General features: G+C 64.5%; 58 protein-coding genes (1 of these 58 running past the window's edge). 45 read left to right on the forward strand and 13 right to left on the reverse strand.

Annotated elements, in window-relative coordinates; all coding sequences use genetic code 11:
• The 9 genes from A4C63_RS02965 to A4C63_RS03005 all read left to right on the forward strand — a co-directional run.
• Nucleotides 1-963, forward strand: partial view of a GspE/PulE family protein gene (locus A4C63_RS02965; protein ID WP_063911440.1) — the 3' portion only. The gene continues 486 nt to the left of window position 1, outside the view; the window shows 963 of its 1,449 coding nt (coding positions 487-1,449); the start codon falls outside the window, past its left edge; its stop codon occupies nucleotides 961-963.
• A 3-nt stretch (nucleotides 964-966) separates the two neighbouring features.
• Nucleotides 967-2,169 (forward strand): type II secretion system inner membrane protein GspF, encoded by a 1,203-nt coding sequence (gspF, locus tag A4C63_RS02970; protein WP_063911441.1) that lies wholly within the window; start codon nucleotides 967-969, stop codon nucleotides 2,167-2,169.
• Between the two features lie 17 nt (nucleotides 2,170-2,186).
• On the forward strand, nucleotides 2,187-2,621 hold the full coding sequence (gene gspG / locus A4C63_RS02975) for a type II secretion system major pseudopilin GspG (protein WP_063911442.1): 435 nt from the start codon (nucleotides 2,187-2,189) through the stop codon (nucleotides 2,619-2,621).
• Between the two features lie 3 nt (nucleotides 2,622-2,624).
• Nucleotides 2,625-3,062 (forward strand): type II secretion system minor pseudopilin GspH, encoded by a 438-nt coding sequence (gene gspH, locus A4C63_RS02980; protein WP_063911443.1) that lies wholly within the window; start codon nucleotides 2,625-2,627, stop codon nucleotides 3,060-3,062.
• Entirely contained in the window at nucleotides 3,059-3,427 is a 369-nt protein-coding gene (locus tag A4C63_RS02985) for a type II secretion system protein GspI (RefSeq protein ID WP_025337901.1), read from the forward strand. Before gspH ends, A4C63_RS02985 begins: the two co-directional genes overlap by 4 nt.
• 146 nt (nucleotides 3,428-3,573) lie before the next feature.
• A complete protein-coding gene (locus A4C63_RS02990; RefSeq protein WP_256202896.1) occupies nucleotides 3,574-4,170 on the forward strand; it encodes a type II secretion system protein J in 597 nt (198 codons plus the stop codon).
• Nucleotides 4,167-5,243 (forward strand): type II secretion system protein GspL, encoded by a 1,077-nt coding sequence (gspL, locus tag A4C63_RS02995; RefSeq protein WP_063911444.1) that lies wholly within the window; start codon nucleotides 4,167-4,169, stop codon nucleotides 5,241-5,243. Before A4C63_RS02990 ends, gspL begins: the two co-directional genes overlap by 4 nt.
• Nucleotides 5,240-5,626, forward strand: a complete 387-nt coding sequence (gene gspM, locus A4C63_RS03000) for a type II secretion system protein GspM (RefSeq protein ID WP_063911445.1) — start codon at nucleotides 5,240-5,242, stop codon at nucleotides 5,624-5,626. Before gspL ends, gspM begins: the two co-directional genes overlap by 4 nt.
• Nucleotides 5,623-6,282, forward strand: a complete 660-nt coding sequence (locus A4C63_RS03005) for a hypothetical protein (protein WP_063911446.1) — start codon at nucleotides 5,623-5,625, stop codon at nucleotides 6,280-6,282. The genes gspM and A4C63_RS03005 overlap by 4 nt, the downstream gene beginning before the upstream one ends.
• A 126-nt stretch (nucleotides 6,283-6,408) precedes the next feature.
• Here the strand turns inward: A4C63_RS03005 and A4C63_RS03010 are convergent, their stop codons facing one another.
• Together A4C63_RS03010 and A4C63_RS03015 are read right to left on the reverse strand one after the other, a co-directional pair.
• Nucleotides 6,409-6,963 (reverse strand): murein L,D-transpeptidase family protein, encoded by a 555-nt coding sequence (locus A4C63_RS03010; RefSeq protein ID WP_063911447.1) that lies wholly within the window; start codon nucleotides 6,961-6,963, stop codon nucleotides 6,409-6,411.
• A 22-nt stretch (nucleotides 6,964-6,985) separates the two neighbouring features.
• Nucleotides 6,986-7,537, reverse strand: coding sequence for an NUDIX hydrolase (locus A4C63_RS03015; protein WP_063911448.1), 552 nt, complete (start codon nucleotides 7,535-7,537; stop codon nucleotides 6,986-6,988).
• 124 nt (nucleotides 7,538-7,661) lie between these two features.
• Between A4C63_RS03015 and A4C63_RS03020 the strand changes: the two genes are divergently transcribed.
• From A4C63_RS03020 to purT, 5 genes are all read left to right on the forward strand, one after another.
• A complete protein-coding gene (locus tag A4C63_RS03020) occupies nucleotides 7,662-8,261 on the forward strand; it encodes a CoA pyrophosphatase (protein ID WP_020191180.1) in 600 nt (199 codons plus the stop codon).
• A gap of 44 nt (nucleotides 8,262-8,305) precedes the next feature.
• A complete protein-coding gene (locus A4C63_RS03025; protein WP_051096688.1) occupies nucleotides 8,306-8,830 on the forward strand; it encodes a gamma carbonic anhydrase family protein in 525 nt (174 codons plus the stop codon).
• Nucleotides 8,823-9,017: a DUF1289 domain-containing protein gene (locus A4C63_RS03030; RefSeq protein ID WP_063911449.1), complete on the forward strand. Its 195-nt coding sequence runs from the start codon at nucleotides 8,823-8,825 to the stop codon at nucleotides 9,015-9,017. Before A4C63_RS03025 ends, A4C63_RS03030 begins: the two co-directional genes overlap by 8 nt.
• A gap of 146 nt (nucleotides 9,018-9,163) precedes the next feature.
• Nucleotides 9,164-9,631 (forward strand): VUT family protein, encoded by a 468-nt coding sequence (locus A4C63_RS03035; protein WP_010952556.1) that lies wholly within the window; start codon nucleotides 9,164-9,166, stop codon nucleotides 9,629-9,631.
• A gap of 76 nt (nucleotides 9,632-9,707) precedes the next feature.
• Nucleotides 9,708-10,889 (forward strand): formate-dependent phosphoribosylglycinamide formyltransferase, encoded by a 1,182-nt coding sequence (gene purT, locus A4C63_RS03040; protein WP_063911450.1) that lies wholly within the window; start codon nucleotides 9,708-9,710, stop codon nucleotides 10,887-10,889.
• A 118-nt stretch (nucleotides 10,890-11,007) separates the two neighbouring features.
• Here purT and A4C63_RS03045 read toward each other — a convergent pair whose 3' ends face one another.
• From A4C63_RS03045 to A4C63_RS03055, 3 genes are all read right to left on the reverse strand, one after another.
• Nucleotides 11,008-12,309: an MFS transporter gene (locus A4C63_RS03045; RefSeq protein ID WP_063911451.1), complete on the reverse strand. Its 1,302-nt coding sequence runs from the start codon at nucleotides 12,307-12,309 to the stop codon at nucleotides 11,008-11,010.
• Between the two features lie 274 nt (nucleotides 12,310-12,583).
• On the reverse strand, nucleotides 12,584-13,789 hold the full coding sequence (locus A4C63_RS03050) for a transporter associated domain-containing protein (RefSeq protein WP_063911452.1): 1,206 nt from the start codon (nucleotides 13,787-13,789) through the stop codon (nucleotides 12,584-12,586).
• 9 nt (nucleotides 13,790-13,798) lie between these two features.
• Nucleotides 13,799-14,608 carry an inner membrane protein YpjD gene (locus tag A4C63_RS03055; RefSeq protein WP_063911453.1) on the reverse strand — a complete coding sequence of 270 codons (810 nt, stop codon included), beginning with the start codon at nucleotides 14,606-14,608 and terminating at the stop codon, nucleotides 13,799-13,801.
• A 322-nt stretch (nucleotides 14,609-14,930) separates the two neighbouring features.
• On the opposite strand from A4C63_RS03055, the gene ffh reads away from it, so the two are divergent.
• The 13 genes from ffh (at nucleotide 14,931) to A4C63_RS03120 (ending at nucleotide 25,426) form a co-directional block, all read left to right on the forward strand.
• Nucleotides 14,931-16,307, forward strand: coding sequence for a signal recognition particle protein (gene ffh, locus A4C63_RS03060; protein ID WP_013971189.1), 1,377 nt, complete (start codon nucleotides 14,931-14,933; stop codon nucleotides 16,305-16,307).
• 259 nt (nucleotides 16,308-16,566) lie between these two features.
• Nucleotides 16,567-16,818, forward strand: a complete 252-nt coding sequence (rpsP, locus tag A4C63_RS03065; RefSeq protein ID WP_003259424.1) for a 30S ribosomal protein S16 — start codon at nucleotides 16,567-16,569, stop codon at nucleotides 16,816-16,818.
• 5 nt (nucleotides 16,819-16,823) lie between these two features.
• Entirely contained in the window at nucleotides 16,824-17,360 is a 537-nt protein-coding gene (gene rimM / locus A4C63_RS03070) for a ribosome maturation factor RimM (RefSeq protein WP_025337913.1), read from the forward strand.
• Between the two features lie 3 nt (nucleotides 17,361-17,363).
• Nucleotides 17,364-18,116 (forward strand): tRNA (guanosine(37)-N1)-methyltransferase TrmD, encoded by a 753-nt coding sequence (gene trmD / locus A4C63_RS03075; protein WP_003252146.1) that lies wholly within the window; start codon nucleotides 17,364-17,366, stop codon nucleotides 18,114-18,116.
• Nucleotides 18,117-18,158: 42 nt separating this feature from the next.
• A complete protein-coding gene (gene rplS, locus A4C63_RS03080; protein ID WP_003252148.1) occupies nucleotides 18,159-18,509 on the forward strand; it encodes a 50S ribosomal protein L19 in 351 nt (116 codons plus the stop codon).
• Between the two features lie 94 nt (nucleotides 18,510-18,603).
• The gene (locus A4C63_RS03085) at nucleotides 18,604-19,011 is read left to right on the forward strand and encodes an acyl-CoA thioesterase (protein ID WP_025337914.1); all 408 of its coding nucleotides are present in this window, start codon (nucleotides 18,604-18,606) and stop codon (nucleotides 19,009-19,011) included.
• A gap of 170 nt (nucleotides 19,012-19,181) precedes the next feature.
• Nucleotides 19,182-20,078: a site-specific tyrosine recombinase XerD gene (xerD, locus tag A4C63_RS03090; protein WP_063911454.1), complete on the forward strand. Its 897-nt coding sequence runs from the start codon at nucleotides 19,182-19,184 to the stop codon at nucleotides 20,076-20,078.
• 153 nt (nucleotides 20,079-20,231) lie between these two features.
• Complete coding sequence (locus tag A4C63_RS03095; RefSeq protein ID WP_063911455.1) at nucleotides 20,232-20,975, forward strand: thioredoxin fold domain-containing protein; 744 nt, start codon at nucleotides 20,232-20,234, stop codon at nucleotides 20,973-20,975.
• Nucleotides 20,976-21,058: 83 nt separating this feature from the next.
• Nucleotides 21,059-22,363: a homoserine dehydrogenase gene (locus A4C63_RS03100; RefSeq protein ID WP_063911456.1), complete on the forward strand. Its 1,305-nt coding sequence runs from the start codon at nucleotides 21,059-21,061 to the stop codon at nucleotides 22,361-22,363.
• 58 nt (nucleotides 22,364-22,421) lie between these two features.
• The gene (gene thrC, locus A4C63_RS03105; RefSeq protein ID WP_063911457.1) at nucleotides 22,422-23,831 is read left to right on the forward strand and encodes a threonine synthase; all 1,410 of its coding nucleotides are present in this window, start codon (nucleotides 22,422-22,424) and stop codon (nucleotides 23,829-23,831) included.
• A gap of 106 nt (nucleotides 23,832-23,937) precedes the next feature.
• A complete protein-coding gene (locus tag A4C63_RS03110; protein ID WP_256202884.1) occupies nucleotides 23,938-24,348 on the forward strand; it encodes a transposase in 411 nt (136 codons plus the stop codon).
• A gap of 298 nt (nucleotides 24,349-24,646) precedes the next feature.
• Entirely contained in the window at nucleotides 24,647-25,066 is a 420-nt protein-coding gene (locus A4C63_RS03115; RefSeq protein ID WP_063911458.1) for a response regulator, read from the forward strand.
• A gap of 78 nt (nucleotides 25,067-25,144) precedes the next feature.
• Nucleotides 25,145-25,426: a DUF3509 domain-containing protein gene (locus A4C63_RS03120; RefSeq protein WP_063911459.1), complete on the forward strand. Its 282-nt coding sequence runs from the start codon at nucleotides 25,145-25,147 to the stop codon at nucleotides 25,424-25,426.
• A 168-nt stretch (nucleotides 25,427-25,594) separates the two neighbouring features.
• Here A4C63_RS03120 and A4C63_RS03125 read toward each other — a convergent pair whose 3' ends face one another.
• Nucleotides 25,595-26,467: a TIGR02285 family protein gene (locus A4C63_RS03125; protein ID WP_063911460.1), complete on the reverse strand. Its 873-nt coding sequence runs from the start codon at nucleotides 26,465-26,467 to the stop codon at nucleotides 25,595-25,597.
• A 20-nt stretch (nucleotides 26,468-26,487) separates the two neighbouring features.
• Complete coding sequence (locus A4C63_RS03130) at nucleotides 26,488-27,687, reverse strand: CaiB/BaiF CoA-transferase family protein (RefSeq protein WP_063911461.1); 1,200 nt, start codon at nucleotides 27,685-27,687, stop codon at nucleotides 26,488-26,490.
• A gap of 132 nt (nucleotides 27,688-27,819) precedes the next feature.
• Between A4C63_RS03130 and A4C63_RS03135 the strand changes: the two genes are divergently transcribed.
• Complete coding sequence (locus A4C63_RS03135; protein ID WP_013971198.1) at nucleotides 27,820-28,362, forward strand: YaeQ family protein; 543 nt, start codon at nucleotides 27,820-27,822, stop codon at nucleotides 28,360-28,362.
• Nucleotides 28,363-28,370: 8 nt separating this feature from the next.
• Nucleotides 28,371-30,080, forward strand: coding sequence for a single-stranded-DNA-specific exonuclease RecJ (gene recJ / locus A4C63_RS03140; protein ID WP_063911462.1), 1,710 nt, complete (start codon nucleotides 28,371-28,373; stop codon nucleotides 30,078-30,080).
• 348 nt (nucleotides 30,081-30,428) lie between these two features.
• Here the strand turns inward: recJ and A4C63_RS03145 are convergent, their stop codons facing one another.
• The gene (locus A4C63_RS03145; RefSeq protein WP_025337923.1) at nucleotides 30,429-30,692 is read right to left on the reverse strand and encodes a DUF3077 domain-containing protein; all 264 of its coding nucleotides are present in this window, start codon (nucleotides 30,690-30,692) and stop codon (nucleotides 30,429-30,431) included.
• 780 nt (nucleotides 30,693-31,472) lie between these two features.
• Between A4C63_RS03145 and A4C63_RS03150 the strand changes: the two genes are divergently transcribed.
• Nucleotides 31,473-32,579 carry an NADH:flavin oxidoreductase/NADH oxidase gene (locus A4C63_RS03150; protein WP_063911463.1) on the forward strand — a complete coding sequence of 369 codons (1,107 nt, stop codon included), beginning with the start codon at nucleotides 31,473-31,475 and terminating at the stop codon, nucleotides 32,577-32,579.
• Nucleotides 32,580-33,058: 479 nt separating this feature from the next.
• On the opposite strand, the gene A4C63_RS03155 is transcribed toward A4C63_RS03150, so the two are convergent.
• The 5 genes from A4C63_RS03155 to ydcS form a co-directional block, all read right to left on the reverse strand.
• On the reverse strand, nucleotides 33,059-34,483 hold the full coding sequence (locus A4C63_RS03155; protein WP_063911464.1) for a gamma-aminobutyraldehyde dehydrogenase: 1,425 nt from the start codon (nucleotides 34,481-34,483) through the stop codon (nucleotides 33,059-33,061).
• Nucleotides 34,484-34,500: 17 nt separating this feature from the next.
• Nucleotides 34,501-35,307, reverse strand: a complete 807-nt coding sequence (locus tag A4C63_RS03160; protein ID WP_063911465.1) for an ABC transporter permease — start codon at nucleotides 35,305-35,307, stop codon at nucleotides 34,501-34,503.
• A complete protein-coding gene (locus tag A4C63_RS03165) occupies nucleotides 35,297-36,208 on the reverse strand; it encodes an ABC transporter permease (RefSeq protein ID WP_063911466.1) in 912 nt (303 codons plus the stop codon). Before A4C63_RS03165 ends, A4C63_RS03160 begins: the two co-directional genes overlap by 11 nt.
• A gap of 1 nt (nucleotide 36,209) precedes the next feature.
• Nucleotides 36,210-37,241, reverse strand: a complete 1,032-nt coding sequence (locus tag A4C63_RS03170) for an ABC transporter ATP-binding protein (RefSeq protein ID WP_063911467.1) — start codon at nucleotides 37,239-37,241, stop codon at nucleotides 36,210-36,212.
• Nucleotides 37,242-37,391: 150 nt separating this feature from the next.
• Nucleotides 37,392-38,543, reverse strand: a complete 1,152-nt coding sequence (gene ydcS / locus A4C63_RS03175) for a putative ABC transporter substrate-binding protein YdcS (RefSeq protein WP_063911468.1) — start codon at nucleotides 38,541-38,543, stop codon at nucleotides 37,392-37,394.
• Between the two features lie 217 nt (nucleotides 38,544-38,760).
• Between ydcS and A4C63_RS03180 the strand changes: the two genes are divergently transcribed.
• The 15 genes from A4C63_RS03180 to A4C63_RS03250 all read left to right on the forward strand — a co-directional run bounded on the left by A4C63_RS03180 (nucleotide 38,761) and on the right by A4C63_RS03250 (nucleotide 55,032).
• On the forward strand, nucleotides 38,761-39,453 hold the full coding sequence (locus A4C63_RS03180; RefSeq protein ID WP_063911469.1) for a tellurite resistance TerB family protein: 693 nt from the start codon (nucleotides 38,761-38,763) through the stop codon (nucleotides 39,451-39,453).
• Nucleotides 39,454-39,609: 156 nt separating this feature from the next.
• Entirely contained in the window at nucleotides 39,610-41,232 is a 1,623-nt protein-coding gene (locus tag A4C63_RS03185; RefSeq protein ID WP_063911470.1) for a methyl-accepting chemotaxis protein, read from the forward strand.
• A 5-nt stretch (nucleotides 41,233-41,237) separates the two neighbouring features.
• Entirely contained in the window at nucleotides 41,238-41,744 is a 507-nt protein-coding gene (locus tag A4C63_RS03190; protein ID WP_063911471.1) for a chemotaxis protein CheW, read from the forward strand.
• Nucleotides 41,741-43,015: a protein-glutamate O-methyltransferase CheR gene (locus A4C63_RS03195; protein ID WP_063911472.1), complete on the forward strand. Its 1,275-nt coding sequence runs from the start codon at nucleotides 41,741-41,743 to the stop codon at nucleotides 43,013-43,015. The genes A4C63_RS03190 and A4C63_RS03195 overlap by 4 nt, the downstream gene beginning before the upstream one ends.
• Nucleotides 43,016-43,026: 11 nt before the next feature.
• A complete protein-coding gene (locus A4C63_RS03200; RefSeq protein WP_371106001.1) occupies nucleotides 43,027-43,674 on the forward strand; it encodes a chemotaxis protein CheW in 648 nt (215 codons plus the stop codon).
• Nucleotides 43,671-45,974, forward strand: a complete 2,304-nt coding sequence (locus tag A4C63_RS03205) for a hybrid sensor histidine kinase/response regulator (RefSeq protein ID WP_063911474.1) — start codon at nucleotides 43,671-43,673, stop codon at nucleotides 45,972-45,974. The genes A4C63_RS03200 and A4C63_RS03205 overlap by 4 nt, the downstream gene beginning before the upstream one ends.
• Entirely contained in the window at nucleotides 45,971-46,984 is a 1,014-nt protein-coding gene (gene wspF, locus A4C63_RS03210; protein WP_063911475.1) for a Wsp signal transduction system protein-glutamate methylesterase WspF, read from the forward strand. The genes A4C63_RS03205 and wspF overlap by 4 nt, the downstream gene beginning before the upstream one ends.
• 51 nt (nucleotides 46,985-47,035) lie before the next feature.
• Nucleotides 47,036-48,040 carry a Wsp signal transduction system regulator diguanylate cyclase WspR gene (gene wspR / locus A4C63_RS03215; protein WP_063911476.1) on the forward strand — a complete coding sequence of 335 codons (1,005 nt, stop codon included), beginning with the start codon at nucleotides 47,036-47,038 and terminating at the stop codon, nucleotides 48,038-48,040.
• Nucleotides 48,041-48,164: 124 nt separating this feature from the next.
• Nucleotides 48,165-49,260 (forward strand): peptide chain release factor 2 gene (prfB, locus tag A4C63_RS26215; protein ID WP_096009945.1). Its coding sequence is split into 2 segments (ribosomal slippage): nucleotides 48,165-48,236 and nucleotides 48,238-49,260, totalling 1,095 coding nucleotides; the frame shifts between segments, so codons are not numbered across the junction.
• 93 nt (nucleotides 49,261-49,353) lie between these two features.
• A complete protein-coding gene (lysS, locus tag A4C63_RS03225) occupies nucleotides 49,354-50,856 on the forward strand; it encodes a lysine--tRNA ligase (protein WP_063911477.1) in 1,503 nt (500 codons plus the stop codon).
• Between the two features lie 266 nt (nucleotides 50,857-51,122).
• Nucleotides 51,123-51,827 carry a TetR/AcrR family transcriptional regulator gene (locus A4C63_RS03230; RefSeq protein ID WP_063911478.1) on the forward strand — a complete coding sequence of 235 codons (705 nt, stop codon included), beginning with the start codon at nucleotides 51,123-51,125 and terminating at the stop codon, nucleotides 51,825-51,827.
• Nucleotides 51,828-51,856: 29 nt separating this feature from the next.
• Nucleotides 51,857-52,405 carry a hypothetical protein gene (locus A4C63_RS03235; RefSeq protein WP_063911479.1) on the forward strand — a complete coding sequence of 183 codons (549 nt, stop codon included), beginning with the start codon at nucleotides 51,857-51,859 and terminating at the stop codon, nucleotides 52,403-52,405.
• Between the two features lie 131 nt (nucleotides 52,406-52,536).
• Nucleotides 52,537-53,814 carry a flavohemoglobin expression-modulating QEGLA motif protein gene (locus A4C63_RS03240; protein WP_025337939.1) on the forward strand — a complete coding sequence of 426 codons (1,278 nt, stop codon included), beginning with the start codon at nucleotides 52,537-52,539 and terminating at the stop codon, nucleotides 53,812-53,814.
• Nucleotides 53,786-54,709 carry an alpha/beta hydrolase gene (locus A4C63_RS03245; RefSeq protein WP_063911480.1) on the forward strand — a complete coding sequence of 308 codons (924 nt, stop codon included), beginning with the start codon at nucleotides 53,786-53,788 and terminating at the stop codon, nucleotides 54,707-54,709. Before A4C63_RS03240 ends, A4C63_RS03245 begins: the two co-directional genes overlap by 29 nt.
• The gene (locus tag A4C63_RS03250) at nucleotides 54,706-55,032 is read left to right on the forward strand and encodes a hypothetical protein (RefSeq protein WP_003252219.1); all 327 of its coding nucleotides are present in this window, start codon (nucleotides 54,706-54,708) and stop codon (nucleotides 55,030-55,032) included. Before A4C63_RS03245 ends, A4C63_RS03250 begins: the two co-directional genes overlap by 4 nt.
• Nucleotides 55,033-55,070: the final 38 nt, after the last annotated feature.

Consider the following 55,070-nt stretch of genomic DNA (forward strand, 5'->3'; position numbering starts at 1 on the left):
GTCATGGCGCGCCTGGACATCGCTGAAAAGCGCCAGCCCCAGGATGGCCGTATCACCCTGCGTGCGGCGGGGCGTGAAGTGGATGTGCGGGTCTCGACCCTGCCCGGCATCCACGGCGAGCGGGTGGTGATGCGCGTGCTCGACAAGCAGGCCAGCCTGCTGGCGCTGGGCAACCTGGGCATGCCGGCAGCGGTGTTGCAGGGCCTGCGCAGTTGCCTGGCGCGGCCCAACGGCATCGTGCTATCCACGGGGCCGACCGGTTCGGGCAAGACCACTACCTTGTACGCCAGCCTCAACAGCCTCAACGACGGCAGCCGCAATATCCTCACCGTCGAGGACCCGGTGGAATACGCCATCGCCGGCATCGGCCAGACCGCCATCAACCCGCGTGCCGGGCTGACCTTCGCCAGTGGCCTGCGCGCCATCCTGCGCCAGGACCCGGACGTGATCATGCTCGGCGAAATCCGCGACCAGGAGACCGCGCAGATCGCCGTGCAGGCCAGCCTCACCGGCCACCTGGTGTTGTCCACACTGCACACCAACAGTGCGGTGGGCGCGGTGACCCGCCTGCGTGACATGGGCGTCGAGCCGTTCCTGATCGCCTCGTGCCTGCGCGGCGTACTGGCCCAGCGCCTGGTGCGGCGCTTGTGCAGTTGCGCCGTGGCGCACCCACTGCAACCGGCGGAACGTGACCTGTGGCCCGAGCTGGCGGCACTGGGCAGCAGCTACCACGCAGTGGGCTGCGAGCAGTGCCAGGGCAACGGTTATGTCGGGCGCCTGGGCCTGTATGAATTCATCGAACTGGACGCCGGGCTGATCGGCCTGCTGTACGACGGCGCCAGTGAACTGGCCATGCAGGACTACCTGGCCGAACGCCGGCAGAGCCTGGTGGCGATGGCCAGCGGCTGCCTGGCCCGTGGCGAGACCAGTTTGGCCGAAGTACTGCGTGTGGTGCAGGGCTGAGCCATGCCGACCTATCGCTACCAGGCCGTCGATCTCGCCGGCAAGCCCCACAAGGCCAGCTTGCAGGCCGACAGCGAACGTCATGCCCGTCAGTTGTTGCGCGAGCAGGGCCTGTTCGCTCGCCGGTTGCAGCGTCACGAAGCCGGCACCAGGCAACCCCGGCGCCAGCGCCTGAGCCGCGCCCAGCTGTGCGAACTGACTCGTCAGCTGGCCACCCTGACCGGTGCCGGCATCCCTCTGGTCGACGCCCTGGCTACCCTGGAACGGCAACTGCGCCAGCCCGCCCTGCACAGTGTGCTGGTGGCCTTGCGCGGCTCGTTGGCCGAAGGCCTGGGCCTGGCCCGCAGCCTGGCCCGTCAGGGGGCACCGTTCACCGGCCTGTATTGCGCGCTGGTCGAGGCCGGCGAGCGCTCCGGGCGCCTGGCCCAGGTGCTGACCCGCCTCGCCGACCACCTGGAGCAGGTACAACGACAACAGCACAAGGCACGTACCGCGCTGATCTACCCCACCGTTTTGATGGGGGTATCACTCGCCGTGGTAGTAGGCCTGATGACCTTCGTCGTGCCCAAGCTCACCGAACAGTTCGCCCACGCCGGGCAGAGCCTGCCGCTCATTACATCGCTGCTGATCGGTCTGAGCCAAGGGCTGGTGCAGGCCGGGCCCTGGCTGTTGGCGCTGGCCCTGCTGCTCGGCGTGCTCGGCGGCTGGTTGTTGCGCAAGCCGTACTGGTGCCTGCGCCGCGACCAGTTGCTGCTACGTCTGCCACACATTGGCAGCCTGCTGCAGGTGCTGGAAAGCGCGCGCCTGGCACGCAGCCTGGCGATTCTCAGCGGCAGCGGTGTGGCCCTGCTCGAAGCCCTGCAAGTGGCCACTGAAACTGTCGGCAACCGGCGTATCCGTCTGGCCATGGAGCAGGTGCGCCAGCAGGTGCAGGGCGGCACCAGCCTGCACCGCGCGCTGGATGCCAGCCAGCAATTCCCGCCGCTGCTGGTGAACATGGTCGGCAGCGGTGAGGCCAGCGGCACCCTGGCCGACATGCTCGAGCGCGTGGCCGACGACCAGGAGCGCGGTTTTGCCCGCCAGGTCGATACCGCCATGGCGCTGTTCGAACCCCTGATGATCCTGGTGATGGGCGCCGTGGTGCTGTTCATCGTGCTGGCGGTGCTGCTGCCGATCATGCAACTCAACCAGGGCCTGCAACTGTGACGACAAGGAGTACTGCCATGCAGCATCGACGTAACCGCCAGCGCGGTTTCACCCTCATGGAAATCATGGTGGTGATCTTCATCATCGGCTTGCTGATCGCCGTGGTTGCGCCCAGCGTGCTGGGCAACCAGGACAAGGCCATGAAGCAGAAGGTGATGGCCGACCTGGCCACTCTGGAGCAGGCGCTGGACATGTATCGCCTGGACAACCTGCGTTTCCCCAGCAGCGAACAGGGCCTGGCCGCGCTGGTGAAAAAGCCGGCCCAGGAACCGCTGCCACGGGCCTGGCGCAGTGACGGCTACGTGCGCCGCCTGCCGGAAGACCCGTGGGGCACCCCATACCAGTACCGCATGCCCGGCGAACATGGCCGGGTCGACGTGTACTCGCTGGGCGCCGATGGCCAGCCGGGCGGCGAAGGCCAGGATGCCGACCTGGGTAACTGGGAGCTGTAACGGGTGCGTTGTCAGCGGGGCTTCAGCCTGATCGAGTTGCTGGTGGTGCTGGCCATCGCCGGGCTGATGACCGGGCTGGCGGTGGCTGGGTTCGGCAACAGCCAGGCCAGTGTCGATCAGGCCCTGCAACGGCTGGCGACCGAGACCCGGGCACAGGCCGCGCTGGCCCGGCATGCCGGGCAACTGCGCGGGCTGCGCTGGAATGGCCAGCGCCCGGAGTTCGTCCGGCGCGAGGGCAATGGCTGGGTGGTCGAAGCCGTCGCCCTCGGCGACTGGCCCAAGGGCCTGCACCCGGACTGGCCGGCCAGCCCGCGACCGCGCCTGCTGTTCACCCCGCATGGCTGGGCGCAACCGGGCAATGTGCGCTGGCGCTGGGCCGATGGCAGCCAGCAATGGGCCTGGAGCCGCGATGGCCGCTTGCAGGTGGTGGTTGCCCCATGAAGCGGCATCAGCGTGGCTTCACCTTGCTGGAGGTGACCGTGGCCCTGGCCATCGCCGCAGTGCTGGCGGTGATCACCAGCCAGGTTCTGCGCCAGCGCCTGGCGGTGCAGGACAACCTGCAACAGCACCGCCTTGGCCTGCTGTGTGCGCGCGAACTGCAGACCCGCTTTGCCGTCGAGCAGTACTGGCCAGCTGCAAACCAGGTTGGCGGTGAACTGAGCCAGGGCGGCCAACGCTGCCACTGGCAACTGCAACTGCGCCGCACCGGCGTACGCGACCTGCGCCGTGGCGAACTGCTGCTGTTTGCCGACCGCGACCAGCGCCTGCCGCTGGGCCAGTACACCGTATTCCTGGAGCGGCCATGAGTTACAGAAATCCTGAAGCTTGTGCGGTCCCTGTGGGGGCGGGTTTACCCGCGAAGCAGGCACCGCGGTGTGTGGCACCGGCTTCGCCGGTGTTCGCGGGTGAACCCGCTCCCACAGGGACGGCGTATACCCGTCAGCCCGGTATCCTGCCCACGAAGCGCCGCCAGGCCGGCCTGACCCTGATCGAGCTGATGGTTGCCCTGGCCCTTACCGCCGTGCTCGGCATCATGCTCGCCGCCCTGGTCAACGGCTGGCTCAAGGTCCGCGAACGCCTGCAGGTCACCACCCAGGAAACCTCGGTGCTGGACTTCTGCCTGGCCCTGGAGCGTCGCTTCGATAGCCCGGTGATGCGCCGTGTCTACGACCAGCGCCTGCCCCTGGCCAGCCGCTGGCTGGACTGGCAACCGGCAAGCAGCCAGTTGCTCTGGGTCGCCACCACCGGCCTGCCAGAAGCCGAAGGTGGCTCGCGCCTGCAACGCCAGCGCCTGCGCTTCGAGGTACGCGAGCAGCGCCTGCTGCTGGAAAGTTCGGCCGACCTTTACGCCGCTGCCGCCCCACGTTGGGTCCAGCGCGAACGGCTCGATCGGGTCAGTGCCATGAATGTTCTTTATTACCAGGGCGGCCGCTGGCTGGCCTGGCCTTCCGACCAACCTGCGCACCCCGGCCGTGGCGTGCGTCTGGAACTGCAGCGTGACGGAGCACCCTATGTCTGCACCTTCGCCCTCCCGTGGGGGCGCTCATGAAGTTTGAATGGCGGCGGCGCAGCCCGGCCCAGACATGGCTGTTGCTGCGACCGGGCGTTGTCTGGCACTGGGCGCTGGTCGAGAGCGACCTTGTGCAACGCCAAGGCCAGGGCGAGCCCCCGGCGAACCTGCAGGCCCGTGTGGCGTTAGTCCTGCCTGCCGAGACCTGCAGCCATTTCCGCGTGCCGGCACCGCCCGGGCTCAAGCGTGAAGAATGGCCGTTGTTGCTCGAAGACCGCCTGCTGCAGGCCACCGACGAGGTGACATGCGCCTGCCTGGCCCGCGAGCCCGGCCATCTTCGGTTACTGGTGGTGGCCCGTCAGCAACTGGACGACTGGCGCGGGCAGTGTGCCGAATGGGGCTTGCAGGTGGCGCGTTGCTGGGCGGAACTGCAGCTGCTGCCGCCCCCTGAGGCGGGCTGTGCCTGGCAATGGCAGCGCACACCCGGCATGTTCTTGTACAAAGGGCTGGCCGAAGACGGGCAGGAGCACTGGCTGGCTTGGCCGGAGGGACTGGGCGAGGTGCCACGGCAACCATGGGCGGCGCTGCAAAAGGTCTCGCTGAGCGGCGACTGGCCAAGTACGTTGGTACCGCTCGATACATTGCCCGGCCTGTTCGAGCGTACCCGCAAGGTGCGCCCGCTGCCGGCGGTTTCCCGGCCGCAGCAACGGCTGCTCGCTGCCTGCCTGGTACTGGCTGCCATCTGGGGCGGGCTGTGGTTGAGCACGCAGTGGGGCCAGGCGCAACGCTGGCGCAGCCAGGTCATCGCCGTGACCGGTGAGCAGGCCAGCCCGCGGCACGCCGCGCAGGCCCTCAAGCGCCTGCGCGAAACCGAACTGCAGCAGCAACTGCGCACGCGCCAGCTCGACGACCTGCAGGCGACGTTGCAGGCCTGGTTGCGTGAGCACCCCGGCTGGCGCCTGCAAGCGGTGCGCTTCGATGGCCAGCGCTGGCACCTGCGGCTGGAGGGCGAGGGTAGTGCGCCGCCATGGAGCGACATGGCTACAGCTGCCGGGGCCTCCGTCCAGGTGCAAGATGGCCAAGTGGTGTTCGACCTGGGAGCGGCCTCATGAACCGGGACTGGCTACAGCGTCATCGTCTGAAGTTCGCCTGGGCACTGATTGCTTTGTTGCTGGCCTTCCTTGCCCTGCGCGCAGGCCTTGCGCAATGGCGCGAGCTCAGCCAGTGGCGCGGGCTGGCCGAACAGGCCGCCAGCCTGCAGCGCGGCCCGGGGTTGAACCTGGAGCGGCTACGCCAGTCGGCTCAGGCGCGGCAGATCGAACTGGCCGAGGTCGATGCGCACGACAAAACCTGGCAACTGCATGGGCAGGTGGCCGACGAGCGCGTGCTGCAAGGCTGGTTGCAAAGCCTGCGTGCAGAAGGTGCCCAACTGCTGCAATGGGGGCTGGAGCAGGATGCCAAGGGCCTGCGCTTCAACCTGGTGGTGCAGCCATGAGCCGCAAGGGCATGGCGTGGGTTGTGCTGGTATTCGTGCTGTCGGTATTGGTTGAGCTTCCGGCCAATTGGGTGATGCGTGCGTTCGGCCTGCCAGTGCATGACGCCAGTGGCAGCCTGTGGCAAGGCCAGGCCCGACAGTTGGGCCCGGTCGGGCCTTTGCACTGGACGGTGCAGCCTTGGCGCTTGCAGGCGAATGTGCAGCTGGGCTTTCAGGGTCAGGCTTGGCAGTTGCGTGCCGAAGGCTGGCCTTGGCGCTGGCGGCTCGACGCCTCTGCGGTGGGCGCCCAGGCGACCGTTCCGACGGATTATCGCCTGGCGGGTCAGTGGCAGGGGGCATTGCGAATTCAGGGGGCAGGGCGCCAATGCCTTACCAGTGAAGGCCGCATAGCGGTAACCGACCTTGCCCTGAGCGAGCCCTGGTCGCTCGGCCTGGGGCAGGGCTGGCTGGAAATGGATTGTCAGAGCGGCTGGCGCCTGCGCGGGCAGTTGGTGCAGCAGGGGCAGCATCAACTGGCTGTGGATGCCGACCTGCCAGGGCGCCGGGCGCAGGTAGTGTTCGAGTTGCAGCCGGAGGCGGCGCTGACACCCTTGCTACGTGGGGGGCAGTGGATTGGGCCGCAGGCATTGGCAGGGCAGCGAGACTTGCGCTGGTAAGGGGAAATGCGTGGAGATTGCATGAAGGCTGGGAGGTGATCGGCTTGAGTCTTGAGTGGGGGCGCAAATCGAGCGCCGCCCGCGCGGCGCTCGATCGTACAGGCGCCGGAAATGCTCCGAAAAACCTCAAGGCCGAATCTCGATCAACGTCCCATCCCGCACCAGGTCCCACACTTCCTGCATGTCGCGGTTACGCATCGCAATGCAGCCATCGGTCCAGTCCAGGGTATGGAAGTACCACTCCGGGTACTCGTCGTTGATCGGTGTGCCATGGATCATGATCATGCTGCCGGCACTCACCCCTTCACGGGTGGCTCGGGCGGCATCGGTGATGTTCGGGTAATTGATGTGTATGGCCAGGTTGAAGCGGTCGCTCTGCTTGCGCCAGTCCAGCCAGTACAGGCCCTCGGGGGTTTTCTTGTCGCCCTCGCGTTCCTTGGCGCCCTTGGGCTGCTTGCCCAGGGAGATGCGGTAGGTTTTCAGCGGCTCGCCGCGGCTGATCAACTGCAGGCGGCGTTCGGACTTGATCACCAGCACCTTGTCGATCAGCGGCTGCATGGCCTGCTGCGAAGGCGAGGGTGTTTGCACTGCCGGCTGGGGCTTGCGGAGGATGGTCTCGGTGAAGGCCGCCTGGGACACCGAGGTAACGCAAAGGCAGAAAAGGGCAAACAACCAGCGCATGTAACGGTATCCCTGAAGGCTTCTAGGTAGTGGTCGAGACGTTCATCGGCGGCAGGTACTCATGGCCTATGGGGTAATGCTGCCCGATGCGGTCGCGATAGTAGCATTCTAGTGTGCGAGTGACGGTGCGGAAAGCCAGCTCGCCCCACGGAATCTCATGTTCTTCGAACAGCCGCACTTCCAGGCTTTCGACACCGACCGCGAAATCAAGGTCTGCTAGCTCGGCGCGGAAGAACACGTGCACCTGGTTGATGTGTGGCAGGTCGAACAGCTGGTACAGGCTCATGCTGCCGACCCGGGCGCAGGCTTCCTCGACGGTTTCGCGACGGGCGGCCTGGTCGAGGGTTTCGCCGTTTTCCATGAAACCGGCAGGCAGGGTCCAGAAGCCGCGGCGTGGCTCGATGGCGCGCCGGCACAGCAGCACCTGGCTGCGCCAGGTCGGCAACACGCCGGCGACGATGTTGGGGTTTTGGTAGTGGATGGTCTGGCAAGACTCGCAGACATACCGCAGGCGGCTGTCGCCCTCGGGGATCCGCTGAGTGACCGGCTGGCCGCACGCGCTGCAGAATTTCATGTGTCGTTCCTTTTGCTCTGGGCTATCTTGGCGCGCCGGCCGGGCCGCCGCAAGCGCACAGGGCTTGGGTGCTTCGCGCCTTTGGTGCATCATGCAAGACAGGCCTTGGATACGAGCGTGCGCAATGCTGGACGAGCTACTTCGCCGAATGAGCAACCACCAACCCGCATCACTGGAAACCGACCGACGGTTTCCCGAAGCGGCGGTCCTTTTGCCCATTACCCGCAGCGAAGCGCCCGAACTGGTCCTGACCCTGCGCGCCAAGGGCCTGTCCACCCACGGTGGCGAAGTGGCCTTTCCCGGAGGCCGCCGCGACCCGGAAGACCCGGACCTGGTGTTCACCGCTCTCCGTGAAGCCGAAGAAGAAATCGGCCTGCCGCCAGGCCTGGTGGAAGTGATCGGCCCGCTCAGCCCGCTGATATCGCTGCATGGCTTGAAAGTGACGCCATTCGTCGGGCTTATCCCCGATTTTGTCGAATACCGCGCCAATGATGCCGAGATCGCGGCAGTATTCACCGTGCCGCTGGAATTCTTCCGCCAGGACCCGCGCGACCATACCCACCGTATCGATTACCAGGGGCGCAGCTGGTATGTGCCCAGCTATCGCTATGGTGAATACAAGATCTGGGGGTTGTCGGCGATCATGATCGTCGAACTGGTCAACCTGCTGTTCGATGCCGGCATCAGCCTGCACCAGCCCCCTGAGCGTCACATCGAAAACTGAGCGGGGCCAACCCCGTCGTCTGCGTTGCAGCCTGAGGAGCAAGCATGAAATACCGCCTGGGCGACCTGCGGGTCGAGAGTCACCCCACCAGTTGGGCCGCACCCAACGCCACGCTGATCGGCAATGTGCGCCTGCAGGCCAATGCCAGCGTGTGGTTTGGCGCGGTGCTGCGCGGGGACAACGAGCTGATCGACATTGGCGAGGGCAGCAACGTGCAGGATGGCACGGTGATGCACACCGACATGGGGTCGCCGCTGACCTTGGGCAAGGGTGTGACCGTTGGCCACAACGCCATGCTGCATGGCTGCACGGTGGGCGACTACAGCCTGGTCGGTATCAACGCGGTGATCCTCAATGGCGCGCGCATCGGCAAGCACTGCATCATCGGCGCCAATGCGTTGATTGCAGAAGGCAAGGAGATTCCCGACGGTTCGCTGGTGATGGGCTCGCCGGGCAAGGTGGTGCGTGAGCTGACCGAACAGCAAAAGCGCATGCTCGAAGCCAGTGCTGCGCATTACGTGCACAATGCCCAGCGTTATGCACGGGAGTTGGTGGTTGACGATGAGTGATGTCGTAGAGCGGCCGGTGGCCTCGCCGTGCGTGAGCATCTGTGCACTGGACGAGCAGGATATCTGCACCGGTTGCCAGCGTAGCGTGGCGGAAATCAGCCGCTGGGGGCGGATGGACAACGACGAGCGCCGCGCGGTGCTCAAGCGTTGCCATGAAAGGGCAGTGGCTGCGGGGCTCATTCTTTAGGACCGACACGAACCCTGTGGGAGCGGGCGTGCCCGCTCCCACAGGGAACTGCGCAGCCCTCGAACCTGATACTGTACCTGCGGGCGCGGGTTTACCCACGAACAAGCCAGCGGTAATCTGTGCGGCTTGCCCACAGACTACCCGCCATGTTCTATCTGATTGCCTACATCAGCAGCGTAGTGCTGATCAACTACGCCTTCTCCAGCGCGCCGCACCTGGACATCATCTGGTCCGCCTGGGGCGGCCTGGTGTTCATCCTGCGCGACATGGTGCAGACCCGTTTCGGCCATGGCGCCCTGGTCGCCATGCTGGTGGCGCTGGTGCTGTCCTATGTCACCTCGGAACCGGCCATTGCCCTGGCCAGCGCCACCGCGTTCTTCATTTCCGAACTGATCGACTGGCTGGTGTTCAGCATCACCCGCCGACCGCTGCGCGACCGCCTGTGGCTGAGCTCGGCACTGAGCATCCCGGTGGACACCTTCATCTTCTTCGGCATGATCGGTGCCCTGACCCCAGCCGTGATCGGCACCGCCATGGCCTCGAAGTTCGCCGGTGTCACCGCCGTGTGGCTGGCCATGGCATTTCGCGCCCGGCGGGCCGCCGTGGCGGGTTGATGGTGTAGAATAGCGGTCCTTTTTCAGCGGGCGGCGCCAAGCCTGGTGCGGCCCCGGACGCCTTCGAGGACCTGAAATGACCCGTATCGGAACCCCCTTGTCGCCCACCGCGACCCGTGTACTGCTCTGCGGCTGTGGCGAGCTGGGCAAGGAAGTGGTGATCGAGCTGCAGCGCCTGGGCGTCGAAGTGATCGCCGTCGACCGCTACGCCAATGCCCCGGCAATGCAGGTGGCGCACCGCAGCCACGTGGTCAACATGCTCGATGGCGTGGCCTTGCGCGCCGTGATCGAGGCCGAAAAACCGCACTACATCGTCCCTGAAATCGAAGCCATCGCCACCGCCACCCTGGTCGAGCTGGAAAACGAAGGTTTCAACGTGGTGCCGACCGCCCGCGCCACCCAGCTGACCATGAACCGCGAAGGCATCCGCCGCCTGGCCGCCGAAGAGCTGGACCTGCCAACCTCGCCATACCACTTCGCCGACACCTACGAAGACTACGCCAAGGCCGTGGCCGATGTCGGCTACCCGTGCGTGGTCAAACCGGTGATGAGCTCGTCGGGCAAGGGCCAGAGCCTGCTGCGCAGCGATGCCGACCTGCAGAAGTCGTGGGACTACGCCCAGGAAGGCGGACGCGCCGGCAAGGGCCGGGTCATCGTCGAGGGCTTCATCGACTTCGAATACGAAATCACCCTGCTGACTGTGCGCCACGTCGGCGGTACCACCTTCCTCGAGCCAGTCGGCCACCGCCAGGAGAAGGGTGACTACCAGGAGTCGTGGCAGCCGCAGGCCATGAGCCCGAAGGCACTGGCCGAGTCGCAGCGGGTGGCCAAGGCGGTCACCGATGCCCTGGGCGGTCGTGGCCTGTTTGGCGTGGAACTGTTCGTGAAGGGCGATCAGGTGTGGTTCAGCGAGGTCTCGCCACGCCCGCATGACACCGGCCTGGTGACCCTGATTTCCCAGGACCTGTCGCAGTTTGCCCTGCATGCCCGTGCCATTCTTGGCCTGCCGATTCCGGCCGTGCGCCAGTTCGGCCCGTCGGCGTCGGCGGTGATCTTGCCTGAGGGGCAGTCGCAGCAGACCAGCTTTGCCAACCTGGGCGCTGCCTTGAGCGAGCCGGATACCGCCATTCGCCTGTTCGGCAAGCCGGAAATCAATGGTACCCGCCGTATGGGCGTGTGCCTGGCGCGTGACGAGTCGGTCGAATTGGCGCGGGCCAAGGCGACCCGTGCTGCGCAGGCGGTCAAGGTCGAGTTCTGATCCGAGTGGGGCTGCGTTGCAGCCCATTCGCAGCACAAGGCTGCTCCTACAAGGGCAACGTATCCCCCTGTAGGAGCAGCCTTGTGCTGCGAATGGGGCGCAGGGCGCCCCCAACTGTTCAAAGTTCGGTATTGCGGGTCTCTTTCAGGCACAGCACGGCAATCAAGCTGATCACTGCCGCCACCGACACATAACCCCCCACCCAGCTCAATCCACCCATGCTCACCAGCTTCTGGGCAAAGAACGGTGCCGCCGAGGCGCCGACGATGCCGCCCAGGTTATACGCCGCCGAAGCGCCGGTATAACGCACGTGGGTCGGGAACAGCTCAGGCAGCAGTGCCCCCATCGGCGCAAAGGTCACGCCCATCAGGAACAGCTCGATGGCCAGAAACAGCGCCACGCCTGCGGTCGACCCCGAAGTCAGCAGCGGTTCCATGGCAAAGCCTGAGGCTACCGCCAGCAGGCCGCCGACGATCAGCACCGGTTTGCGCCCGTAGCGGTCACTGAGCCAGGCCGACAGTGGTGTGGCCAGGGCCATGAACACCACCGCGAAGCACAGCAGGCCAAGGAACGTCTCGCGGCTGTAGCCCAGCGTGGTCACGCCATAGCTCAGCGAGAACACCGTGGAGATGTAGAACAGCGCGTAGCACACCACCATCGCCGCTGCGCCCAGCAGGGTCGGCAGCCAGTATCTGGAAAACAGGTCGACCACCGGCATTTTCACCCGCTCGTGGCGGGCGACGGCCTTGGCGAACACCGGGCTTTCCTCAAGCTTCAGGCGCACATACAGGCCCACCAGTACCAGCGCGGCGCTGAGCAGGAACGGAATGCGCCAGCCCCACTCGCGGAATTGCTCGTCGCTGAGCACCAGGGCCAGGGTCAGGAACAGGCCGTTGGCGGCCAAAAAGCCGATCGACGGGCCCAACTGCGGGAACATGCCGAACCAGGCTCGCTTGCCTTCCGGTGCGTTCTCGGTGGCCAGCAAGGCCGCACCACCCCATTCGCCACCCAGGCCCAGGCCTTGGCCAAAACGCAGCAGGCAGAGGATGATCGGCGCCCATACACCAATGCTGTCATAGCCCGGCAGCACGCCGATGGCCGTAGTGGACACGCCCATCAGTAACAGCGAGGCGACCAGGGTCGACTTGCGGCCGATACGGTCGCCAAAGTGGCCGAACAGTGCCGAGCCCAGCGGGCGGGCGAGGAAGGCGATACCAAAGGTAAGAAAGGCCGCCAGCATTTGCGCAGTGCCCGACCCGGACGGGAAGAACACCGGGCCGATCACCAGGGCGGCGGCAGTGGCGTAGACGTAGAAATCGTAGAACTCGATGGCGGTGCCGATGAAGCTGGCGGTGGCTACCCGCGCGGGTGAATTGACCGGTGCGGCAGGCGCTTCGGCATAGGTGCTGCTGGTTGTCATTGAATAGGTCCCTGACAGTCTGGTCCGGCTCCATGGGGTTAGCTCCGCGGCGTGCAATGCAAAAAGGCAGGCACGGTGTCGCGGACGCCGGAGCGTTTTGTTGTTGTGTGCGCCCGACTGACGATAGCCCAAGGGGGATAGGGGCGGGGGCGGGCACTGTTCGGGGTGTTGAAGCAGGACCGCAGGGCGTGTCAGTGGAGCGGACTGGCCGTGGGGCGCCGGGTGCGGGTAGCAGGCGGGACGGCGGGGCTGGGTAAGCGTGACCCGAGTATAGCTATCGGGTCACGGTCCATACCAGTACCTTGCTGGCACAATTGTCCTCTGTTTCGAGGATTTCCAGGCGATAGCGGCCGATCTTCAGGCAAACGGCGCTCTCCGGGATGCTTTCCAGCGCTTCGGTGACCAGCCCGTTGAGGGTTTTAGGCCCGCCGTCGCAGGGCAGGTGCCAGCCCAGGCTGCGGTTGATCTCGCGCAGCGAAGCGGTGCCGTCGATGACGAAGGTGCCATCGGGCTGCGGGTGTACGTGGGGGTTGTTCAGGCTTTGCTCATCCTCGAACTCGCCAACGATCTCTTCGAGGATGTCTTCCAGGGTGACGATGCCCAGCACTTCGCCGTACTCGTCCACCACCACGCCCAGGCGGCGCTGCTGCTTGTGGAAGTTCAGCAGCTGCATTTGCAGGGGCGTGCTCTCCGGCACGAAATAGGGCTCGTAGCAGGCCCCGAGCAGCGTCTCCAGGGTCAGCTCGGCCTTGGGCAGCAGGTGGCTGATCAGCTTGGTGTTGAGGATCGCTTCAACCTGGTTGATGTCGCTGTGGTACACCGGCAGGCGGGTGTGACGGCTGACGATCAACTGCTCGATGATGCGCTCGATCGGCTCGTCGAGGCTGATGCCGTCCACTTCGTTGCGCGGTACCAGGATGTCGTTGACGGTCATCTTGTCCAGTGACTGCAGGCCGTCGAGCAGGCCGTGGCGCGGCGCTTCGTGTTCCTCGTCCTCGTCGAACTCGTCGGCTTCCTGCGGGTGCAGGGCCACGGCCGTGGGTTGCACGCGGAACGGACGCAGGATCAGCTTGGCAACGCCATCCAGCAGGCAGGCCAGTGGTTGCAGCAGGGTGAGGGGCACTTTCAGCAGGCTGGCGCCGAGGCTGACGAACGCCTGCGGGTTGCGCCGGGCCAGGCGCCGCGGCAGGTATTCGGCAAACACCAGCAAGGTGAAGGTGGCGGCCAGCCCGGCCAGCCAGAAGCCGTGCTCGCCGCTATGGCGCTGGCCGACCAGGCAGGCCAGGCCCAGCACCAGCAGCTTGCCCAGGCTGGCGCACAGCACCAGGGCCTGGGCCGGCAGCACGGGCTGGCCGTCCTCGCCGGCGCGCAACGCGCCATTGAGTTGCAGGCGGGCGGCATCCACCGCAGTGAATAGCGCCGACCACAACAGCGCCAGTGCCAGGGTGCCGAATAGCGGTGCGTACGGCAGGGTATCCATGGGCGGCCGTCAGATATGGAGGATGAATTCGCGAACCAGCTTGCTGCCGAAATAGGCCAGCATCAGCAGGCAGAAACCGGCCAGCGTCCAGCGGATGGCCTTGTGGCCACGCCAGCCCAGGCGGGTGCGGCCCCACAGTAGCACGCTGAACACCACCCAGGCGACACAGGCCAGCAGGGTCTTGTGTGCCAGGTGCTGGGCGAACAGGTTGTCGAGGAACAGCCAGCCGGAGATCAGCGACAGCGACAGCAGGCACCAGCCGGCCCAGAGGAAGCCGAACAGCAGGCTTTCCATGGTTTGCAGCGGCGGGAAGTTGCGGATCAGCCCGGACGGGTGCTTGTTCTTCAACTGGCGGTCCTGCAGCAGCAGCAACAGCGCCTGGAACACCGCGATGGTGAATAGCCCGTAGGCCAGGATCGACAGCAGGATATGCGCGAGGATACCCGGTTCTTCATTGACCAGCGGCACTGTGCCGGGGGGCGCGAACTGGGCCAGCAGCGCAGTTACCGCGCCCAGCGGAAACAGCAGCACCAGCAGGTTTTCCACGGGTATGCGCAAGCAGGCCAGCAGGGTCAGGGCGATGACCGCCACGGCGATCAGGCTGGCGGCACTGAAGAAGTCCAGGCTCAGGCCCAGCGGGGTGATCAGCTGGAAGAACAGCGCACCGGCCTGGGCGAGCACCGCGAAGGCACCCAGCAGGGCAAGCAGGCGCTTGTCGGCCTTGCGGTTCCGGGCAAGGTAGGAACCCTGGTAGATGGCCGCGGCTATATATAGGCCGGCGGCGATCAGGTTGGGGATGAGGCTGGGTGAGGAGAACATAAGTCCTGGTTGGCGAGCCTTAAAGAGACGGAGTTTGGCATAGATTCCGCCGCTCTAGGAAGACTGCAGGCTTGTGTCAGGGCATTCGCGGGCACGCCCGCTCCCACAGGTAGGGCGCAGGCCGGTAAGCAGTCAAGATCCTGTGGGAGCGGGCATGCCCGCGAAGAGGCCGGCGCAGCCACCGATTATCTACCATACCGCCGCCAAGGTGTGCGCCGCCGTCGCACTTCGCTATAATCGCCGCCTTGCTGTGCCCGGCGGGTATGCATTCCCCCTGGGCGCCTGACAAACCTCGGCTTTTACTGGGCCTGAAAGGATCACCATGTTCGAAAACCTGACCGACCGCCTGTCACAGACGCTGCGCCATGTCACCGGCAAGGCCAAGCTGACCGAAGACAACATCAAGGACACGCTGCGCGAAGTGCGCATGGCCCTGCTCGAGGCCGACGTTGCCCTGCCGGTGGTCAAGGATTTCGTCAACAGCGTCAAGGACCGTGCAGTCGGCACCGAAGTGTCGCGCAGCCTGACCCCGGGCCAGGCGTTCGTGAAGATCGTCCAGGCCGAGCTGGAAAGCCTGATGGGCGCGGCCAATGAAGACCTCGCGCTGAACGCCGCCCCGCCCGCCGTGGTGCTGATGGCCGGCCTGCAGGGCGCCGGTAAGACCACCACCGCCGGCAAGCTGGCGCGCTTCCTCAAAGAGCGCAAGAAAAAGAGCGTGATGGTGGTGTCCGCCGACGTCTACCGCCCGGCGGCGATCAAGCAGCTGGAAACCCTGGCCAACGACATCGGCGTCACCTTCTTCCCGTCCGACATCAGCCAGAAGCCGGTGGCCATCGCCGAAGCGGCCATCCGCGAAGCCAAGCTGAAGTTCATCGACGTGGTCATCGTCGACACCGCCGGCCGTCTGCACATCGACGCCGACATGATGGACGAGATCAAGGCGCTGCACGCCGCGGTCAAGCCGATCGAGACCCTGTTCGTGGTCGACGCCATGACCGGTCAGGACGCCGCCAACACCGCCAAGGCGTTTGGCGAGGCGCTACCGCTGACCGGCGTGGTGCTGACCAAGGTCGACGGTGACGCCCGTGGCGGTGCCGCGCTGTCGGTGCGTGCCATCACCGGCAAGCCGATCAAGTTCATCGGTATGGGCGAGAAGACCGAAGCCCTCGAGCCGTTCCACCCCGACCGTGTCGCCTCGCGCATCCTCGGCATGGGTGACGTGCTCAGCCTGATCGAGCAGGCCGAGCAGAACATTGACAAGGCCAAGGCCGACAAGCTGGCCAAGAAGCTGAAGAAGGGCAAGGGCTTCGACCTCGAAGACTTCCGCGATCAGCTGCAGCAGATGAAGAACATGGGCGGCCTCGGCGGCCTGATGGACAAGCTGCCGAGCATCGGCGGGGTCAACCTGTCGCAGATGGGCAACGCCCAGGGCGCGGCCGAGAAGCAGTTCAAGCAGATGGAAGCGATCATCAACTCCATGACCCCGGCCGAGCGCCGTGATCCGGAGTTGATCAGTGGCTCGCGCAAGCGCCGTATCGCCATCGGTTCCGGCACCCAGGTGCAGGACGTCGGCCGCCTGATCAAGCAGCACAAGCAAATGCAGAAGATGATGAAGAAATTCTCCGCCAAGGGCGGCATGGCCAAGATGATGCGTGGCCTGGGCGGGATGCTGCCGGGCGGCGGCATGCCGAAGCTGTAACCCCTATTCCGGGTGCCTGCCGTTTGTCCGGCGGGCGCCCAGAACCCCCGCGTTAGCGGGGCAATGGCCGCGGATTTCGCGGCTCAACCGGCAGATCTGGACGGTAGGGCAGGGCCTTGCCGAAAAAGTCATTTGCAAATGTCCGTGTATTCCCCGAGAATATGCGGCCTTTTGGGCACCCGTGTGCCTATTTGGCATTCAGATTTGCAGTACCAGCTGCTGTATCAACTGCAGCACCGACTATAGGAACGATGTTCACATGGTAACCATTCGTCTGGCCCGTGGCGGCTCGAAAAAGCGCCCATTCTACCACCTGACCGTGACCAACTCGCGTAACGCCCGTGACGGCCGTTTCGTTGAGCGCGTAGGTTTCTTCAACCCGATCGCTGCTGGCGCCGAAGTCAAGCTGTCGGTCAACCAAGAGCGCGTCAACTACTGGCTGAGCCAGGGTGCACAGCCGTCTGAGCGCGTTGCTCAGCTGCTGAAGGACGCTGCCAAGGCTGCTGCCTGAGTAGTATGAACGCGACGCCAGAAAAGGCTGACGACCTCATCGTCGTTGGCAAGATTTTTTCGGTTCACGGCGTTCGCGGCGAGGTGAAGGTGTATTCCTTTACCGATCCGATTGAAAACCTGTTGGATTATCCGCGCTGGACGCTTCGGCACGAAGGCAAGGTAAAGCAGGTCGAGCTGGTCAACGGTCGTGGCTCCCAGAAGGGCCTGGTCGTTAAGCTGAAAGGCCTCGATGATCGCGATGAAGCCCGTCTTCTGAGCGGTTACGAAATCTGCATACCGCGGAGCCTTTTGCCCAACCTGGCTGCTGACGAGTACTACTGGTACCAGTTGGTGGGCCTGAAGGTCATCAACCAGGACGAACAACTGTTCGGCAAGGTCGATCACCTGTTGGAGACCGGTGCGAACGATGTAATGGTGGTCAAACCCTGCGCAGGCAGCCTGGATGATCGCGAGCGTCTGTTGCCCTATACGGCGCAATGCGTGCTCGACATCGACCTGGAAGCGGGCGTGATGCGGGTTGAATGGGACGCGGACTTCTAAACGATGGGTAACCTTCGCGTAGACGTCATCACGTTGTTCCCCGAGATGTTCTCGGCCATCACGGAGTACGGCATTACCAGCCGCGCGGTGAAACAGGGGTTGCTTCAGGTGACTTGCTGGAACCCGCGGGACTACACCACAGATCGTCACCATACGGTGGATGATCGGCCGTTTGGCGGTGGTCCGGGCATGGTGATGAAAATCAAGCCTCTGGAAGACGCCCTGGTTAGCGCCAGGCAAGCGACCGGAGCAGCGGCGAAGGTGATCTACCTTTCGCCACAAGGCCGCAAGCTGACTCAGCAGGCGGTCAAAGGCCTGGCCGAACAGGAATCGTTGATCCTGATCGCCGGTCGTTATGAAGGCATCGACGAGCGCTTTATCGAGGCTCATGTCGATGAGGAGTGGTCGATTGGCGACTATGTGCTTTCCGGTGGCGAGCTGCCGGCCATGGTACTGATCGATGCGGTTACACGGCTGCTGCCCGGAGCTTTAGGGCATGTGGACTCGGCGGAAGAAGATTCCTTCACCGACGGTCTGCTCGATTGCCCGCACTACACCCGACCTGAGGTGTATGCGGATCAGCGTGTTCCCGACGTGTTGCTAAGTGGCAACCATGCACACATCCGGCGTTGGAGAATGAAGCAGTCCCTTGGTAGGACCTTCGAACGACGCGCCGATCTTCTGGAAAGTCGCTCGCTTTCTGGAGAAGAGAAGAAGCTGCTCGAGGAATATCTCCGCGAGCGGGACGATAGTTAAACGTATCGATGGTGGATCACGTATCCATCTTAGGAGCACAGCATGACCAACAAGATCATCCAGCAGCTCGAAGCCGAGCAGATGAGCAAGGAAATCCCGACCTTCGCACCAGGCGACACCGTTGTCGTTCAGGTTAAAGTGAAGGAAGGTGAGCGTTCCCGTCTGCAGGCGTTCGAAGGCGTCGTTATCGCCAAGCGTAACCGCGGTCTGAACAGCGCCTTCACCGTGCGCAAGATCTCCAGCGGCGTTGGCGTAGAGCGTACCTTCCAGACCTACAGCCCGCAAATCGACAGCCTGGCCGTGAAACGTCGTGGTGACGTGCGTAAAGCCAAGCTGTACTACCTGCGCGACCTGTCCGGCAAAGCCGCTCGCATCAAGGAAAAACTGTCCTGAGTGCAGTTTGCCCGGTGGCCGAGGCCGCCTAGCGAGAAAAAAGCAGCCTTCGGGCTGCTTTTTTGCTTTTTGCCCCCCCGAAGATGTGATTGCCATGACTACCCGAGACCAGGAAATCCTGCGCCGCACCGAGCTGTCGGTGACCCGCGTGACCAAGGCGGTGTTCCCCAACACCACCAACCACCACAACACCCTGTTCGGCGGCACCGCCCTGGCCTGGATGGACGAAGTGTCGTTCATCGCCGCCACGCGCTTCTGCCGCCTGCCGCTGGTGACCGTGTCCACCGACCGCATCGACTTCAAGCACCCGATTCCGGCGGGCTCGATCGTGGAGCTGGTGGGGTCGGTGATCAAGGTGGGCAATACCAGCTTGCAGGTGCAAGTGGATGTATTTGTCGAGAATATGTACCTGGATGGGCGCGAGCGAGCGATCCATGGCGTGTTCAGCTTCGTCGCCATCGACGAGGACAAGCGCCCGGTGCCGGTTCTGCCCCAGGCCTGAGTTCTCCTGCACTGGCCCTTTCGCGGCTAAAGCCGCTCCCACAGGGATCGCACATACCTCGAGGGCGGTGATATCCCTGTGGGAGCGGCTTTAGCCGCGAAGAGGCCAGTACAGACAACAATTATGCTGCTGTGAAACACTAAGCCACCTTCAACACCCAGCAGCCCCGCATGCCCGTCCTAGACCACCCCCTGATCGACCAGTTCCTCGACGCCCTGTGGCTTGAAAAGGGTCTGTCCGACAACACTCGCGTGTCCTACCGCAGCGACCTGGCCCTGTTCAACGGCTGGCTGCAGGAACACGGCGTCAGCTTGCCCGACGCCGGCCGCGAGCTGATTCTCGACCACCTGGCCTGGCGCCTCGACCAAGGCTACAAGCCGCGCTCCACGGCACGCTTCCTGTCCGGCCTGCGCGGCTTCTTCCGCTACCTGCTGCGGGAAAAGCTGGTGGCCATCGACCCGACCCTGCAAGTCGACATGCCGCAACTGGGCAAGCCACTGCCCAAGTCGCTGTCCGAAGCCGACGTCGAAGCCTTGCTGCAGGCTCCGGACCTGGGCGAAGCCATCGGCCAGCGTGACCGCGCCATGCTCGAAGTGCTCTACGCCTGCGGCCTGCGGGTTACCGAACTGGTCAGCCTGGCCCTCGACCAGGTCAACCTGCGCCAGGGCGTGCTGCGGGTGATGGGCAAGGGCAGCAAGGAGCGCCTGGTGCCCATGGGCGAAGAGGCGGTGCTGTGGCTGCAGCGCTACCTGCGCGATGGCCGCGCCGAACTGCTCAATGGCCGCCCCAGCGACGTCCTGTTCCCCAGCCAGCGCGGCGAGCAGATGACCCGCCAGACCTTCTGGCATCGCATCAAGCACCATGCCCGGGTCGCCGGCATCGACAAACCGCTGTCGCCGCACACCCTGCGCCATGCCTTCGCCACTCATCTGCTCAACCACGGTGCCGACCTGCGCGTGGTACAGATGCTGCTGGGCCACAGCGACCTGTCGACCACGCAGATCTACACCCATGTCGCCAAGGCCCGCCTGCAGCAACTGCACGCCCAGCACCACCCGCGTGGATGAATGTTTTTCATGTTCCGCCGACCGGTCCTTGCAAGGCCCTTCACCGGCGGTGTGATGTGGTAGGCTTGAGCGGTTTGCACCAAGGGCCGCACGGTCACCGCGTATTTTCCGCAGGTGGCGCCCTCCGGCCCCTGTCCGCCTTCAGGAGTTCTCATGCGCGTGACCCAGTTTTTCGCCGCCGCCGCGTTGGCGCTGGCCAGTACCTTTGCCGTTGCTGCGGCAACCGACAGCAATACCGCTGCCGAGCAGGCCATCCGTAAGTCGTTGCAGAACCTCGAGCTGGAAGTGCCCGTCGAAAGCGTGGCCAGCAGCCCGGTCAGCGGCCTGTATGAAGTCAAGCTGCAGGGCGGCCGCGTGCTGTATGCCAGCGGCGACGGCCAGTTCGTGATGCAGGGCTACCTGTTCCAGATCCAGGACGGCAAGCCGGTCAACCTCACCGAGAAGACCGAGCGTCTGGGTATTGCCAAGCTCATCAACGGCATTCCAGCCGCCGAGATGGTGGTTTATCCTGCCAAGGGCGAGACCAAGTCGCACATCACCGTGTTCACCGACACCACCTGCCCGTACTGCCACAAGCTGCACGCCGAGGTGCCCGAACTCAACCGCCGCGGTATCGAAGTGCGCTATGTCGCCTTCCCGCGCCAGGGCCTCGGCTCGCCGGGTGACCAGCAGTTGCAGGCCGTCTGGTGTTCCAGTGACCGCCGTGCGGCGATGGACAAGATGGTCGAGGGTGAAGAAATCAAGGCCGCCAAGTGCGTCAACCCGGTCAGCAAGCAGTTCCAGCTGGGCCAGTCGATCGGCGTCAACGGCACGCCGGCGATCGTCCTTGAAAGCGGCCAGGTCATTCCGGGCTACCAGCCGGCACCGCAGGTCGCCAAGCTGGCACTGGCCAAGTAATCCAATTCAGTACGCCGTCGTCATGGGGTGACGGCATGTTTCACGGTCGGCATAGGTGCCGGCCGTTCAATGGGGAGTTCACAGTGAAACCGGTCAAAGTAGGCATCTGTGGGTTGGGGACCGTCGGTGGCGGAACCTTCAATGTACTTCAGCGCAACGCCGAGGAGATTGCCCGCCGTGCCGGGCGCGGTATTGAAGTGGCACAGATCGCCATGCGCTCGCAGAACCCGAACTGCCAGATTACCGGTACCCCCATTACCGCTGACGTGTTCGAAGTTGCGAGCAACCCGGAGATCGACATTGTCATCGAGCTGATCGGTGGCTACACCGTGGCTCGCGAACTGGTGCTCAAGGCCATCGAAAACGGCAAGCACGTGGTCACCGCCAACAAGGCGCTGATTGCCGTGCACGGCAACGAAATCTTCGCCAAGGCCCGCGAGAAGGGTGTGATCGTCGCCTTCGAAGCAGCCGTGGCCGGTGGCATCCCGGTGATCAAGGCCATCCGCGAAGGCCTGTCGGCCAACCACATCAACTGGCTGGCCGGCATCATCAACGGCACCGGCAACTTCATTCTCACCGAAATGCGTGAGAAGGGCCGTGCCTTCCCGGATGTGCTGGCCGAAGCCCAGGCGCTGGGTTACGCCGAAGCCGACCCGACCTTCGACGTCGAAGGCATCGATGCTGCGCACAAGCTGACCATTCTCGCCTCGATCGCGTTCGGCATCCCGCTGCAATTCGACAAGGCCTACACCGAAGGCATCACCCAGCTGACCACTGCTGACGTGAATTACGCCGAGGCCCTGGGCTACCGCATCAAGCATCTGGGCGTGGCCCGCCGCACTGCCGAAGGCATTGAGCTGCGCGTACACCCGACGCTGATCCCGGCCGACCGCCTGATCGCCAACGTCAACGGCGTGATGAACGCCGTCATGGTCAATGGCGATGCCGCCGGCTCCACCCTGTACTACGGCGCTGGTGCCGGCATGGAGCCAACCGCTTCGTCGGTGGTCGGCGATGTGGTCGATGTGGTCCGTGCCATGACCTCCGACCCGGAAAACCGCGTGCCGCACCTGGCCTTCCAGCCGGATTCGCTGTCGGCCCACCCGATCCTCCCGATCGAAGCCTGCGAAAGCGCCTACTACCTGCGCATCCAGGCCAAGGATCACCCGGGCGTACTGGCCCAGGTGGCCAGCATCCTCTCGGAGCGTGGCATCAACATCGAGTCGATCATGCAGAAGGAAGCCGAGGAACAGGACGGTCTGGTGCCGATGATCCTGCTGACCCATCGCGTGGTCGAGCAGCGCATCAACGACGCCATCGTTGCCCTGGAAGCCCTGCAGGACGTGGTCGGCAAGGTCGTGCGCATTCGCGTCGAGCAGCTCAACTAACAATAGTGCCGGCGGGCCGCCAGTGCGGCCCCGGCCCCAGCATCGAAGGTTTGCACCCATGCGCTATATCAGTACCCGCGGCCAGGCACCGGCCCTGAATTTCGAAGACGTCCTGCTGGCTGGCTTGGCCAGTGACGGCGGCCTGTACGTCCCGGAAAACCTGCCACGTTTCACCCAGGAAGAAATCGCCTCGTGGGCCGGCCTGCCGTACCACGAACTGGCTTTCCGGGTGATGCGCCCGTTCGTCGAAGGCAGCATCGCCGATGCCGACTTCAAGAAGATCCTCGAAGAAACCTACGGCGAGTTCGCTCACGCCGCCGTTGCCCCGCTGCGTCAGCTGAACAGCAACGAGTGGGTGCTGGAGCTGTTCCACGGCCCGACCCTGGCCTTCAAGGACTTCGCCCTGCAACTGCTCGGCCGCCTGCTCGACCACGTGCTGGCCAAGCGCAACGAGCGCGTGGTGATCATCGGTGCCACCAGCGGTGACACCGGTTCCGCCGCCATCGAAGGCTGCCGCCGTTGCGACAACGTCGACATCTTCATCCTGCACCCGCACCAGCGTGTGTCGGAAGTGCAGCGCCGGCAGATGACCACCATCTTCGGCGACAACATCCACAACATCGCTATCGAAGGCAACTTCGACGACTGCCAGGAAATGGTCAAGGCCAGCTTCGCCGACCAGTCGTTCCTCAAGGGCACCCGCCTGGTTGCGGTCAACTCGATCAACTGGGCGCGGATCATGGCTCAGATCGTCTACTACTTCCACGCTGCCCTGCAGCTGGGTGGCCCGGCGCGTTCTGTGGCGTTCTCGGTGCCGACCGGTAACTTCGGCGACATCTTCGCCGGCTACCTGGCACGTAACATGGGCCTGCCGGTCAGCCAGCTGATCGTTGCCACCAACCGCAACGACATCCTGCACCGCTTCATGAGCGGCAACCAGTACGTCAAGGAAACCCTGCACGCGACCCTGTCGCCGTCGATGGACATCATGGTCTCGTCCAACTTCGAGCGCCTGCTGTTCGACCTGCACGGCCGCAACGGTGGCGCCATTGCCGAGCTGATGGCCAACTTCAAGCAAGGTGGCGGCTTCAGCGTCGAGCAAGACCGCTGGACCGAAGCGCGCAAGCTGTTCGACTCGCTGGCAGTGAACGACGAGCAGACCTGCGAAACCATTGCCGAAGTGTTCGCAGCCACCGGTGAAGTACTCGACCCGCACACCGCAATCGGCGTCAAGGCCGCCCGCGAGTGCCGCCGCAGCCTGGACACGCCGATGGTGGTGCTGGGTACCGCACACCCGGTCAAGTTCCCGGAAGCGGTGGAGAAGGCCGGTGTGGGCAAGGCATTGGAGCTGCCGGCACACCTCAGCGACCTGTTCAGCCGTGAAGAGCGTTGCACGGTGCTGGCCAATGACCTGAAGGCTGTGCAGGGCTTTGTCAGCCAGCATGGTAACCGCGGCAAGCCGCTGTAAACATCGGCGCCGCACTGCGGCCCATCGCCGGCAAGCCAGCTTGTGTCTTCAAGGCCCATTAAACTCAAAAGGGTGAGAGCAGTGGATGGCAGACTGATAGCCAGCGGTGCCTAAAGATAGCGAGAAGGCCAGGCGGCTGATGCTTGTTAAGGGGATAGGGGTCATCACTTGCGGCACGCTCATGGCGTACCTGCCTGAGCTTGGAACCGTGACGGGGCGCAAGATCGCCGCCTTGGCAGGGTTAGCGCCCTACAACAACGACAGCGGCAAGAAGAATGGTCCCAGATCGATCGAGGGCGGACGCTATCGAGTCCGCTGCGCGACCTACATGTCGATCTGGTCGATGATCAGGCACGATCCGGATTTCAAAGCTCGGTACAACGCTCTGCTGGCTCGTGGCAAGCGTGCGAAGGTCGCCGCAGTGGCTTGTATGCGGGTGCTGTTGGTGCATCTGAATGCGATGCTGCGAGACGGAACAGAATGGAAAGAGCCGAAACTCAAGGTGCCCGCGACCTGATAGCAATCGAGGGTTGATCTGCTGAAACGCGGGCTTCGCCAGCGACACCTCTACGTGGTATCGCTGGCGAAGCTATGCCTAGCGGGGCAGCCTCAAAAAAATCTTCAAAGACAGTTGCTCCCACCCCGACCGCATAGACCCAAGGTCATGTGCAATTCCTGTGGGAGCTGGCTTGCCGGCGATGGGCTGCGGAGCAGCCCTAATTCTCCGAATCTTCCCACTGCTCCATCAGAAACATCCTATTCAGGCCGCCCAGGGCAAAGTCTAAATTAGCCGGTCCTCCCATCAGGAGCGGCTCATGCACCAGCCCTACGTGTTGATCCACCAGGCTCGCCCATCCCACCAGATCCTCCTGCACCAGGCCCTCAACGCCCAGGGCATGTTCCACGTGCGCATCAGCGAAACCAGCGCAGACCTCGATGCCTGCCTGAGCGCGGATCGCCGCCCCGACCTGCTGGTCCTTGACCACGCCATGCCAACCCGGGCTGGCCTTGCCTTGCTCGAACAACAGCATCGAACACGCGCTTTGCTGTTTGTCGGCCAGGCCACCCCGAAGCGCCGCAACCTTGCCCAAGAGGCCAGAAACCGCGGCCTGTGGGTGCTCGCCGAGCTGCCCTGGCCGCTGTCGATGCCACGCCTGCAGCGTGCCCTGCAAGCACTGCAGGTGCGCCCCTGGCGGCGTATTCAAACTGTCACGTCCGCCCCGCATGCTCACTGAAGCAGCCGCGGTGTAACGAACTTTCCGCTGCGTCTGTTGGTCAGTTCCTCTATACCCACCACGCAGCGAGTGATCCGGATGGAAAGAATCTGCAGACTGCTCAATGAAGCCCTGACCCCCTATCAGACCCACTTCGGCGTTGCCGATGCCCAGGGTAATCGCCAATTGACCGTTCACGACCGCCTCACTGGTATCACCCTGCGGCGCACGGTCAGCGAGCGCCAGTTGCAGGAGCAACGCCTGTTGATCGATCTGGTGGATGGCCTGCACCGTGACCTGCAGATCGCCGAAGGGCGTTTGCAACCCTGTGTGATCGCGGCACTGCAGCAACGCCAGCAACCCCATGGAACCTTTGCCTGAGTGGCTTATCAGAAGTAGCAAGGGCAGTCAGCCAGTGCTTTGCTCCGGCGCTGGCAGGGCTGCCACGGGAAGCCCCTCAATGGCTTTCGCTTGGCCCCGGGCGTGTTTCCCCAGCGCCCGGGGTTTCTTTTGTGGCGCCTGCACCGGCGATAGGGCCGGAACAGGCGATCAGTGGTCTTCGAAGAAGCGCTTGCTCTCTTCCAGGTAGTCTTCCTGCAGCGCCGGGTCCAGCCAGCGCGCATACAGCCCCGGCAACACATCCCGGCGCAGGGCAGGCAGCAGCTGGTCGATGTGCGCAATCGCTTCACGCCCCAGCTCACTGTTCGAACAGCCTACATGCAGAAACTGGTAGTGGTTCACTCCCTGTACAGGATGAAACCGGTAGTCGGCCAGTGTTCCGCCTTGCTGCTCGACCAGGTAGCGCACTTCAGGCCAGTAGCCGAGCACCATGCGCAGGCGCCCCAGCTGTTGCATCTGCAGCAGGTTGGCGGTGGCGTCGTTGCCGTAGTGGCGACTGAGCGCGGTGTCGGGTAACTGGCGCAGGATGGCGTCGATCTGCGTGCCGTAGCTGCGCTCGGCGACAACCCCCAGCTTCAGCGGGGTCTTGCTCAGCAGGCCATGCAGGTCTACCTCCTGGCCGTCGAGGTAAGGTGCCACCAGCGTCTCGCTGTCCTTGCGCAGCACCAGGCCGCCACTGAGCACGCCCAGGGAGGGCATGGAAAACCGCACATACTCGGCGCGCTCCGGTGTCCACAGCAGGGTCGGGTCGCAGGTGAAGCTCTTCGGGTCCTGCAGCATCTGGATACCGCGGGCGCGGTTGACCCGCACGATGCTGTGGTCGTACTCGGGCATCTGCCCGATCAGCAGGGGCAACAGCTGGTCGATCACCCCTTGGCCTTTCTCCGCCCCCTCGAAAATGGTGAACGGCGGCAGGTCACGCACCAGCCAGAAGATGCGCTCCTTGGCGCTTGCAGGCTGCAGCAATGCGGGCAGCAGCCCGCACAGCAGGATCAGGTGACGTAGGCAACGGGCAGCGCGCATGGGCCAGGGCCGTGCCGGGGTCAGACCGTGCCTGCTGCGCGCAGGCTGGCGATGGCCGCCGCGTCGTAGCCCAGGCTGCCGAGCAGCGCCTCGGTGTGTTCGCCCAGTGCCGGGCCGACCCACTCGGTGGAGCCGGGGGTGTCCGACAGCTTGGGCACGATGCCCGGCATGCGGAACGGCTTGCCGTCCGGCAGTTTGGCCTGCAGGAACATTTCGCGTGCCAGGTATTGCGGGTCGTTGAACATGTCCTCGGCCGAATAGATGCGGCTGGCCGGCACTTCGGCGGTATTCAGCACCTGCATCAGTTGCTCCAGCGGCAGGCTGTTGGCCCAGCGGTCGATGACCCCGTACAGCTCGTCACGGCGCAGGTCGCGGCCATCGTTGGTTGCCAGGGTCGGGTCGTCGGCCAGGTCGGTGCGGCCAATGGCCTGCATGAAGCGCTTGAAGATCGCATCGCCGTTGGCGCCGATCTGCACATGCTTGCCGTCGGCGCTGGTGTGGATGGAGGAGGGCGTGATGCCCGGCATGATGTTGCCGGTGCGTTCGCGGATAAAGCCGAACACATCGAACTCCGGGACCATGCTTTCCATCATGGCGAAGATCGCTTCGTACAGGGCCACGTCCACCACCTGGCCCTGGCCGCCGTTGACTTCCCGGTGCCGCAGCGCCATCAGTGCGCCGATCACCCCCCACAGGGCAGCAATCGAGTCACCGATGGAAATGCCCGTGCGCACCGGTGGGCGGTCGTCGAAACCGGTGATGTAGCGCAGGCCGCCCATCGACTCGCCCACGGCGCCGAAGCCCGGCTGGTCCTTCATCGGCCCGGTCTGGCCGAAGCCTGACAGGCGCACCATAACCAGGCGCGGGTTGAGCGCGTGCAGCACGTCCCAGCCCAGGCCGAGCTTTTCCAGCACGCCCGGGCGGAAGTTCTCGATCAGGATGTCGGCCTCGGCCAGCAGGCGCTTGAGAATCTCGCGACCCTCGGGGTGCTTGAGGTTGAGGGTAAGTGACTGCTTGTTGCGGGCCTGCACGAACCACCACAGCGAGGTACCCTCATACAGCTTGCGCCATTTGCGCAACGGGTCGCCGCCATCGGGCGATTCGACCTTGACCACCTCGGCGCCGAATTCGGCACAGATGCGCGAGGCGAACGGGCCAGCGATGAGGGTGCCGAGTTCGACAACTTTGAGGCCGGCGAGGGGTTTGCTGGGCGTAGTCATGGGGCATCCGTGGCAGCTGGGCAGATGCGTGGTTTTATCATAGGTCCGAAGCGGCAGATACTGCTGCGGGGCAACGAAGGGCAGTATCGGTTAGACTGTGCCACTTTTCTTTGCGCAAGAAGCCCGTCGACCATGGCCCAGCCGTCCACCACCTATAAATTCGAACTGAACCTGACCGACCTCGACCGCGGCGTGTACGAAAACGTCCGTCAGACTATCGCCCGCCACCCTTCGGAAACCGAAGAACGCATGGCTGTGCGCCTGCTGGCCTACGCCCTGTGGTATAACGAAAACCTGTCGTTCGGCCGTGGCCTGTCCGATGTGGACGAAGCGGCGCTCTGGGAAAAGAGCCTGGACGATCGCATCCTGCACTGGATTGAAGTGGGCCAGCCGGACGCCGACCGACTGACCTGGTGCTCGCGCCGCACCGAGCGCACCAGCCTGCTGGCCTACGGCAGCCTGCGTGTATGGCAGAACAAGGTGGTAGATGCGGTCAAGGGCCTGAAGAACCTGAGCATCGCTGCCGTGCCGCAGGAGGTGCTGGAAACCCTCGCCACCGACATGCCCCGTACCATCAAGTGGGACGTGATGATCAGCGAAGGCACCTTGTTCGTCACCGACGACCGTGGCCAGCACGAAGTGCAGCTGGAGTGGCTGCTGGGTGAGCGTGGCTGAAGCACCCCATGCGTATCGAACCTCGCCCGCTGCCGCCGACCCTGCCATTCCTGGGTAACCTGCCACCCTTGCTGACCCGCCTGTACGCCGCGCGCGGCGTGCAGAGCGAGGCCGAGCTGGACAAAAGCCTCGCGCGCCTGCTGCCGTACCAGCAGCTCAAGGGCATCGAGGCCGGCGTGGATCTGCTGGTCGAGGCTATCGACCAGCGCCAGCGCATCCTCATCGTCGGCGACTTCGATGCCGACGGCGCCACTGCCAGTACTGTCGGCGTGCTGGGCCTGCGCCTGCTGGGCGCGGCTCACGTCGACTACCTTGTGCCCAACCGCTTCGAATACGGTTACGGCCTGACCCCGGAAATCGTCGAGGTGGCGCTGCAACGCCAGCCGCAGCTGCTGATCACCGTGGACAACGGCATTTCCAGCGTCGACGGTGTGGCAGCCGCCAAGGCCGCCGGGCTCAAGGTGCTGGTCACCGACCACCACCTGCCGGGCGCGGAGTTGCCCGACGCCGACGCCATCATCAACCCCAACCAGCCGGGCTGCAGTTTCCCCAGCAAGGCGCTGGCCGGGGTAGGGGTGATCTTCTATGTGCTGATGGCCCTGCGTGCGCGCCTGCGCAGCCTGGGGCGCTACGAAACTCAGCCGCAGCCGAACATCGGCGAATTGCTCGACCTGGTTGCCCTGGGCAGCGTCGCCGACGTGGTGCCATTGGACGCCAACAACCGCATCCTGGTGCACCAGGGCCTCGAACGCATTCGCGCCGGTCGCGCGCGGCCGGGGCTCAAGGCCATTCTGGAAGTGGCCCGCCGCGATCACCGGCGCATCACCTCGACCGACCTCGGCTTCATCCTCGGCCCGCGGCTGAACGCTGCCGGGCGCCTGGACGACATGAGCCTGGGTATCGAATGCCTGCTGTGTGAAGACGCGGCCCTGGCTCAGGACATGGCCCAGCAACTGGACGACCTGAACCAGGACCGCAAGTCCATCGAGCAGGGCATGCAGCGCGAGGCCCTGGCTCAGCTCAAGGACCTGCCGGTCGAGTCGATGCCTTACGGCTTGTGCCTGTTCGATGCCGACTGGCATCAGGGTGTGATCGGTATTCTGGCTTCGCGCCTGAAGGAGCGTTACCACCGGCCGACCATCGCTTTCGCCGACGCTGGCGAGGGGATGCTCAAAGGGTCGGCGCGCTCGGTGCCGGGGTTCCACATTCGTGATGCCCTGGACGCCGTGGCGGCGCGTCATCCGCAGCTGATCAGCAAGTTCGGCGGCCACGCCATGGCGGCGGGCTTGTCGTTGCCTGAAGCCAATTTCCCGGCATTTGCCGAGGCGTTCGACGAAGAAGTAAGACGTCAGCTGCGCGAAGAGGACCTGACCGGTCGGCTGTTGTCCGACGGCAGCCTGGCGGTGGAGGAGTTCCACCTCGACCTGGCCAAGGCCCTGCGCCATGCCGGGCCCTGGGGGCAGCACTTTCCCGAGCCGCTGTTTCATGGCGTGTTCCAGCTGGTGGAGCAGCGTGTGGTGGGCGAGCGGCACCTGAAGGTGGTGCTCAAGAGCGAGTGCGGTTCGGTGCGGCTGGATGGCATTGCCTTCGGTGTCGACCGCGAAGTGTGGCCGAACCCGACGGTGCGTTGGGTCGAGTTGGCGTACAAGCTGGATGTGAACGAGTTTCGTGGCAATGAAAGTGTGCAGTTGATGATTGCCCACATGGAGCCGCGCTGACTGCAATTCCGGGGCTGCCTTGCAGCCCATCGCCGGCAAGCCAGCTCACACCTCGACCGCATTGCCCTCAAGGCTTGGCGCTAGCCCTGTGGGAGCGGGCATGCCCGCGAACACCGGCGGAGCCGGTGCCATCCACTGAGTCGCCTTCTTCGCGGGCACGCCCGCTCCCACAGGGTCAGCGCCGCGCTTGAGGCTTGCACCGTACCTGTAGGAGCGGGCATGCCCGCGAACACCGGCAGAGCCGGTGCCAGCCACCGAGTCGCTTGCTTCGCGGGCATGCCCGCTCCCACAAGGCTCTGCGGCGGGCTGGCCAATGTGCTCCATGTGCGATCGATGAGCACAGCAAACTCAGCGCGCCATACCTAACTCGGCATCATCCATCAGCGCCTTGGCCATCGCACTGAGATAGTGCGCAGCCCAGATCATCATGGGTTTCTCATCCATCAGCCCGACGATGGTCAACTCCCGTACATAGCCCATCAGTTCCGAAGCCTGATCACGGGCGTCTCGGCACGGAATGCCCGCTTCGATGCGAAATAATGGGTGGGTCTGGTTTTCGCCCTGAAAGAAAGTGGTCTTGCCGACGGTGAATTGGGTGTCTTCTGTAGTCATTTTTATAGCAATTCCTTGAAGGTTGAAGGAGTTGCCACCGCCGTTTCCACACGAAGGGCGGCAACTGTATGCAGGGTGGAAAACCGGCCTTCAAGGAACCCGGTAGGCCAAACGGCCTCCCGCACACAGCTGCCATTACGACAGGCACTTGAAGATTGACCGGGTTTCCACACCCGCATCGCTAGATTTCAGCGACCCAGAAAGCCTAAGTGGCGGTGTATCCGGGAACAATCAGACGCCTGTCGACAGAACGTGTAGGGTATTTCCTCAGGTCAGGCATCACCAGATCTGAGTCGTAGGGAATATCTGAAATACCTGTCAGAGTGCCTGCCTGTAGCGGCGGTCAGGGCTGCCAGGTGCCTGCCTTGAGAGTGATGTCGCCTTTGAGATCGAGCGCCGCCCGCGCGGCGCTTCGCAGCACAAGGCTGCTCCTACATCTGTTTCGGGCCAGTTAATCCTGAGGCAAAGGTGCGCGCCCCCTTGGCGTCCACCTCGATATTGCGTCGGGCAAACAAGGCGGTCGTGTGCGCAGGTACAGGCGTTACTGGCCCGAAACAGATGTAGGAGCAGCCTTGTGCTGCGAAGCGCCGCGCGGGCGGCGCTCGATCTCATAGGCGCCACCACTCTCGAGCCAACCCCCCCCGCACCCCACCCGAAATCCCATGGAACCTCCCCCCCAACCATTCTGGTCTAGTCTGAAGTTATGACCGGACCTGGGCCAGGGACGTGCAATTGAGTGTCCGGGCCGGATCACCATTGGAGTCCTTGGGAGGTGCCCTCATGAGCCTGCTGCTCGAGCCTTACACCCTGCGTCAGCTGACCCTGCCCAACCGCATCGCCGTTTCGCCGATGTGCCAGTATTCCGCCGTAGATGGCCTGGCCAACGACTGGCACCTTGTCCATCTGGGCAGCCGCGCCGTGGGTGGCGCGGGCCTGGTAATCACTGAAGCCGTGGCGGTGACTGCCGATGGTCGCATCACCGCCGAAGACCTCGGCCTGTGGGACGATGCTCAGATCGCCCCGCTGCAACGCATCACCCGTTTCATCACCGCCCAAGGGGGCGTGCCCGGTATCCAGCTGGCTCACGCCGGGCGCAAGGCCAGCACCTATCGCCCGTGGCTGGGCAAGCAAGGCAGCGTCAAGCTCGAGGAGGGCGGCTGGCAGCCGGTAGGGCCGTCGAAGATAGCCTTCGATCCGCAACACACACCGCCACGCGAGCTGACCCATGACGAAATCCAGGATGTGATCGCCGCCTTCGTCGCCTCGACCGAGCGTGCCCTGAGGGCCGGTTTCAAGGTGGTCGAAATCCATGCCGCCCATGGCTACCTGCTGCACCAGTTCCTGTCACCGCTGAGCAACCAGCGTCGCGACGAGTACGGCAGCAGCTTCGAAAACCGCATTCGCCTGACCCTGCAGGTGGTCGAGGCCGTGCGCAAGGTCTGGCCGGCCGAACTGCCGCTGTTCGTGCGGGTATCGGCGACCGACTGGGTGGAGGACGGCTGGAACCCGGATGAAACCGTCGAACTGGCCCGCCGCCTGCGTGGCTTGGGCGTCGACCTGATCGACGTGTCCTCCGGCGGCACCTCGGTCAATGCCGAAATCCCCACAGGGCCCGGCTACCAGACCCGCTTCGCCGAGCGTGTGCGCAAGGAATCGGAAATTGCCACCGGCACCGTGGGCATGATCACCGAACCGGCCCAGGCCGAGCACATCCTGCGCACCGGCCAGGCCGACATCATCTTCCTCGCCCGCGAACTGCTGCGCGACCCGTACTGGCCGCTGCATGCTGACGACGACCTGGGCGGCAACAAAGCTACTTGGCCTGCGCAATACCAGCGCGCCACCAGCCGGGCTAACCCGATTCACGAGTCGGACTTGCGGGATTGACCTGACCCAAGCATTACGCTCCTACACGGTATTGCACCGCCTTTGAATGCGGTGCGGTATCTGTGGGAGCGGGCATGCCCGCGAAGAAGGCGACTCGGTGTATGGCACCGGCTTTGCCGGTGTTCGCGGGTGAACCCGCTCCCACAGAGGTCGCGCAAAGTCAGGCGTTGATACTTACTCCTTTTCTATTTACTTCCAAATAGTCGTCCACTGCCTCTTTGAACGCGGCAGGCAACAGCCTGCGCGACCGAGCGTGAAACCCGACAATATCGCAAGTTGTGCAAAGGTGCCCGACCCATGAATGGTCTTCCTTGCTGTATTTCACCCTTGCTCGTTGCCCTCGATATTCCATGTCATCCAGCCTCGTGATAATCCAGTTTCGATGACTACAAGCTAAAGGATGTGGCATTAGGAATGGGCCGAACCGATTGCAGGAAAGCTCCTGGGCTGAGGTGCCGGTCTCAACCCAGGCTTTACCCTTAATGCTTGATCATCACATGCCGCACACAGGTGTAATCCTCCAGCCCATACATCGACATATCCTTGCCATACCCCGAATGCTTCTGCCCGCCATGCGGCATTTCGCTTACCAGCATGAAGTGGGTATTCACCCAGGTGCAGCCATACTGCAAGCGCGCCGCCAGGCGGTGGGCGCGGCCGGTGTCGCGGGTCCAGACTGATGAGGCCAGGCCGTAGTTGGAGTCGTTGGCCCATTCCAGCGCCTGCGCTTCGTCGCTGAAGCGGGTCACCGACACCACCGGGCCGAACACTTCGTTGCGCACGATTTCGTCATCCTGCAGGGCATCGGCCAGCACCGTCGGCTCGAAGAAGAAACCGTCGCCCTCAATCGCCTTGCCACCGGTTACCAGGCGAATGTGCGGCTGGGCAACCGCGCGTTGCACCAGGCCCGCGACCTTGTCGCGGTGCTGGGCACTGATCAGTGGCCCCAGTTCGGTGTCCTCGGCTTCCTGCAGGCCCGGCTTGAGGCTGGCCACTGCGGCCCCCAGACGTTCGACGAAACGCTCGTAGATGCCATCCTGCACATACAGCCTACAGGCGGCGGTGCAGTCCTGGCCTGCGTTGTAGAAGCCAAAGGTACGGATGCCGTCGATGGCGGCATCGATGTCGGCATCGTCGAACACCAGCACCGGGGCCTTGCCGCCCAGTTCCATGTGCATGCGTTTCACGCTGTCGGCGGTGGCGCTGATGATGTGTGCGCCGGTGGGGATCGAGCCGGTCAGCGATACCATGCGCACCTTGGGGTGGTTGACCAGCGGGTTGCCGACCGTCTGGCCACGGCCGAAGAGGATGTTCAGCACCCCCGGTGGCAGCAGGTCCTGGGCCAGTTCGCCAAGGCGCAGGGCGGTCAGCGGGGTCAACTCGGAGGGCTTGATCACCACCGTGTTGCCGGCAGCCAGGGCCGGGGCGATCTTCCACGCCAGCATCATCAACGGGTAGTTCCACGGCGCGATCGAGGCCACCACGCCCAGCGGGTCACGGCGGATCATCGAAGTGTGGCCCGGCAGGTACTCGCCGGCTGCCGAGCCGCCCAGGCAGCGCGCTGCACCGGCAAAGTAGCGGAACACGTCGGCAATTGCCGGGATCTCGTCATTCAGCGCGGCGCTCAGCGGCTTGCCGCAGTTCTGCGATTCCAGCCGGGCCAGTTCATCGCCATGCTCTTCGATGGCGTCGGCCAGCGCCAGCAAGGCTTGCGAGCGTTCCTTGGGGCTGTTTTGCGACCAGCTGTCGAAGGCCTGGTCGGCGGCGCGCACGGCGCTGTCCACCTGGGCTTCGCTGGCTTCGTTGATTTGCGCCAGGGCGGTGCCCAGCGCCGGGTTGAGCACGGTCCAGGCCGGGCCTTGGCCAGCGACCAGCTGGCCATTGATCAGCATCTGCGTTTGCATCGGGGACTCCTCCAGGGTCATTTGCCACTGCCCGCGACGCTTTCGCCGCCACGGGTCAGGTAATAGGCGCCAAGGATTGGCAGCATGGTCACCAGCATCACCAGCATGGCGACCACGTTGGTCACCGGCACGTCGCGCGGGCGGCTGAGCTGGTTGAGCAGCCAGATCGGCAGGGTGCGTTCGTGGCCGGCGGTGAAGGTGGTGACGATGATTTCGTCGAACGACAGGGCAAAGGCCAGCATGCCGCCGGCCAGCAACGCCGAGCCGAGGTTGGGCAGGATGATGTAGCGGAAGGTCTGCCAGCCGTCGGCGCCCAGGTCCATCGAGGCTTCGATCAGGCTCTGCGAAGTACGCCGCAGGCGGGCGATCACGTTGTTGTAGACGATCACCACGCAGAACGTGGCGTGGCCGACCACGATGGTGAACAGGCCGGGCTCTATCCCTAAGGTCTTGAACGCCGAGAGCAGGGCGATGCCGGTGATGATGCCGGGCAGGGCGATAGGCAGGATCAGCATCAGCGAAATGCTCTCCTTGCCGAAAAAGCTGCGCCGGTACAGCGCCGCCGAGGCCAGTGTGCCGAGCACCAGGGCGATCAGCGTGGCCAGGCAGGCCACCTGCAGCGACAGCTTGATCGCCTCCAGCACATCGGGCCGGGCGAAGGCCACGGCGAACCACTTCAGGGTAAAGCCCTTGGGCGGGAAGCTGAACGCTGCGTCTTCGGTGTTGAAGGCGTACAGGAAGATGATCAGGATCGGGAAGTGCAGGAACAGCAACCCACCCCAGGCCGCCAGGCGCAGCCCGGTCGAGGCTTTTTCAGAGTGCATCGAAGGCCCCCAGGCGCTTGACGATGGAAAGGTACACCGCGATCAGCACGATCGGCACCAGGGTGAACGCGGCGGCCATCGGCATGTTGCCGATCGCCCCTTGCTGGGCATAGACCATGCTCCCGATGAAGTAACCGGGCGGGCCGACCAGCTGCGGCACGATGAAGTCGCCCAGGGTCAGCGAGAAGGTAAAGATCGAGCCGGCGGCGATGCCCGGGATCGACAGCGGCAGGATCACTTGCACGAAGGTTTGCCCGGGCCGTGCGCCGAGGTCTGCCGAGGCCTGCAGCAGCGACGGCGGCAAGCGCTCCAGCGAGGCCTGGATCGGCAGGATCATGAACGGCAGCCAGATGTACACGAACACCATGAAGCGCCCCAGGTGCGAAGTCGACAGCGTGCTGCCGCCAACGCCCGGCAGCGCCAGCACCGTTTGCAGCAGGGCATCCAGGTGCAGTTGCTGGACGAACCACTGGGCCACGCCGCCCTTGGCCAGCAGCAGGGTCCAGGCGTAGGTCTTGACGATGTAGCTGGCCCACATCGGCATCATCACCGCGATGTAGAAAAACGCCTTGGTCTTGCCGCTGGTGTAGCGCGCCATGTAGTAGGCGATGGGGAAGGCCAGTACCGCACTGGCCAGCGACACCGCCAGTGCCATGCCCAGGGTGCGCAGGATGATGTCGAAGTTCGACGGGTTGAACAGCGCGGCGAAATTGCCCAGGGTCAGGTCCGGGGTTACCGCCATGGTGAAGTCGTCGAAGGTATAGAAACCCTGCCACAGCAGGTTCAGCAGCGAGCCCAGGTAGATCGCGCCGAACCAGGTCAGCGGCGGGATCAGCAGCAGGGCCAGGTACAGGTTGGGGCGCCGGTACAGCAGGTTGGACAGGCCGCGCAGTGTGCTCATGTCAGCGGCCCTCGGTTTCCCGCAGCACCGTCATGGCTTCACGGGGCCAGTGTGCCTGTACCCGTTGCCCGGGTTGCCAGGCCTGTGCCTGCGCCTGCCAGCGGTCGTTGGCCTGGCTCACCGCCAGTAGCTGGCCGCTGTCCAGTTGCAGCTCGTAGCGGGTGGCACTGCCCTGGTACTGGATATCGTGCAGCAGGCCGCTGACCTGGACATGCTGACCGGCTGTGGCCGGGTCGCCGAGACGGATGTGTTCGGGGCGGATGGAGAAGGGCGCCGGGCTGCCATTGAGCAGTGTGGCCAGTTCGCCGCGCACAACGTTGGAGGTGCCGACGAATTCGGCAACGAAGGGGGTGGCCGGTTGCATGTACAGGTTGCGCGGGGTGTCGACCTGCTCGATGCGGCCACGGTTGAACACCGCCACCCGGTCGGACATCGACAGCGCCTCCGTCTGGTCGTGGGTGACGAAAATGAAGGTGATGCCCAGCTGGCGTTGCAGCTTTTTCAGCTCGCCCTGCATCTGTTCGCGCAGCTTCAGGTCCAGCGCGCCCAGCGGCTCGTCCAGCAGCAGGACCCGTGGTCGGTTGACCAGCGCGCGGGCCAGGGCCACGCGTTGGCGTTGGCCGCCGGACAGCTGCGCCGGCTTGCGCGCGCCGTAGCCGGCCAGGGCCACCATTGCCAGGGCTTCTTCGGCGCGGCTGTGGCGTTCGGCCTTGGCCACGCCTTTTACCTTCAGGCCGTAGGCGATGTTGTCCAGGACGTTCATGTGCGGGAACAGTGCGTAGTCCTGGAATACGGTGTTGACGTCGCGCTGGTAGGGCGGCACGCCGGCGGCTTCGACGCCGTGGATGCGGATCGAACCGCTGGTGGGTTGCTCGAAGCCGGCGATCAGGCGCAGGCAGGTGGTCTTGCCCGAGCCAGAGGGGCCGAGCATGGAGAAGAATTCGCCATCGATGATGTCGATGCTGACCTGGTCGACGGCCTTGACCTCGCCGAAGGTGCGGGAAACCTGGGTGAACTGGACGGCTAGGGGCATGCATGGGCTCCGGACAACTGACTTAATCCTGTGCTGGCCTCTTCGCGGGTGAACCCGCTCCTACAGGTTCATCACCGCCTGTAAGGGTGGTGCTTTACCTGTGGGAGCGGGTTCACCCGCGAAGAGGCCGGCACAGGCATTCAGGCAACCTCAGCGCCCACCCATGATCGCAATGTAATCCTGGGTCCAGCGGCTATATGGCACGAACTTACCCCCCTGGGCCTGCGGGGTTTTCCAGAAGGCGATCTTGTCGAAGTTGTCGAAGCCGTTGGTCTTGCAACCCTCGGCCCCCAGCAGCTCGCTGCCGGTGCAGGCAGCCGGTACCGCCGGCAAGGAACCGAACCAGGCCGCCACATCACCCTGTACCTTCGGCTGCAGCGACCAGTCCATCCACTTGTAGGCACAGTTGGGGTGCTTGGCCTCGCTGTGCAGCATGGTGGTGTCGGCCCAGCCGGTTGCGCCTTCCTTGGGAATGGTCGAGGCCACAGGCTGCTTCTCGGCCTTCAGGCCATTGACCATGTAACCCCAGGAGCTGGAGGCGACCACGCCTTCGTTCTTCACGTCGCTCATCTGCACCGTGGCGTCATGCCAGTAGCGATGGATCAGCGGTTGCTGCTGGCGCAGCAGTTCCAGCACGGCCTTGTACTGAGCTTCGCTCAGCTCGTACGGGTCCTGGATGCCCAGCTCCGGCTTGGCCGTCTTCAGGTACAACGCCGCATCGGCGATGTAGATCGGCCCATCGTAGGCTTGCACGCGGCCCTTGTTCGGCTTGCCGTCGGGCAGGTTCTGCGGCTCGAACAGTACGCCCCAGCTGGTGGGCGCCTGCTTGAACACGTCGGTGTTGTACAGCAGCACGTTCGGCCCCCACTGGTACGGGGTACCGTAGACCCGCTTGTCGACCACGTACCAGCCACCGTTCTGCAGCCGTGGGTCGATGTTCTTCCAGTTGGGAATCAAGGCGGTGTTGATCGGCTGTACCCGCTTGCCCGCGATCAGCCGCAGCGAGGCATCACCCGAGGCGGTGACCAGGTCGTAGCCGCCCTTGGTCATCAGGCTGACCATTTCGTCCGAGGTGGCGGCGGTCTTGACGCTGACCTTGCAGCCGGTTTCCTTCTCGAATCCGGTCACCCAGTCGTAGGCCTTGTCGCTTTCACCGCGCTCGATGTAGCCGGGCCAGGCGACGATGTCCAGGCGGCCCTCGCCGGGCCCCAGGGCCTTGGGCTGTTCGGCAGCCTGCAGGCTGGCGCTGGCCAGCACGGCGCAGGCGGTGGCGCCGAGCAATGCGGTCTTGTGCACTGACATGGTGTTCCCTCTTCTTGGAGATTTTGGTCGGGGCAGTCATCAAGCAAGCCGTGAAGCGATCGTTATAAGCGTAGTGCGGTTGCGCGCGGTGTTGGCGATATCGAGTCTAGTTGGCTTTTTGCCAGCCAATGCAACATCCGGAAGCAAATCCCCTCATGGCGATCGGGCAGGCAGGGCTTAACCTGACGGCTCCCTTGGCCAACGTGGAGACCGTTTGATGAATACCCGGGGATTGCTCGATCAGTTGCTCAAGTCCGGCCAGGACCTGCTCGCCAGCCAGGCCGTCAAGGGCAGTTCTGGCAAGCCAGGCACCCATGCCGGTGGCCTTGGCAGCCTGCTTTCCGGTGCCGGTGGCGGTGCCCTGGCGGCGGGCGCCATGGGCTTGCTGCTGGGCAACAGGAAAGCCCGCAAATATGGCGGCAAGGCCCTCACCTATGGTGGCCTGGCAGCGCTCGGTGTGCTGGCCTACAAGGCCTACGGCAATTGGCAGGCGCGCCAGCAGGTGGCCGCCGCCGAGCCACAGACCGTCGACCGCTTGCCGCCGGCCCAAGCCGAACAGCACAGCCAGGCGGTGCTGCGGGCGCTGGTGGCGGCGGCCAAGTCCGATGGCCATATCGACGAACGCGAGCGAGCGTTGATCGAGGGCGAATTCACCCGCCTGGACACTGACCGCGAATTGCAGCACTGGCTGCATGCCGAGCTGAACAAGCCACTGGACCCGGCCGAAGTGGCCCGTGCCGCGCAAACGCCGGAGATGGCCGCCGAGATGTACCTGGCCAGCGTGATGATGGTCGACCAGGAAAACTACATGGAGCGCGCCTACCTGGACGAACTGGCCCGCCAGTTGCGCCTGGACCCTGCCCTGCGCCAGGAGTTGGAGGGCCAGGCAAGGCTTGCTGCCGGCCAGTGATAGGGGCCGCACAGCGGCCCGATGGCCTTGGGCACAGATGACCTGCCTGTCGGCAAGGATCCCTGATTACCCCATATTTCAGCCGCATGAGCGCTGGGCGCCTAGGCTATACTTCGGCAATTTTCCCCGCTCGTTGTGAATTCCTGAGGGCTGAATGTGAAGAACTGGACCTTGCGCCAACGGATCCTGGCAAGTTTCGCCGTGATCATCGCCATCATGCTGCTGATGATCGTGGCCGCCTACTCGCGGTTGGCGACCATCGCATCCGCCGAGCAGGCAGTGGGGAGCGACAGCATTCCCGGGGTCTACTACAGCTCGATGATCCGTAGCGCCTGGGTCGACAGCTATGTCACCAGCCAGCAGCTGGTGGGCCTGTCCAACCGTCGTGAAATCACCTCGGCTGACATGGAGCTGTTCAAAGGTTTCGAGGACCGCCTGAAGCAGCACATGGCGAGTTACCAGGCCACGATCCTGAACCAAGCCGACCAGAGCCACTTCAACACCTTCGTGCAACTTGAAGAAAACTACATGAAGATCGTCGGCCAGGTTCTGGACGCCTACCGTCAGCACGACTATGACGGAGCCCAGCGGTTGATCAACGAGGTGCTCACCCCGGCATGGGTGGATGGGCGCAAGCATCTGAACCAGGTTATCGAGGACAATCGAGCCTCAGCTGAAACCGCCACCAGCGAAATCGTAAGCGCCGTAAGCACGGCCAAGGGCAGCATGGTGGTTTCGCTATTGCTGGCGATCATCGCCGCGGGCATTTGCGGCCTGCTGCTGTTGCGCGCCATCACTGCACCCGTGCAGCGCATTGTCCATGCCCTGGACAAACTGCGTTCGGGTGACCTGAGCATGCGTCTGAGCCTGGACCGCAAGGATGAGTTCGGTGCCATCGAAAGCGGCTTCAACGAAATGGCCGAGGCCTTGGCCAACCTGGTGTCCCAGGCCCAGCGTTCTTCGGTGCAGGTGACCACCTCGGTGACCGAAATCGCCGCCACCTCCAAGCAGCAGCAGGCCACTGCCACCGAAACGGCCGCCACCACCACCGAAATCGGCGCCACCTCGCGGGAGATTGCCGCCACCTCGCGTGACCTGGTACGCACCATGAGCGAAGTCACCTCGGCCGCCGACCAGGCCTCCAGCCTGGCTGGCTCTGGCCAGCAGGGCCTGGCGCGCATGGAAGAAACCATGCACCAGGTGATGGGCGCTGCCGACCTGGTCAACGCCAAGCTGGGCATCCTCAACGAAAAGGCCAGCAACATCACCCAGATGGTGGTAACCATCGTCAAGGTCGCCGACCAGACCAACCTGCTGTCGCTCAACGCTGCCATCGAAGCGGAAAAGGCCGGCGAGTACGGCCGCGGCTTTGCCGTGGTGGCCACCGAAGTGCGCCGCCTGGCCGACCAGACCGCCGTGGCCACCTACGACATCGAGCAGATGGTGCGCGAGATCCAGTCGGCGGTGTCGGCCGGGGTCATGGGCATGGACAAGTTCTCTGAAGAAGTGCGCCGCGGCATGTTCGAGGTGCAGCAGGTGGGCGAGCAGCTCAGCCAGATCATCCACCAGGTGCAGGCCCTGGCGCCGCGTGTGCTGATGGTCAACGAGGGCATGCAGGCCCAGGCCACTGGTGCCGAGCAGATCAACCAGGCGCTGGCCCAGCTCAGCGATGCCAGCACCCAGACCGTAGAGTCGCTGCGCCAGGCCAGTTTCGCCATCGATGAGCTGAGCCAGGTGGCCGCAGGCCTGCGTGGCGGCGTGTCGCGCTTCAAAGTCTGACTGCGATGAACAACTTGCAACCGCGCGCCGCGCGGGCGGGTAACGCCAAGGGGACGTTGTACCTGCAGTTTCGCATCCGGGAGCAGCGCTTTGCCCTGAGCGCGCACGAGGTGATCGAGGTGCTGCCGCGCCAGCCGCTCAAGCCGATCGCCAAGGCGCCTGCCTGGGTCGCAGGCATCCTTGCACACCGTGGCCTGCTGGTACCGGTGGTCGACCTGGCGGCATTGAGCTTCGGCCAGCCGGCAGCGCAGCGCACCAGTACCCGCCTGGTGCTGGTGCACTACCGAGGCGGCCTGCAGCTTGGCCTGATCCTGGAGCAGGCCACCGAAACCCTGCGTTGCCACCCCGACGAGTTTCAGCCGTATGGCATGGACAGCGGCGAAGCCCCGTACCTGGGCCCGGTGCGTCAGGATGAGCAGGGCTTGTTGCAGCGCATCGAGGTCAACGACCTGCTGCCCGATGCCGTGCACGAGTTGCTGTACGCGGATGATCCGACAGGGATGCCGACATGAACGAACAGCGTTTCTTCCGTTTCTTGCGCGAACGCATCGGCCTGGATGTGGAGTCGGTGGGCGCGCCCATGGTCGAGCGTGCGCTGCGTCAGCGTTGCGTAGCCGTGAACGCCGCGGACCTGGATGATTACTGGCTGCACCTGCAGCAGTCGATGGATGAGCAACAGGCGCTGATCGAAGCAGTCATTGTCCCGGAAACCTGGTTTTTCCGTTACCCCGAATCCTTCACCGCCTTGGCCAGCCTGGCGCACAAGCGCCTGGCCGAGTTGGCCGGGGCGCGCCCGCTGCGCTTGCTCAGCCTGCCATGCTCGACCGGCGAGGAACCCTATTCGCTGGCCATGGCCTTGCTCGATGCCGGCATCGCGCCGGGGGCGTTCCTGGTCGACGGCATGGACATCAGCCCCAGTTCAGTGGCCAAGGCCGGGCAGGCTGTGTACGGGCGTAATGCCTTCCGTGGCAGCGACCTGGGCTTTCGCGAGCGCTACTTCCATGCCCTCGACGAAGGCCACCACCTGCATGAGCGGGTGCGCGAGCAAGTCAGCCTGCAGGTAGGCAACGTGCTTGACCCGGCGCTGGTCAGCCGCGAGGGCCTGTACGACTTCGTGTTCTGCCGGAACCTGCTGATCTATTTCGACGTGCCGACCCAACAACGGGTGTTCGAAGTGCTCAAGCGCTTGCTGCACCCACAGGGCGTGCTGTTCATCGGCCCGGCCGAGGGCAGCTTGCTGGCGCGGTTGGGCATGCGCCCGCTGGGGATTGCCCAGTCGTTCGCCTACGTACGCCAGGAGGGCGGTGGCCCTGCGCCGGCGACGCCTCCGGTCCAGCCCTCGCGGCGCATGTCGCCAGCACTGGCTACGCCAGGCTACCCGCCACCGAGCGCTGCGTTGCCGCGCCCACTGCGCGTGCTGCCCGAGGCCGCGAAGCCAGTGCCAGCGCGCGAGCACAAGCGCGAGGAGGCAAGCGAGTTGCTGGCCAGCATTGCCCGGCTTGCCAATGCCGGCGCCAGCGAACAGGCCCGTGCCGAATGCCAGCGTTACCTGAGCCAGTTCGCACCTTCGGCGCAGGTGTACTACTGGCTGGGGCTGCTCAGCGATACCGAAGGTGATGCGCAGCAGGCGCTGACCCACTATCGCAAAGCCCTGTACCTTGAACCGCAGCACCCCGAGGCGCTTGTGCACCTGGCGGCCTTGCTGGCGGCCCAGGGTGACCTGGCCGGTGCCCGGCGCCTGCAGGAGCGCGCCGCCCGGGTTGGCCGGGAGTCTGAACGATGAAGGAATCCGCGATGCAATTGCTCGCCGAGGATGACGCGCACATCGACGACTGCTGGAACCGCATCGGCGTGCACGGCGACAAGCAGTGCCCGCTGCTGGAGCGTCACGTTCACTGCCGCAACTGCGAGGTCTATGCCGCTGCTGCCACTCGCCTGCTCGATCGCTACGCGCTGATGCAGGACCACCAGGCTGCCGTGGCGCCGCCGGTCGAGGAAAGCAGTGGTCGCTCCATGCTGCTGTTCCGCCTGGGTGAAGAGTGGCTGGCGCTGGCCACCGCCTGCCTGGCCGAAATTGCCCCGTTGCAGGCAGTGCATTCGCTGCCGCACCAGCGCTCGCGGGTATTGCTGGGGGTGGCCAACGTGCGCGGTGCGCTGGTGCCGTGCCTGTCACTGGCCGACCTGCTGGGCGTGCAGGCCAGTGCTGCCGAACAACGCAGCGGCCGGGCGATGCCGCGCATGTTGATCCTGGCCGCCGAGGGCGGGCCGGTAGTGATGGCGGTCGAGGAAATCGACGGCATTCACCGGCTCGACCCGCTGCTGCTGGGCAGCGGCCAGGACGCCAACCACTTTACCGCTGCGGTTCTGCAATGGCGTGGCCGCAGCGTGCGGGTGCTGGACGATCAACACTTACTGTCTGCCGTGCAGCGGAGCCTGTCATGACCCCAGAGCAAATGCGCGACGCATCGTTGCTCGAACTCTTCAGCCTGGAGGCCGAGGCGCAGACCCAGGTCCTCAGTGCCGGCCTGATGGCGCTGGAGCGTAACCCCACGCAGGCCGACCAGCTCGAGGCTTGCATGCGCGCCGCCCACTCGCTGAAGGGGGCGGCGCGGATCGTCGGGGTGGACGCTGGCGTCAGCGTCGCCCACGTCATGGAGGACTGCCTGGTGGCTGCCCAGGAAGGCCGCGTGCGTCTGAGCGCCGAGCATATCGACGCCCTGCTGCAGGGCACTGACCTGTTGATGCGCATCGCTACGCCTGGCGACGTCGGGGCGCAGGCGACCCTGCCGGTGTTCCTCGCGCAAATGGCCAGCCTACTCGACCCAGGGGCGGTAGCCATGCCCTCCGTGCCGCCAGCCGTGTCTGCGCTGCCGGAAACGCCGGTGCAAACCGCGCAAGCCGAACCTTTGCCGCTGCCTGTTGAACCCTTGGAGGCAGAGTCCGAGCCCGAGGTGCCCCTCCGTCGCAAGGCCGGCAAGCGCGCCGGTGAAGGCACGGAGCGGGTGCTGCGGGTCACCGCCGACCGCCTCAACAGCCTGCTCGACCTGTCCAGCAAGTCGTTGGTGGAAACCCAGCGGCTCAAGCCTTACCTGGCCACCCTGCAGCGCCTCAAGCGCATGCATGGCCAGGGCATGCAGGCGCTTGACGGCCTGCGCATGCAGCTGGAGGACAGTGGCCAGAGCAGCGAGGTGCTCGAAGCCCTGGCGCAGACCCAGCGCCTGTTGGTGGAAACCCAGGAAATTCTGCAGCAGCAGGCTGGCGACCTGGACGAGTTCGGCTGGCAGGCCAGCCAGCGCGCACAATTGCTGTACGACACCGCGCTGGCCTGCCGGATGCGGCCGTTTGCCGATGTGTTGACCGGCCAGAGCCGCATGGTGCGTGACCTTGGCCGATCGCTGGGCAAGCCGGTGCGGCTGCTGGTGGAAGGGGAGAAGACCCAGGTCGACCGCGATGTGCTGGAAAAGCTCGAAGCGCCGCTGACCCATCTGTTGCGCAACGCGGTCGACCACGGCATCGAACTGCCCGAGCGTCGTCTGCTGGCGGGCAAGGCGGAGGAGGGCGTGATCCGTCTGCGGGCCTCGCACCAGGCCGGTATGCTCAGCCTGGAACTGATCGACGACGGTGCCGGCATTGACCTCGAGCGCCTGCGCAGCAGCATCGTCGAGCGTGCCCTGTCGCCCGCCGACACGGTGGCGCGGATGAGCGAGGCAGAGCTACTGACGTTCCTGTTCCTGCCCGGTTTCAGCCTGCGCGACAAGGTCACCGAGGTGTCCGGCCGCGGCGTGGGCCTGGATGCGGTGCAGCACATGATCCGTGAGCTGCGCGGTTCGATCGAGCTGACCCAGCTGGCCGGGCAGGGCTGCCGTTTCCACCTGCAGGTGCCGCTGACCCTGTCGGTGGTGCGCAGCCTGGTGGTCGAGGTGGGGGGCGAGGCTTATGCCTTCCCGCTCGCCCATATCGAACGCACACTGAACGTGAGCGCCGAAGAGATCGTGCAGATCGAAGGGCGCCAGCACTTCTGGCATGAAGGCCGGCACATCGGCCTGGTCGCGGCCAGCCAGCTGCTCAACCGCCCGGCCGGGCAAACGCAGGAGAGCAGCTTGCGGGTGGTGGTGATCCGCGAGCGCGAGCAACTGTATGGCGTGGCCGTGGAGCGGTTGGTAGGCGAGCGGGTGCTGGTGGTGATGCCGCTCGATCCACGGCTGGGCAAGGTGAAGGACATTTCCTCCGGCGCCTTGCTCGACGATGGCTCGGTGGTGTTGATCGTCGATGTCGAGGACTTGCTGCGCTCGGTGGAAAAACTGCTCAGCACCGGCAGCCTGGAACGCATCGAACGCGGCAGCAGCGGCGCCCGTGGCGTGGCGCGCCAGCGCATCCTGGTGGTTGACGACTCGCTGACCGTGCGTGAACTGCAACGCAAGCTACTCGGCAACCGTGGCTACGACGTGGCCGTGGCGGTGGATGGCATGGACGGCTGGAACGCCCTGCGTGGCGAGGACTTCGACCTGCTGATCACCGACATCGACATGCCACGCATGGACGGCATCGAGCTGGTCACCCTGGTACGCCGCGACCAGCGCCTGCAATCGCTGCCGGTGATGGTGGTGTCCTACAAGGACCGTGAGGAGGACCGACGGCGTGGCCTGGATGCCGGTGCCGACTACTATTTGGCAAAGGCCAGTTTCCACGACGATGCGTTGCTGGATGCTGTGGTTGAGCTGATCGGAGGTGCTCAGGGATGAAGATCGCCATCGTCAACGACATGCCCATGGCTGTCGAGGCGCTGCGCCGGGTGGTTGCCTTCGAGCCCGAGCACCAGGTGATATGGGTGGCCGGTAATGGTGCCGAGGCGGTGCAGCGTTGCACGGAGCAACTACCGGACCTGATCCTCATGGACCTGATAATGCCGGTGATGGACGGCGTCGAGGCCACTCGCAGGATCATGGCCGAAACCCCCTGCGCCATCGTAGTCGTAACGGTCGACCGTAAACAGAACATGCATCGGGTGTTCGAGGCCATGGGTCACGGCGCCCTCGATGTGGTCGACACGCCGGCGCTGGGGGCGGGCGATCCGCGCGAAGCGGCAGCGCCACTGCTGCGCAAGATCCTCAACATAAGCTGGCTGATCGGCCAGCAGCGTGCCCCGGCCGCACGCTCGGTCGCTGCGCCAGTGCGGGCCGCGTCCCAGCACCGCGGGCTGGTGGCGATTGGCTCGTCCGCTGGCGGCCCGGCTGCCCTTGAAGTGCTGCTCAAGGGCCTGCCGGCGGCATTTCCGGCGGCGATCGTGCTGGTCCAGCATGTGGACCAGGTCTTTGCTGCCGGCATGGCCGAATGGCTCAGCAGCGCTGCCGGCCTGCCGGTGCGCCTGGCCCGTGAAGGCGAGCCACCGCAGCCGGGGCAGGTGTTGCTGGCCGGCACCAACCACCACATCCGCCTGCTACAGAACGGCCAACTGGCCTACACTGCCGAACCTGTCAATGAAATCTACCGCCCCTCGATCGATGTGTTCTTCGAGAGTGTGGCGCGCTATTGGACCGGCGATGCGGTGGGCGTGTTGCTTACCGGCATGGGCCGCGACGGTGCCCAGGGCCTGAAGCTGATGCGCCAGCAGGGGTTCCTGACCATTGCCCAGGACCAGGCCAGCAGCGCGGTGTACGGGATGCCCAAGGCCGCTGCGGCCATTGATGCTGCGGTGGAAATCCGCCCGCTGGAACGCATAGCCGGGCGCTTGATGGAATTTTTCGCAAAATGACGAAGTGTATTGAATCACGCCGCCAGGCCGGCAGTGATCGGGTGAACAGGTATGAATGACTTACCGATCGAAGGTTTCACGACCGCCAACGAGAACTCGGCAATGGTGCTGCTGGTCGACGACCAGGCCATGATCGGCGAGGCGGTGCGGCGTGGCCTGGCCAATGAAGAGAACATCGACTTCCACTTCTGCGCCGACCCGCACCAGGCGGTGGCCCAGGCCGTGCGCATCAAGCCCACGGTGATCCTTCAGGACCTGATCATGCCTGGCCTGGACGGGCTGACCCTGGTGCGTGAATACCGCAACAACCCGGCGACGCAGGATATCCCGATCATCGTTCTGTCGACCAAGGAAGACCCGCTGGTCAAGAGCGCAGCCTTTGCCGCCGGGGCCAACGATTACCTGGTCAAGTTGCCGGACACCATCGAGCTGGTGGCGCGAATCCGCTACCACTCGCGTTCCTACCTGACACTGCTGCAGCGCGACGAGGCCTACCGCGCCCTGCGCGTCAGCCAGCAGCAACTGCTCGATACCAACCTGATGCTGCAGCGGCTGATGAACTCCGACGGCCTGACCGGGTTGTCCAACCGGCGCCACTTCGACGAGTACCTTGAGCTGGAGTGGCGCCGTGCCATGCGTGAACAGCAGCAATTGTCGCTGCTGATGATCGACGTGGACTTCTTCAAGGCCTACAACGACAGCTTCGGCCACCTGGCCGGTGACGAGGCCCTGCGCCAGGTGGCCGAGGCGATACGCGGCTCGTGCTCGCGGCCGACCGACCTGCCGGCGCGCTATGGCGGCGAGGAGTTCGTCCTGGTGTTGCCCAACACCTCGCCGGGTGGGGCACGGCTGGTGGCCGAGAAGCTGCGCCAGACCGTGCTCGGCCTGGGCATCCCGCACACCGCGCCGGTGCCCGACTCGTATCTGACCGTGAGCATCGGCCTGGCCACCCAGACTCCGTCTATCGGCAGCCATAGCCGGCAGCTGATCTCGGCTGCGGACAAAGGCCTGTACCAGGCCAAGAATGGCGGGCGCAACCAGGTTGGCATCGCCTGACAGGGCCTGCACCGCTCCTACACGGGTAATTGCGGCCATTCGGGCGCCCGGCGGGTCTGCCGCCCTGCGGCGGACTCGGTTATACTCGCAGGCTTTTCACCGAATTCGTGCGAGTAGCCAGCCCATGGAAATCCAACCGATCCTGAACACCATCAAGGACCTTACCGAGCGTTCCCAGTCCATTCGGGGGTATCTTTGACTACGATCACAAGCATGACCGCCTGATCGAAGTCAACCGCGAGCTGGAAGACCCCAACGTCTGGAACAAGCCCGAGTACGCCCAGGCCCTGGGCCGCGAGCGTGCCATGCTGGCGCAGGTCGTCGAGACCCTGGACAAACTGTCCAACGGCCTGTCCGACTGCAAGGACCTGCTCGACATGGCCGTCGAGGAAGAGGATGAAGGCGCCGTAAGCGACGTCGAGACCGAGCTGCAAGCCCTGGAAGAGTCCCTGGCCCTGCTTGAGTTCCGTCGCATGTTCAGCGGCGAGATGGACATGAACAACGCCTACCTGGACATCCAGGCCGGCTCCGGTGGTACCGAGGCGCAGGACTGGGCCAACATCCTGCTGCGCATGTACCTGCGCTGGGCCGACAAGCGTGGTTTCGACGCTACCATCATCGAGCTTTCCGAAGGTGAAGTCGCCGGTATCAAGGGCGCCACCGTGCATATCAAGGGCGAGTACGCCTTCGGCTGGCTGCGCACCGAGATCGGCGTGCACCGCCTGGTGCGCAAGAGCCCGTTCGACTCCGGTGCCCGTCGCCACACCTCGTTCTCCGCGGTGTTCGTATCGCCCGAGATCGACGACAAGGTCGAGATCGAGATCAACCCGGCCGACCTGCGTATCGACACCTACCGTTCCTCCGGTGCCGGTGGTCAGCACGTGAACACCACCGACTCGGCGGTGCGTATCACCCACGTGCCGACCAACACCGTGGTGGCCTGCCAGAACGAACGCTCCCAGCACGCCAACAAGGACACCGCCATGAAAATGCTGCGGGCCAAGTTGTACGAGCTGGAAATGCAGAAGCGCAACGCCGCCTCGCAGGCGCTGGAAGACAGCAAGTCGGACATCGGCTGGGGCCACCAGATCCGTTCCTACGTGCTGGATGACTCGCGTATCAAGGACCTGCGTACCGGTGTCGAGCGCAGCGACTGCCAGAAAGTCCTGGACGGTGACCTCGACCAGTACCTGGAAGCGAGCCTCAAACAGGGGCTGTAAACCGCACACAACCGCCGCGGTACCTGGCCTGTGGCCGGTATCGCGTGCCCTGCCCGAAAGGGGCACCGAACACCTGATGGAAAGAATGACGAAATGAGCGACCTCAAGACCGAAGTGCAAGACCTGCAACAGGAAGAAAACGCCCTGATCGCCCTGCGCAAGGAAAAGCTTGCCGCCGAGCGCGCCAAGGGCAATGCCTTCCCCAATGACTTCCGTCGCGACAGCTACTGCAACGACCTGCAGAAACAGTACGCGGACAAGACCAAGGAAGAACTGGAAGCTGCAGCGATTCCGGTCAAGGTTGCCGGTCGCATCATGCTCAACCGTGGCTCGTTCATGGTCATTCAGGACATGACCGGCCGCATTCAGGTCTACGTCAACCGCAAGACCTTGTCGGAAGAAACCCTGGCCGCGGTCAAGACCTGGGACCTGGGCGACATCATCAGCGCCGAAGGCACCCTGGCCCGTTCCGGCAAGGGCGACCTGTACGTCGAAATGACCAACGTGCGCCTGCTGACCAAGTCGCTGCGCCCGCTGCCCGACAAGCACCACGGCCTGACTGACACCGAGCAGCGCTACCGCCAGCGTTACGTCGACCTGATGGTCAATGAGGAAACCCGCCACACCTTCCGTGTGCGTTCGCAGGTGATCTCGCATATCCGCAAGTTCCTCATCGAGCGCGACTTCCTCGAAGTCGAGACGCCGATGCTGCAGACCATCCCGGGCGGTGCCGCGGCCAAGCCGTTCGAAACCCACCACAACGCCCTGGACATGGCCATGTTCCTGCGTATTGCGCCGGAGCTGTACCTCAAGCGCCTGGTGGTGGGTGGCTTCGAGAAGGTGTTCGAGATCAACCGCAACTTCCGTAACGAAGGCGTTTCGACTCGTCACAACCCTGAATTCACCATGCTCGAGTTCTACCAGGCCTACGCCGACTACCGCGACAACATGGACCTCACCGAGGAACTGTTCCGCGAGCTGGCGCAACTGGTACTGGGCACTACCGACGTGCCGTACGGCGACAAGGTATTCCACTTCGGTGAGCCGTTCGCCCGCCTGTCGGTATTCGACTCGATCCTCAAGTACAACCCGGAGCTGACCGCTGCCGACCTGCAGGACGTCGACCGCGCCCGCGACATCGCCAAAAAGGCCGGCGCCAAGGTGCTGGGCCACGAAGGCCTGGGCAAGCTGCAGGTGATGATTTTCGAAGAGCTGGTCGAGCACAAGCTGGAGCAGCCGCACTTCATCACCGAGTACCCGTTCGAAGTGTCGCCGCTGGCCCGTCGCAATGACGACAACCCGGCTGTTACCGACCGTTTCGAGCTGTTCATCGGTGGCCGCGAGATTGCCAACGCCTACTCCGAGCTCAACGATGCCGAAGACCAGGCCGAGCGCTTCCTGGCCCAGGTGGCCGAGAAGGATGCCGGTGACGACGAAGCCATGCACTACGACGCCGACTTCGTTCGCGCCCTGGAATACGGCATGCCGCCGACTGCAGGTGAAGGCATCGGCATCGACCGCCTGGTGATGCTGCTGACCAACTCGCCGTCGATCCGCGACGTGATCCTGTTCCCGCACATGCGTCCGCAGGCCTGAGTGAATTGAACGAGCCGCCTTTCGAGGCGGCTTTTTCTTGCCTGAAGCTCTATGTTGTCAGTACCGGCCTCTTCGCGGGCACGCCCGCTCCCACAGGGACTCCACAGGTCCTGACAGGTGTGTTTTCCCTCGGGAGCTGTTTTGCCAGCCACCATAGGCCTGCACAGGTCCTGAATGTGGTGGGGGCCCTGTGGGAGCGGGCGTGCCCGCGAAGAGGCCGGCACTGACGAAACACTGTCCATGAGGTACCCTCCGTGACACCCGCAATGCCTCACCAGGGCGCCGCCGGCATCGCCACCGCCGTCGCCGAAAGCGTGCAATACCAAGGCCGCAAGACTGCCCGCCAGGGCAGCGAACAGCGTCGCCAGCTGATCCTCGACGCCGCCATGCGCATTGTCGTGCGCGACGGTGTACGCGGCGTACGCCATCGCGCCGTCGCCGCCGAGGCCGGTGTGCCACTGTCGGCCACCACCTACTACTTCAAGGACATCGAGGACCTGCTCACCGATACCTTCGCTCAGTATGTCGAGCGCAGCGCCGCCTACATGGCCAAGTTGTGGGCCAATACCGAGGTGGTGTTGCGTCAGTTGCTGGCCCAGGGCGACGGCAGCCCGCAGGCGCGGGCACGCCTGGCTGACGAGGTAGCGCGCATGACTGCCGACTACGTACAGCGGCAACTGCTGACCCGCCGTGACTTCCTGATGGCCGAGCAGGCCTTCCGCCAGGAGGCGCTGCTGTGCCCGCGCCTGGCCGAACTGGTGTGCGCCCATGAGCAGATCCTGCTGCATGGCACCCGGCAATTGCTGCAGGTGGTGGGCTCGCGGCAACCGGAACAGGACGCCCAAATGTTGACGGCGATTATCGAGCAGATGGAATATCAGGGCCTGCTCAAGGATGCGAACGCGCAAGCCGATGGGCAGATGCTCGCTATGCTTAGCCGATACCTGCAGCTGGTGCTGGCATCGGCCTGAGCCGAGACCGACTTTTCAAGGAGAACCTGATGAAAGCCTGGCGTGTGGTGTTGTTGACTCTGTCATTCCTGCTGCTGGGCGGCTGTCTGGTGACCTTCCACGAGCCCTTGCCGAGCAACCAGGCGGCGCCCAAGGCCTTGCTCGGCAAGTGGAGCAGCAAGGACGCCTGGGGCGAGCCGCTGAAGCTGGTGATCAGCCGTAGTGGCGCCGATGCCTACAAGGCGGTGGCCACGGCCAAGGGCAAGGCCCCTGAGGAATACGTGTTCACCGTGTCGCGCCACGGCAACCGCTGGTACCTGTCGGCCGGCGTGCCCAAGCGCCTGGGTGGCAACTTCCTGATCGGCGGTTTCGATATCGTCGATGGCAAGGAACTGGTGGTCTACAACCTGGATGTCGAGCAGGTGCAGCAGGCGGTGGACAAGAAGGAGCTGACCGGGCGCAGCACCGAGGTGCCTGAAGACAACGGCGACGGCGTGCTGATCGACAGCCCGTCGGCGCGGGTGCTGGCTTACCTGGACGACCCGGCCAACTCCGACCTGTTCGTTGAAGTGGCGCGGTTCCAGCGTTCCGGCAAATGACCGCGCTGGCTTCTTCGCGGCTGAAGCCGCTCCCACAGGGATTGCAGTACCTGTAGGAGCGGCTTTAGCCGCGAAGAGGGCGGTTCAGGCAATGCAAGGCTTGGCACTTTGTTCCAATAAGGAGTCCCCCGGTGGACGAATACCAGCAAACCATCCGTGCCCTGTCCGACCGCATCGTCGCGGCCCAGACCCCGATCCGGGTGCTGGACGCGGTGAAGTGGGACGACAACATCCGCCAGGGCTTCCTCAAGGCCAAGGGCAAGGAGCCGCCGGCCGTCGACCGTGCCTACTACCAGTCGCGCCCGCTGGCGTTCGATTCCAGTGCGGTCAAGGCCGAGTTCCAGGGCATCGAGCGGGACATCATTCGCCAGCTCGGGCAGTTCAACCCGGTCGGGCAGATCATGAAGCGCATGTGCCGCGAATACCGCATGGTGGTGCGCATGCTCGAAGCGCGCGGCACCGAGGATTTCGGCCTGATTTCCCAGGAGCTGTACGGCGCTGCCTCGGATGCCTTCCACGCCGGTGACCCGACCTTGGCCGACCTCGGCCTGATGCTGTCGGACTACCTGAACAACATCGATGGCCGTGGCGACCTCAAGGACGAACCGAAGAACCTCACCGCCAAGGAGGCCGTGGAAATCCTCCAGCACCGGCTGAACAAGGTGTTCGGCGAGGCCGAGGAGACCATCCGTGTGTTCGAGTCCGACGGCATCGTCGCCGATGCCGCGGCCGGGGCCGACTACATCAAGGTGCGTGCCGACGCCATGTTCAACGCCCGTGACGTGCGCGCCCTGGAGGTGCATGAAGGGCTGGTGCATGTCGGCACCACGCTCAACGGCCTGAACCAGCCGATCTGTACCTTCCTGGCCAAGGGCCCGCCCTCGTCGACGGTGACCCAGGAGGGCCTGGCCATCCTCATGGAGGTGATCGCCTTTGCCTCATACCCCAGCCGCCTGCGCAAGCTCACCAACCGCACCCGCGCCATCCACATGGTCGAGGAGGGTGCCGATTTCATGCAGATCTACAACTTCTTCCGCGAGCAGGGCTTCGAGATGGCGCAGAGCTACAGCAACGCCAGCCGGGTGTTCCGTGGGTCGGTGCCCAATGGCCTGCCATTTACCAAGGACTTGTCCTACCTCAAAGGCTTCATCATGGTTTACAACTACATTCAGTTGGCCGTGAAGAAGGGCAAGCTCGAACAGATCCCGTTGCTGTTCTGTGGCAAGACCACTCTGGAAGACATGCGCACCCTGCGTCAGCTGGTAGAGGAAGGTCTGGTCGAGCCGCCCAAGTACCTGCCCGAGCAGTTCCGCGACCTCAACGCGCTGTCGGCCTGGATGTGCTTCTCCAACTTCCTCAACCATCTGAGCCTGGACCGCATTGAAGCCGACTACGCGAACATTCTCTGAGTGCTGCCGCCTGCTGACCCTAGGCTTGATCCTGCTGGGCCTGGGCGGTTGCAGCAGCCTGCTGTTCTACCCCGAGCGTGGCCAGCCGTTCACGCCCGAGCGGGCCAGGCTCGAGTACCGCGATGTCACCCTGACCACGGCTGATGGCATCCGCCTGCATGGCTGGTGGTTGCCTGCCAAGGCCGGGGTCGAGGTCAAGGGCACGGTGCTGCACCTGCACGGCAATGGCGGCAATCTGCCTGGGCACCTGGGCGGCAGCTACTGGCTGCCGGAACAGGGCTACCAGGTGCTGATGATCGATTACCGCGGCTATGGCCTGTCCCAGGGCGAGCCGAGCCTGCCCGAGGTGTACGAGGATATCGCCGCGGCGATGGCGTGGCTGGACCAGGCGCCCGAGGTCAAGGGCAAGCCGCTGGTGCTGCTGGGGCAGAGCCTGGGCGGCGCCATGGCCATTCACTACCTGGCGGCCCACCCCGAGCAGCGCCAGCGTTTCAGCGCCCTGGTGTTCGACGGTGTGCCCGCCAGCTACCGTGCAGTCGGGCGCTTTGCCCTCAGTACCTCGTGGATGACCTGGCCGCTGCAGGTACCGCTGTCGTGGCTGGTGCCGGACGGCGACAGCGCGATCCGCTCGATCGAGCAGCTGAGCAGCCCGCCCAAGCTGTTCTTCCACAGCATCGACGACACCCTGGTGCCGATGGACAACGGCATCCGCCTGTACCAGCACGCGCCAGCGCCGCGGGTTCTGCAACTGACCCGTGGTGGCCACGTACAGACCTTCGCCGACCCGACCTGGCGCCAGGTGATGCTGCGTTTCCTCGATGACCCCAGCCATTTCAACGGCCTGCGGCGGTTGGCCGAAGTGCCCGATTACCCTGACGAGAAGAACAAGCAATGAGTGAAGAACGCAACGCCATCCCGCTGATCCTGACCGGTGTCGGCAGCATCATCGTGACGGTGGGGGCCTTGTGGTACTACGGTTACCTGCATTTCGCCAAGCCCGAGGATGCCCTGTTGCTGCAGGACTTCACCATGCTCAAGACCATCCCCGGCGAGGACTACAAGGTCTCGCTGGACCCGGCGCCCCAAGTGGCCCAGTGTGTCGATGGCGTGCTGGTGCTGTTCGACACCCAGCAAAAAGGCCTGACCGGCGTGCTGGTGGACAACCGCAAGCGCGCGGTGCGCTGCATGGGTGAGGAAACGCCGCAGCAGGTGCAGTGAGCCATTGTCTCTACTGCCTGAACTGGCCTCTTCGCGGG

Origin of the sequence: Pseudomonas sp. p21 (assembly GCF_001642705.1) — a bacterium.
Classification (GTDB): Bacteria; Pseudomonadota; Gammaproteobacteria; order Pseudomonadales; family Pseudomonadaceae; genus Aquipseudomonas.

Bases quoted from the DNA above. Each gene is read 5' to 3' on its own strand.
- A4C63_RS03235 (WP_063911479.1), top strand. From the start codon at position 51,857: ATGAAAGCCTGGCGTGTGGTGTTGTTGACTCTGTCATTCCTGCTGCTG.
- A4C63_RS03085 (WP_025337914.1), top strand. From the start codon at position 18,604: ATGACTACCCGAGACCAGGAAATCCTGCGCCGCACCGAGCTGTCGGTG.
- A4C63_RS03195 (WP_063911472.1), top strand. From the start codon at position 41,741: ATGAACGAACAGCGTTTCTTCCGTTTCTTGCGCGAACGCATCGGCCTG.
- A4C63_RS03200 (WP_371106001.1), top strand. From the start codon at position 43,027: ATGCAATTGCTCGCCGAGGATGACGCGCACATCGACGACTGCTGGAAC.
- A4C63_RS03160 (WP_063911465.1), bottom strand. From the start codon at position 35,307: ATGCACTCTGAAAAAGCCTCGACCGGGCTGCGCCTGGCGGCCTGGGGT.
- A4C63_RS03130 (WP_063911461.1), bottom strand. From the start codon at position 27,687: ATGACTACGCCCAGCAAACCCCTCGCCGGCCTCAAAGTTGTCGAACTC.
- A4C63_RS03115 (WP_063911458.1), top strand. From the start codon at position 24,647: ATGCACCAGCCCTACGTGTTGATCCACCAGGCTCGCCCATCCCACCAG.
- A4C63_RS03025 (WP_051096688.1), top strand. From the start codon at position 8,306: ATGAAATACCGCCTGGGCGACCTGCGGGTCGAGAGTCACCCCACCAGT.
- gspM (WP_063911445.1), top strand. From the start codon at position 5,240: ATGAACCGGGACTGGCTACAGCGTCATCGTCTGAAGTTCGCCTGGGCA.
- A4C63_RS03230 (WP_063911478.1), top strand. From the start codon at position 51,123: ATGCCTCACCAGGGCGCCGCCGGCATCGCCACCGCCGTCGCCGAAAGC.
- wspR (WP_063911476.1), top strand. From the start codon at position 47,036: ATGAATGACTTACCGATCGAAGGTTTCACGACCGCCAACGAGAACTCG.
- A4C63_RS03045 (WP_063911451.1), bottom strand. From the start codon at position 12,309: ATGACAACCAGCAGCACCTATGCCGAAGCGCCTGCCGCACCGGTCAAT.
- xerD (WP_063911454.1), top strand. From the start codon at position 19,182: ATGCCCGTCCTAGACCACCCCCTGATCGACCAGTTCCTCGACGCCCTG.
- thrC (WP_063911457.1), top strand. From the start codon at position 22,422: ATGCGCTATATCAGTACCCGCGGCCAGGCACCGGCCCTGAATTTCGAA.
- A4C63_RS02985 (WP_025337901.1), top strand. From the start codon at position 3,059: ATGAAGCGGCATCAGCGTGGCTTCACCTTGCTGGAGGTGACCGTGGCC.
- A4C63_RS03250 (WP_003252219.1), top strand. From the start codon at position 54,706: ATGAGTGAAGAACGCAACGCCATCCCGCTGATCCTGACCGGTGTCGGC.
- gspF (WP_063911441.1), top strand. From the start codon at position 967: ATGCCGACCTATCGCTACCAGGCCGTCGATCTCGCCGGCAAGCCCCAC.
- A4C63_RS03155 (WP_063911464.1), bottom strand. From the start codon at position 34,483: ATGCAAACGCAGATGCTGATCAATGGCCAGCTGGTCGCTGGCCAAGGC.
- A4C63_RS03035 (WP_010952556.1), top strand. From the start codon at position 9,164: ATGTTCTATCTGATTGCCTACATCAGCAGCGTAGTGCTGATCAACTAC.
- A4C63_RS03005 (WP_063911446.1), top strand. From the start codon at position 5,623: ATGAGCCGCAAGGGCATGGCGTGGGTTGTGCTGGTATTCGTGCTGTCG.
- A4C63_RS03180 (WP_063911469.1), top strand. From the start codon at position 38,761: ATGAATACCCGGGGATTGCTCGATCAGTTGCTCAAGTCCGGCCAGGAC.
- A4C63_RS03015 (WP_063911448.1), bottom strand. From the start codon at position 7,537: ATGAAATTCTGCAGCGCGTGCGGCCAGCCGGTCACTCAGCGGATCCCC.
- ffh (WP_013971189.1), top strand. From the start codon at position 14,931: ATGTTCGAAAACCTGACCGACCGCCTGTCACAGACGCTGCGCCATGTC.
- A4C63_RS03010 (WP_063911447.1), bottom strand. From the start codon at position 6,963: ATGCGCTGGTTGTTTGCCCTTTTCTGCCTTTGCGTTACCTCGGTGTCC.
- A4C63_RS03170 (WP_063911467.1), bottom strand. From the start codon at position 37,241: ATGCCCCTAGCCGTCCAGTTCACCCAGGTTTCCCGCACCTTCGGCGAG.
- A4C63_RS03050 (WP_063911452.1), bottom strand. From the start codon at position 13,789: ATGGATACCCTGCCGTACGCACCGCTATTCGGCACCCTGGCACTGGCG.
- rimM (WP_025337913.1), top strand. From the start codon at position 16,824: ATGAACGCGACGCCAGAAAAGGCTGACGACCTCATCGTCGTTGGCAAG.
- A4C63_RS03125 (WP_063911460.1), bottom strand. From the start codon at position 26,467: ATGCGCGCTGCCCGTTGCCTACGTCACCTGATCCTGCTGTGCGGGCTG.
- lysS (WP_063911477.1), top strand. From the start codon at position 49,354: ATGAGCGACCTCAAGACCGAAGTGCAAGACCTGCAACAGGAAGAAAAC.
- ydcS (WP_063911468.1), bottom strand. From the start codon at position 38,543: ATGTCAGTGCACAAGACCGCATTGCTCGGCGCCACCGCCTGCGCCGTG.
- A4C63_RS03095 (WP_063911455.1), top strand. From the start codon at position 20,232: ATGCGCGTGACCCAGTTTTTCGCCGCCGCCGCGTTGGCGCTGGCCAGT.
- A4C63_RS03020 (WP_020191180.1), top strand. From the start codon at position 7,662: ATGCTGGACGAGCTACTTCGCCGAATGAGCAACCACCAACCCGCATCA.
- A4C63_RS03205 (WP_063911474.1), top strand. From the start codon at position 43,671: ATGACCCCAGAGCAAATGCGCGACGCATCGTTGCTCGAACTCTTCAGC.
- rplS (WP_003252148.1), top strand. From the start codon at position 18,159: ATGACCAACAAGATCATCCAGCAGCTCGAAGCCGAGCAGATGAGCAAG.
- trmD (WP_003252146.1), top strand. From the start codon at position 17,364: ATGGGTAACCTTCGCGTAGACGTCATCACGTTGTTCCCCGAGATGTTC.
- A4C63_RS03150 (WP_063911463.1), top strand. From the start codon at position 31,473: ATGAGCCTGCTGCTCGAGCCTTACACCCTGCGTCAGCTGACCCTGCCC.
- A4C63_RS03145 (WP_025337923.1), bottom strand. From the start codon at position 30,692: ATGACTACAGAAGACACCCAATTCACCGTCGGCAAGACCACTTTCTTT.
- A4C63_RS03120 (WP_063911459.1), top strand. From the start codon at position 25,145: ATGGAAAGAATCTGCAGACTGCTCAATGAAGCCCTGACCCCCTATCAG.
- wspF (WP_063911475.1), top strand. From the start codon at position 45,971: ATGAAGATCGCCATCGTCAACGACATGCCCATGGCTGTCGAGGCGCTG.
- gspL (WP_063911444.1), top strand. From the start codon at position 4,167: ATGAAGTTTGAATGGCGGCGGCGCAGCCCGGCCCAGACATGGCTGTTG.
- A4C63_RS03135 (WP_013971198.1), top strand. From the start codon at position 27,820: ATGGCCCAGCCGTCCACCACCTATAAATTCGAACTGAACCTGACCGAC.
- A4C63_RS03165 (WP_063911466.1), bottom strand. From the start codon at position 36,208: ATGAGCACACTGCGCGGCCTGTCCAACCTGCTGTACCGGCGCCCCAAC.
- A4C63_RS03190 (WP_063911471.1), top strand. From the start codon at position 41,238: ATGAACAACTTGCAACCGCGCGCCGCGCGGGCGGGTAACGCCAAGGGG.
- gspG (WP_063911442.1), top strand. From the start codon at position 2,187: ATGCAGCATCGACGTAACCGCCAGCGCGGTTTCACCCTCATGGAAATC.
- A4C63_RS03030 (WP_063911449.1), top strand. From the start codon at position 8,823: ATGAGTGATGTCGTAGAGCGGCCGGTGGCCTCGCCGTGCGTGAGCATC.
- A4C63_RS03055 (WP_063911453.1), bottom strand. From the start codon at position 14,608: ATGTTCTCCTCACCCAGCCTCATCCCCAACCTGATCGCCGCCGGCCTA.
- purT (WP_063911450.1), top strand. From the start codon at position 9,708: ATGACCCGTATCGGAACCCCCTTGTCGCCCACCGCGACCCGTGTACTG.
- rpsP (WP_003259424.1), top strand. From the start codon at position 16,567: ATGGTAACCATTCGTCTGGCCCGTGGCGGCTCGAAAAAGCGCCCATTC.
- recJ (WP_063911462.1), top strand. From the start codon at position 28,371: ATGCGTATCGAACCTCGCCCGCTGCCGCCGACCCTGCCATTCCTGGGT.